The organism is Nonomuraea sp. NPDC026600 (assembly GCF_040638335.1).
GTDB lineage: Bacteria > Actinomycetota > Actinomycetes > Streptosporangiales > Streptosporangiaceae > Nonomuraea.
Genome location: NZ_JBEZYD010000010.1, coordinates 278,874 through 333,384 on the forward strand (window position 1 = coordinate 278,874; position 54,511 = coordinate 333,384).

At 69.8% G+C, this 54,511-nt stretch carries 60 protein-coding genes (2 of these 60 only partly in view); 26 read left to right on the forward strand and 34 right to left on the reverse strand.

What is annotated here, in order from left to right:
• The 4 genes in view from AB0F17_RS24970 to AB0F17_RS24985 are tightly spaced (at most 22 nt apart) and all read right to left on the reverse strand, a layout consistent with a single transcriptional unit that may run on beyond the window.
• Positions 1-184, reverse strand: partial view of an LLM class flavin-dependent oxidoreductase gene (locus AB0F17_RS24970; RefSeq protein WP_358026879.1) — the 5' portion only. It extends 845 nt beyond the left edge of the window; 184 of the gene's 1,029 nt are visible here — the first part of the coding sequence; it begins with the start codon at positions 182-184; its stop codon lies beyond the left edge, outside the window.
• Between the two features lie 22 nt (positions 185-206).
• Positions 207-1,367, reverse strand: a complete 1,161-nt coding sequence (locus AB0F17_RS24975; protein WP_358026882.1) for an FAD-dependent monooxygenase — start codon at positions 1,365-1,367, stop codon at positions 207-209.
• Complete coding sequence (locus AB0F17_RS24980) at positions 1,364-2,317, reverse strand: MBL fold metallo-hydrolase (RefSeq protein ID WP_358026884.1); 954 nt, start codon at positions 2,315-2,317, stop codon at positions 1,364-1,366. The genes AB0F17_RS24975 and AB0F17_RS24980 overlap by 4 nt, the downstream gene beginning before the upstream one ends.
• Entirely contained in the window at positions 2,314-3,357 is a 1,044-nt protein-coding gene (locus tag AB0F17_RS24985; RefSeq protein WP_358026887.1) for a VOC family protein, read from the reverse strand. The genes AB0F17_RS24980 and AB0F17_RS24985 overlap by 4 nt, the downstream gene beginning before the upstream one ends.
• Positions 3,358-3,568: 211 nt before the next feature.
• Between AB0F17_RS24985 and AB0F17_RS24990 the strand changes: the two genes are divergently transcribed.
• From AB0F17_RS24990 to AB0F17_RS25010, 5 genes are all read left to right on the forward strand, one after another.
• A complete protein-coding gene (locus AB0F17_RS24990; protein ID WP_358026889.1) occupies positions 3,569-4,048 on the forward strand; it encodes a MarR family transcriptional regulator in 480 nt (159 codons plus the stop codon).
• A 34-nt stretch (positions 4,049-4,082) separates the two neighbouring features.
• A complete protein-coding gene (locus AB0F17_RS24995) occupies positions 4,083-5,108 on the forward strand; it encodes a fumarylacetoacetate hydrolase family protein (RefSeq protein ID WP_358026892.1) in 1,026 nt (341 codons plus the stop codon).
• Positions 5,105-6,136 carry an amidohydrolase family protein gene (locus AB0F17_RS25000; RefSeq protein ID WP_358026895.1) on the forward strand — a complete coding sequence of 344 codons (1,032 nt, stop codon included), beginning with the start codon at positions 5,105-5,107 and terminating at the stop codon, positions 6,134-6,136. Before AB0F17_RS24995 ends, AB0F17_RS25000 begins: the two co-directional genes overlap by 4 nt.
• Before the next feature lie 10 nt (positions 6,137-6,146).
• Positions 6,147-7,097, forward strand: coding sequence for a fumarylacetoacetate hydrolase family protein (locus AB0F17_RS25005; RefSeq protein WP_358026898.1), 951 nt, complete (start codon positions 6,147-6,149; stop codon positions 7,095-7,097).
• A gap of 83 nt (positions 7,098-7,180) precedes the next feature.
• Positions 7,181-7,648, forward strand: a complete 468-nt coding sequence (locus AB0F17_RS25010) for a GNAT family N-acetyltransferase (protein ID WP_358026899.1) — start codon at positions 7,181-7,183, stop codon at positions 7,646-7,648.
• Between the two features lie 15 nt (positions 7,649-7,663).
• Here the strand turns inward: AB0F17_RS25010 and AB0F17_RS25015 are convergent, their stop codons facing one another.
• Positions 7,664-8,377 (reverse strand): VOC family protein, encoded by a 714-nt coding sequence (locus AB0F17_RS25015; RefSeq protein WP_358026902.1) that lies wholly within the window; start codon positions 8,375-8,377, stop codon positions 7,664-7,666.
• A gap of 260 nt (positions 8,378-8,637) precedes the next feature.
• Between AB0F17_RS25015 and AB0F17_RS25020 the strand changes: the two genes are divergently transcribed.
• A complete protein-coding gene (locus tag AB0F17_RS25020) occupies positions 8,638-9,108 on the forward strand; it encodes a hypothetical protein (RefSeq protein WP_358026904.1) in 471 nt (156 codons plus the stop codon).
• 30 nt (positions 9,109-9,138) lie between these two features.
• Here the strand turns inward: AB0F17_RS25020 and AB0F17_RS25025 are convergent, their stop codons facing one another.
• A complete protein-coding gene (locus AB0F17_RS25025) occupies positions 9,139-12,201 on the reverse strand; it encodes an ATP-binding protein (RefSeq protein WP_358026906.1) in 3,063 nt (1,020 codons plus the stop codon).
• Positions 12,202-12,275: 74 nt separating this feature from the next.
• A complete protein-coding gene (locus AB0F17_RS25030) occupies positions 12,276-14,210 on the reverse strand; it encodes a hypothetical protein (RefSeq protein ID WP_358026909.1) in 1,935 nt (644 codons plus the stop codon).
• 163 nt (positions 14,211-14,373) lie between these two features.
• On the opposite strand from AB0F17_RS25030, the gene AB0F17_RS25035 reads away from it, so the two are divergent.
• Together AB0F17_RS25035 and AB0F17_RS25040 are read left to right on the forward strand one after the other, a co-directional pair.
• Positions 14,374-15,036 (forward strand): hypothetical protein, encoded by a 663-nt coding sequence (locus AB0F17_RS25035; RefSeq protein WP_358026911.1) that lies wholly within the window; start codon positions 14,374-14,376, stop codon positions 15,034-15,036.
• On the forward strand, positions 15,033-15,662 hold the full coding sequence (locus AB0F17_RS25040; RefSeq protein WP_358026913.1) for a hypothetical protein: 630 nt from the start codon (positions 15,033-15,035) through the stop codon (positions 15,660-15,662). Before AB0F17_RS25035 ends, AB0F17_RS25040 begins: the two co-directional genes overlap by 4 nt.
• 79 nt (positions 15,663-15,741) lie before the next feature.
• Here AB0F17_RS25040 and AB0F17_RS25045 read toward each other — a convergent pair whose 3' ends face one another.
• Complete coding sequence (locus tag AB0F17_RS25045) at positions 15,742-15,912, reverse strand: hypothetical protein (protein ID WP_358026915.1); 171 nt, start codon at positions 15,910-15,912, stop codon at positions 15,742-15,744.
• Between the two features lie 91 nt (positions 15,913-16,003).
• Between AB0F17_RS25045 and AB0F17_RS25050 the strand changes: the two genes are divergently transcribed.
• Positions 16,004-16,606: a hypothetical protein gene (locus tag AB0F17_RS25050; RefSeq protein WP_358026917.1), complete on the forward strand. Its 603-nt coding sequence runs from the start codon at positions 16,004-16,006 to the stop codon at positions 16,604-16,606.
• Between the two features lie 16 nt (positions 16,607-16,622).
• On the opposite strand, the gene AB0F17_RS25055 is transcribed toward AB0F17_RS25050, so the two are convergent.
• A complete protein-coding gene (locus AB0F17_RS25055) occupies positions 16,623-17,888 on the reverse strand; it encodes a hypothetical protein (RefSeq protein WP_358026919.1) in 1,266 nt (421 codons plus the stop codon).
• Between the two features lie 221 nt (positions 17,889-18,109).
• On the opposite strand from AB0F17_RS25055, the gene AB0F17_RS25060 reads away from it, so the two are divergent.
• Positions 18,110-18,664, forward strand: a complete 555-nt coding sequence (locus AB0F17_RS25060; protein ID WP_358026921.1) for an XRE family transcriptional regulator — start codon at positions 18,110-18,112, stop codon at positions 18,662-18,664.
• 6 nt (positions 18,665-18,670) lie between these two features.
• Here AB0F17_RS25060 and AB0F17_RS25065 read toward each other — a convergent pair whose 3' ends face one another.
• The 10 genes from AB0F17_RS25065 to AB0F17_RS25110 all read right to left on the reverse strand — a co-directional run bounded on the left by AB0F17_RS25065 (position 18,671) and on the right by AB0F17_RS25110 (position 24,684).
• Positions 18,671-19,411: a methylated-DNA--[protein]-cysteine S-methyltransferase gene (locus tag AB0F17_RS25065; RefSeq protein WP_358026924.1), complete on the reverse strand. Its 741-nt coding sequence runs from the start codon at positions 19,409-19,411 to the stop codon at positions 18,671-18,673.
• On the reverse strand, positions 19,408-19,968 hold the full coding sequence (locus tag AB0F17_RS25070) for an RNA polymerase sigma factor (protein WP_358026927.1): 561 nt from the start codon (positions 19,966-19,968) through the stop codon (positions 19,408-19,410). The genes AB0F17_RS25065 and AB0F17_RS25070 overlap by 4 nt, the downstream gene beginning before the upstream one ends.
• A 126-nt stretch (positions 19,969-20,094) precedes the next feature.
• Positions 20,095-20,424 carry a DUF1416 domain-containing protein gene (locus AB0F17_RS25075; protein ID WP_358026930.1) on the reverse strand — a complete coding sequence of 110 codons (330 nt, stop codon included), beginning with the start codon at positions 20,422-20,424 and terminating at the stop codon, positions 20,095-20,097.
• Positions 20,424-21,263, reverse strand: a complete 840-nt coding sequence (locus tag AB0F17_RS25080; protein ID WP_219534654.1) for a sulfurtransferase — start codon at positions 21,261-21,263, stop codon at positions 20,424-20,426. Before AB0F17_RS25080 ends, AB0F17_RS25075 begins: the two co-directional genes overlap by 1 nt.
• Positions 21,260-21,691: a DUF4395 domain-containing protein gene (locus tag AB0F17_RS25085; protein ID WP_358026933.1), complete on the reverse strand. Its 432-nt coding sequence runs from the start codon at positions 21,689-21,691 to the stop codon at positions 21,260-21,262. The genes AB0F17_RS25080 and AB0F17_RS25085 overlap by 4 nt, the downstream gene beginning before the upstream one ends.
• 177 nt (positions 21,692-21,868) lie before the next feature.
• A complete protein-coding gene (locus AB0F17_RS25090) occupies positions 21,869-22,195 on the reverse strand; it encodes a thioredoxin family protein (RefSeq protein ID WP_358027073.1) in 327 nt (108 codons plus the stop codon).
• Positions 22,196-22,340: 145 nt separating this feature from the next.
• On the reverse strand, positions 22,341-23,144 hold the full coding sequence (locus AB0F17_RS25095; RefSeq protein WP_358027076.1) for a zf-HC2 domain-containing protein: 804 nt from the start codon (positions 23,142-23,144) through the stop codon (positions 22,341-22,343).
• On the reverse strand, positions 23,144-23,656 hold the full coding sequence (locus AB0F17_RS25100; protein ID WP_214642240.1) for a sigma-70 family RNA polymerase sigma factor: 513 nt from the start codon (positions 23,654-23,656) through the stop codon (positions 23,144-23,146). The genes AB0F17_RS25095 and AB0F17_RS25100 overlap by 1 nt, the downstream gene beginning before the upstream one ends.
• 37 nt (positions 23,657-23,693) lie before the next feature.
• A complete protein-coding gene (locus tag AB0F17_RS25105) occupies positions 23,694-24,359 on the reverse strand; it encodes a DUF2993 domain-containing protein (RefSeq protein WP_358026935.1) in 666 nt (221 codons plus the stop codon).
• Between the two features lie 73 nt (positions 24,360-24,432).
• Positions 24,433-24,684, reverse strand: coding sequence for a MoaD/ThiS family protein (locus AB0F17_RS25110; protein WP_358026938.1), 252 nt, complete (start codon positions 24,682-24,684; stop codon positions 24,433-24,435).
• Positions 24,685-24,859: 175 nt separating this feature from the next.
• Between AB0F17_RS25110 and AB0F17_RS25115 the strand changes: the two genes are divergently transcribed.
• The 3 genes from AB0F17_RS25115 to AB0F17_RS25125 all read left to right on the forward strand — a co-directional run bounded on the left by AB0F17_RS25115 (position 24,860) and on the right by AB0F17_RS25125 (position 29,617).
• Positions 24,860-25,546 (forward strand): response regulator transcription factor, encoded by a 687-nt coding sequence (locus tag AB0F17_RS25115; protein ID WP_358026941.1) that lies wholly within the window; start codon positions 24,860-24,862, stop codon positions 25,544-25,546.
• Between the two features lie 349 nt (positions 25,547-25,895).
• The gene (locus AB0F17_RS25120; RefSeq protein ID WP_358026944.1) at positions 25,896-29,153 is read left to right on the forward strand and encodes a tetratricopeptide repeat protein; all 3,258 of its coding nucleotides are present in this window, start codon (positions 25,896-25,898) and stop codon (positions 29,151-29,153) included.
• Between the two features lie 83 nt (positions 29,154-29,236).
• Complete coding sequence (locus tag AB0F17_RS25125) at positions 29,237-29,617, forward strand: hypothetical protein (protein ID WP_358026946.1); 381 nt, start codon at positions 29,237-29,239, stop codon at positions 29,615-29,617.
• 75 nt (positions 29,618-29,692) lie between these two features.
• On the opposite strand, the gene AB0F17_RS25130 is transcribed toward AB0F17_RS25125, so the two are convergent.
• Positions 29,693-30,400: a hypothetical protein gene (locus AB0F17_RS25130; RefSeq protein ID WP_358026949.1), complete on the reverse strand. Its 708-nt coding sequence runs from the start codon at positions 30,398-30,400 to the stop codon at positions 29,693-29,695.
• Between the two features lie 130 nt (positions 30,401-30,530).
• Here AB0F17_RS25130 and AB0F17_RS25135 point away from each other — a divergent pair, with 130 nt between their 5' ends.
• Together AB0F17_RS25135 and AB0F17_RS25140 are read left to right on the forward strand one after the other, a co-directional pair.
• A complete protein-coding gene (locus AB0F17_RS25135) occupies positions 30,531-31,004 on the forward strand; it encodes a hypothetical protein (RefSeq protein WP_358026952.1) in 474 nt (157 codons plus the stop codon).
• Between the two features lie 356 nt (positions 31,005-31,360).
• On the forward strand, positions 31,361-31,672 hold the full coding sequence (locus AB0F17_RS25140; RefSeq protein WP_358026955.1) for an XRE family transcriptional regulator: 312 nt from the start codon (positions 31,361-31,363) through the stop codon (positions 31,670-31,672).
• Positions 31,673-31,732: 60 nt separating this feature from the next.
• Here AB0F17_RS25140 and AB0F17_RS25145 read toward each other — a convergent pair whose 3' ends face one another.
• On the reverse strand, positions 31,733-32,425 hold the full coding sequence (locus tag AB0F17_RS25145; RefSeq protein ID WP_358026958.1) for a TetR/AcrR family transcriptional regulator: 693 nt from the start codon (positions 32,423-32,425) through the stop codon (positions 31,733-31,735).
• Positions 32,426-32,551: 126 nt separating this feature from the next.
• Here AB0F17_RS25145 and AB0F17_RS25150 point away from each other — a divergent pair, with 126 nt between their 5' ends.
• Positions 32,552-33,184, forward strand: a complete 633-nt coding sequence (locus AB0F17_RS25150; protein ID WP_358026961.1) for a hypothetical protein — start codon at positions 32,552-32,554, stop codon at positions 33,182-33,184.
• On the opposite strand, the gene AB0F17_RS25155 is transcribed toward AB0F17_RS25150, so the two are convergent.
• Positions 33,150-33,527 carry a glutaredoxin domain-containing protein gene (locus AB0F17_RS25155; RefSeq protein ID WP_358026964.1) on the reverse strand — a complete coding sequence of 126 codons (378 nt, stop codon included), beginning with the start codon at positions 33,525-33,527 and terminating at the stop codon, positions 33,150-33,152. The genes AB0F17_RS25150 and AB0F17_RS25155 overlap by 35 nt on opposite strands.
• Positions 33,528-33,658: 131 nt before the next feature.
• Between AB0F17_RS25155 and AB0F17_RS25160 the strand changes: the two genes are divergently transcribed.
• Positions 33,659-35,038, forward strand: coding sequence for an FAD-dependent oxidoreductase (locus AB0F17_RS25160; RefSeq protein ID WP_358026967.1), 1,380 nt, complete (start codon positions 33,659-33,661; stop codon positions 35,036-35,038).
• Between the two features lie 189 nt (positions 35,039-35,227).
• On the opposite strand, the gene AB0F17_RS25165 is transcribed toward AB0F17_RS25160, so the two are convergent.
• Positions 35,228-35,830 (reverse strand): cadmium resistance transporter, encoded by a 603-nt coding sequence (locus AB0F17_RS25165; RefSeq protein ID WP_358026970.1) that lies wholly within the window; start codon positions 35,828-35,830, stop codon positions 35,228-35,230.
• A 269-nt stretch (positions 35,831-36,099) separates the two neighbouring features.
• Here AB0F17_RS25165 and AB0F17_RS25170 point away from each other — a divergent pair, with 269 nt between their 5' ends.
• Positions 36,100-38,604 (forward strand): ATP-binding protein, encoded by a 2,505-nt coding sequence (locus tag AB0F17_RS25170; protein WP_358026972.1) that lies wholly within the window; start codon positions 36,100-36,102, stop codon positions 38,602-38,604.
• Between the two features lie 51 nt (positions 38,605-38,655).
• On the opposite strand, the gene AB0F17_RS25175 is transcribed toward AB0F17_RS25170, so the two are convergent.
• Complete coding sequence (locus AB0F17_RS25175) at positions 38,656-39,357, reverse strand: TetR/AcrR family transcriptional regulator C-terminal domain-containing protein (protein WP_358026975.1); 702 nt, start codon at positions 39,355-39,357, stop codon at positions 38,656-38,658.
• 53 nt (positions 39,358-39,410) lie between these two features.
• Between AB0F17_RS25175 and AB0F17_RS25180 the strand changes: the two genes are divergently transcribed.
• The 6 genes from AB0F17_RS25180 (at position 39,411) to AB0F17_RS25205 (ending at position 43,875) form a co-directional block, all read left to right on the forward strand.
• Complete coding sequence (locus AB0F17_RS25180) at positions 39,411-40,091, forward strand: DUF998 domain-containing protein (protein WP_358026978.1); 681 nt, start codon at positions 39,411-39,413, stop codon at positions 40,089-40,091.
• Positions 40,092-40,503: 412 nt separating this feature from the next.
• Entirely contained in the window at positions 40,504-40,917 is a 414-nt protein-coding gene (locus AB0F17_RS25185) for a helix-turn-helix transcriptional regulator (RefSeq protein WP_219539641.1), read from the forward strand.
• A gap of 9 nt (positions 40,918-40,926) precedes the next feature.
• Positions 40,927-41,736, forward strand: coding sequence for a molybdate ABC transporter substrate-binding protein (modA, locus tag AB0F17_RS25190; protein ID WP_358026980.1), 810 nt, complete (start codon positions 40,927-40,929; stop codon positions 41,734-41,736).
• A gap of 5 nt (positions 41,737-41,741) precedes the next feature.
• A complete protein-coding gene (locus AB0F17_RS25195; protein ID WP_358026983.1) occupies positions 41,742-42,584 on the forward strand; it encodes an ABC transporter permease in 843 nt (280 codons plus the stop codon).
• Positions 42,581-43,618 carry an ABC transporter ATP-binding protein gene (locus tag AB0F17_RS25200; RefSeq protein WP_358026985.1) on the forward strand — a complete coding sequence of 346 codons (1,038 nt, stop codon included), beginning with the start codon at positions 42,581-42,583 and terminating at the stop codon, positions 43,616-43,618. Before AB0F17_RS25195 ends, AB0F17_RS25200 begins: the two co-directional genes overlap by 4 nt.
• The gene (locus AB0F17_RS25205; RefSeq protein WP_358026988.1) at positions 43,615-43,875 is read left to right on the forward strand and encodes a hypothetical protein; all 261 of its coding nucleotides are present in this window, start codon (positions 43,615-43,617) and stop codon (positions 43,873-43,875) included. Before AB0F17_RS25200 ends, AB0F17_RS25205 begins: the two co-directional genes overlap by 4 nt.
• Here AB0F17_RS25205 and AB0F17_RS25210 read toward each other — a convergent pair.
• The 6 genes from AB0F17_RS25210 to AB0F17_RS25235 all read right to left on the reverse strand — a co-directional run bounded on the left by AB0F17_RS25210 (position 43,864) and on the right by AB0F17_RS25235 (position 48,168).
• Positions 43,864-44,235, reverse strand: coding sequence for a hypothetical protein (locus tag AB0F17_RS25210; protein WP_358026991.1), 372 nt, complete (start codon positions 44,233-44,235; stop codon positions 43,864-43,866). The genes AB0F17_RS25205 and AB0F17_RS25210 overlap by 12 nt on opposite strands.
• Positions 44,236-44,325: 90 nt before the next feature.
• The gene (locus AB0F17_RS25215) at positions 44,326-44,760 is read right to left on the reverse strand and encodes a hypothetical protein (RefSeq protein WP_358026993.1); all 435 of its coding nucleotides are present in this window, start codon (positions 44,758-44,760) and stop codon (positions 44,326-44,328) included.
• 143 nt (positions 44,761-44,903) lie between these two features.
• Entirely contained in the window at positions 44,904-45,872 is a 969-nt protein-coding gene (locus AB0F17_RS25220) for a sporulation protein (RefSeq protein WP_358026995.1), read from the reverse strand.
• Between the two features lie 162 nt (positions 45,873-46,034).
• Complete coding sequence (locus AB0F17_RS25225) at positions 46,035-46,865, reverse strand: hypothetical protein (RefSeq protein WP_358026998.1); 831 nt, start codon at positions 46,863-46,865, stop codon at positions 46,035-46,037.
• Positions 46,862-47,362 carry a SigE family RNA polymerase sigma factor gene (locus AB0F17_RS25230; RefSeq protein ID WP_358027001.1) on the reverse strand — a complete coding sequence of 167 codons (501 nt, stop codon included), beginning with the start codon at positions 47,360-47,362 and terminating at the stop codon, positions 46,862-46,864. Before AB0F17_RS25230 ends, AB0F17_RS25225 begins: the two co-directional genes overlap by 4 nt.
• Before the next feature lie 92 nt (positions 47,363-47,454).
• Positions 47,455-48,168, reverse strand: coding sequence for a TetR/AcrR family transcriptional regulator (locus AB0F17_RS25235; protein WP_358027004.1), 714 nt, complete (start codon positions 48,166-48,168; stop codon positions 47,455-47,457).
• 88 nt (positions 48,169-48,256) lie between these two features.
• Here AB0F17_RS25235 and AB0F17_RS25240 point away from each other — a divergent pair, with 88 nt between their 5' ends.
• Entirely contained in the window at positions 48,257-49,696 is a 1,440-nt protein-coding gene (locus tag AB0F17_RS25240) for an MFS transporter (RefSeq protein WP_358027006.1), read from the forward strand.
• Here the strand turns inward: AB0F17_RS25240 and AB0F17_RS25245 are convergent.
• The 4 genes from AB0F17_RS25245 to AB0F17_RS25260 all read right to left on the reverse strand — a co-directional run bounded on the left by AB0F17_RS25245 (position 49,658) and on the right by AB0F17_RS25260 (position 54,045).
• On the reverse strand, positions 49,658-50,932 hold the full coding sequence (locus AB0F17_RS25245; RefSeq protein ID WP_358027009.1) for an MFS transporter: 1,275 nt from the start codon (positions 50,930-50,932) through the stop codon (positions 49,658-49,660). The genes AB0F17_RS25240 and AB0F17_RS25245 overlap by 39 nt on opposite strands.
• 170 nt (positions 50,933-51,102) lie before the next feature.
• Entirely contained in the window at positions 51,103-53,325 is a 2,223-nt protein-coding gene (locus AB0F17_RS25250) for an MMPL family transporter (RefSeq protein WP_358027011.1), read from the reverse strand.
• Between the two features lie 124 nt (positions 53,326-53,449).
• Positions 53,450-53,719 carry a hypothetical protein gene (locus AB0F17_RS25255; RefSeq protein ID WP_358027014.1) on the reverse strand — a complete coding sequence of 90 codons (270 nt, stop codon included), beginning with the start codon at positions 53,717-53,719 and terminating at the stop codon, positions 53,450-53,452.
• Positions 53,716-54,045, reverse strand: coding sequence for an ArsR family transcriptional regulator (locus AB0F17_RS25260; protein WP_358027016.1), 330 nt, complete (start codon positions 54,043-54,045; stop codon positions 53,716-53,718). Before AB0F17_RS25260 ends, AB0F17_RS25255 begins: the two co-directional genes overlap by 4 nt.
• A gap of 427 nt (positions 54,046-54,472) precedes the next feature.
• On the opposite strand from AB0F17_RS25260, the gene AB0F17_RS25265 reads away from it, so the two are divergent.
• Positions 54,473-54,511, forward strand: partial view of a PhzF family phenazine biosynthesis isomerase gene (locus tag AB0F17_RS25265; protein ID WP_358027019.1) — the beginning only. It continues 801 nt past the right edge of the window; the window shows 39 of its 840 coding nt (coding positions 1-39); its start codon is at positions 54,473-54,475; its stop codon lies beyond the right edge, outside the window.

Genomic DNA, 54,511 nt, shown 5'->3' on the forward strand with positions numbered 1-54,511 from the left:
ACGCGATGCCGGTGCCGACCTCGATCCGCTCGGTGACCGCCGCAACGTGCAGAGCACGGACGAAGGCGTCCCGCCCACGCAACTCGGTGGTCCACACCCGGTCGAGCCCGCACGCCTCGGCCAGCCGACCGGCGTTCTCCAGCGCCGTGAACGACGACACCGCCACGGCCAGCGAGCGTTTCATTGATCTCCTCCATGCGAATCGGCTAGGCGGGGGCGGCCAGCACCCGGGTGATCTCGGCCTGGCGCGCGCCCAACCCGGCCGCGAAGGCGGCCTTCCTGGCTGAATCGCCCTCCATCTCGTTGAGCAGGATCGCGTGGGCGTGATCCTGGACGAACCGCACCCTCGGCAGACGCCGGGCCATGAACGCCTCCAGCGCGTCCGGCACCGGCCGCGCCGGCCCGAGCTCGTCGGCCAGCACCAGCGCGTCCTCCATGGCCATCCCCGCGCCCTGGGCCAGATGCGGTGCCACGGCATGGGCGGCGTCGCCGATCAGCACGACCCGCCCCCGGTACCACGGGGCGGGCAGAACCACCTCCTGCAGTGGCGCCCAGTGAATATCGCCGGACCTGTCCTCTCGTGCCTCGGCGGACGGGGCAAGGGAGTCTCGGATGTCGCCGATGACGCCGCCGAAGCCGGCCAGGCGCGCGTGCAGGCGCTCGGCCATGTGGTCACGGACGGGGGGCGATCCCGGGGTGACGCCCTCCACGACGAGGAGGTACATCAGGTTCTGGTTGAGATGGATCACGGTCGCCTTCGCGGCCGGGCCGTTCCAGTACTCGCTGTGGGTCATTCCAGGCGGGCGCGGCACCGCCATCCGCCAGCAGGCGTACCCCGTGCCGGTCGGGTCGTGTCCGGCGCCGAAGAGGTGGGTGCGCATCGGTGAGCGGATCCCGTCGGCGGCGACCATCAGGTCGTACGTTCCGGTCGTGCCGTCGGTGAAGGTGACCCGCACCCCGTCGCCGTGTTCGGCGAACGAGCGCCAGCTGACGCCGAGGCGGATCCGGGCGCCCGCTTCTCTGGCCGCGCCGGTCAGGATGTCGTGCAGATCGGCGCGGGTCATCGAGATCTGGAAGGGCACGTCCGGCGGGTCCTCCGGCTCGAAGACGGCCATCAGGTCGCCGGTCTCGGCATAGCGCCGTATGCCCTGGTAGCGATAGCCCCTGGCCGCCACCTCGTCGTAGACTCCGAGCGCCCGCAGGGCGCGCAACGCGTTGGCCGGATGGTTCAGCCCCACCCCGACCGTGCTGTTGACCTGCTTGACCTCGGCCACCTCGGCCGTCCAGCCGCGGCGGCCGAGCGCGATGGCGGCGGACAGGCCGCCGATGCCGGCGCCGACGATCAGGACGCGTCGTCCGCCGGTCATGCGTGGCACCGCAGCGGGCGGCCCCCGTTGAGGGCGATCATGTCGCGCCTGGTCGCGGTCAGGTCGATCTCCGCGCCGGGCGGCGCGCCCTCGATCTCGGCGTAGGCCCGGTGCAGGTTCGCGACCAGCCGTTCCCCGTCGAGGAGTTGATCGAACGGGTGCGCTCCGGCGTCCCGGGCCGCCTCCAGCGGGGTGCGGCCGGCCCGGTGCCCGCTCGCGGCCAGATCCCCGACGAACTCCAGGTAGCCGATCACCAGGTCGAAGACCTCCGGGCCGCAGACGTCGCCGTGGCCGGGGACGACGGTGCGCGGGCGCAGTTCGCGCAGGTCCCGGAGCACCTTGAGGGACCCGGCCAGCGAGCCGGCCGAGACCAGCGGCGCGCCGCCGTTGAAGGCGAGGTCGCCGGCGTACAGCACCGAGTGCTCGGGGATCCAGACGATCGAGTCGTCGGTGGTGTGAGCCGGCGTGCCGACCCAGCGCACCTCGCACCGCACATCGCCGGCCCAGAGGGTGACTCCCCGGCCATAGGTGAGGAACGGCGGGGCGGGCTCCAGCGCGCCCCAGGGCACCGCCGGGAACGGCCCGTCGAGGTCGGGCGTGGTCGGCGCATACCTCAGCATCATCTCCCGGGTCCGTTCGTGCGCGACGATGGTGGCGCCGCGGAACTGGTAGTTGCCGTTGGTGTGGTCGGTGTGCCAGTGCGTGTTGACCAGCGTCGACACGGGCAGGCCGGTGACGGCGGAGACGGCGGAGCGCAGCCCGCGGGTACGCGCCTCGGTCGCGGCCGAGTCGATTACGATCACCGAGTCGGGGGTGACGAGGAACCCGCAGTTGTTCACGAACCAGCCGCCGTCGGGCTGGATGTAGGCGTACACGCCGGAGGCGAGCTCCTCGGTGCGCGGCTCGTCCAGGGGCGGTCCGGACGAGTGGGGCAGGGCCCGCGCGCTCATAGCGGCGCCGGGGTCCACAGCCCGCTGTCGGTGTCGGTCACCGCGTCGAGAGCGTACAGATCCTCAAGCCCGCCGGCCGTGCCCCACTGATCGTAATAGTCGGGGGAGCCGGGCCAGACCCGGGGCGTCCAGGCGTCCTCGTCGAGGATCTGCTCCAGTTCGGTGGTGTACTCCACCACGTTGCCGTGCGGGTCGGAGAAGTAGGAGAAGGTGTTGTCACCGGCACTGTGCCTGCCTGGCCCCCACAGCGGGCGGTGGCCGTGCCGTATCAGGCGGCCCGTGCCGCGCAGGTACTCGTCCACGCCGCGCATCTCGAAGGAGATGTGGTTGAGCGATACCTTGGTCCGCTGGGCGATGGCGAGGCTGTGGTGGTCGGTGGAGCAACGCAGGAACGTCATCCGCTCGGTGAGCCAGTCGGAGAGCCGAAAGCCCAGCCAGGTCTCGTAGAACGCTTTGGTGGCGTGTACGTCGGTGCTGTTCACGACGACGTGGCTGAGCCGGCGCGGCACCGGCTCGCCCGGTTCGAGGGAGCGGAAGGGCTTGGGGGCCACGTCGGCGGAGACCTCGACGAGCCGGCCGTCGAGGTCGAAGAACCGCAGACCGTACCCACCTCCGGGGGTGTCCAGCGAGCCCGGCTCGCGCGCGATCCGCACGCCGGCCCGGCCGAGGCGCTCGGCGAGCGCGTCGACCGAGGTGGCGTCCCGCGCGCCGAAGGAGATGACGTCGACCCGCTTGGTCTCCGCCTGACGCAGCCGGACGATGTAGGGCTCGGCGGAACCCACCGAGCCCAGGAAGACGACGCCGTCCTCATGGCCGCCGGCGACCCGGTACAGCCCCCAGATTCCCTCGTAGAACGCGGCTGCCGCACGCAGGCCGGGCACGGCGATGCCGACGTGGCGCAGGTGGGTGATCGGTGAGCGCGAGGCGGCCATCGACGGTGTCTCGGCCGGAGGCGGCGCGGCGGACGGCAGGGGACGCCGCGCGAACTCGGGTGGCGGCGCGGTCACAGGGACGGATGCCGTGATCGGGCTTTCGGACATCTTCGCCTCCCAGCGTTTTCGAGGGGGACAGTGCCTTGGAACAATCGCCCGCATCCAGGAAGAATGTCAACCGTTTGACGTCAACTACTTTGCATAAGTGTCGACAGATCGTATGGTTGCATCACGGTGCAAGGCCGCCGAGAAGGGATCCACCTTGGCTCAGACGTCGCCATTCGCCGCAGGAAGCGGCCGGGAGACCACCGAGAGGATCATGTATCTGATCCATCGCGTCAGGGTCGCGACCGCGGAGACGATCAACATCGCGCTGGCCGACCTCGACTTGAACGGCACGCTGTCGATGCTCCTGGAAGTGCTCTACGAACTCGGCGAGACCAGCGCCGCCGAGCTGGCGCGCAACTGCCTGGTGACCCGGCAAGCCCTCACCGCCCCGCTCAACGAGCTCGAAAGACGCGGGCTGGTGCACCGCCCGGAGCCGTCCACCGCCGTACGCGTACGCCCCATCACGCTCACCGCCGCGGGGCGCGAGCTCGCCGAGACCGCCCGGCGCAGAGTGCGTGAGGCGGAGCGGCGCTCGATCGCGTCCTTCCCCCCGGACGACCTCGCCCGCTTCCGCGGCCTCCTGGCCCGGCACGCCGCCGCATGGGAGGACCTGGCGCGCGACGGCGGGCCGCCTGGTGACCGCCCGCACTGGCCAGCAGAGAAGAGAGGCATTAGTGTCGACACTCACTGATGTGAACCAAGACCCCATCCGGAGGAGTCGAAGATTGCCCGCCGTCCGCTTTGACAACACCCCGGCCGACGGCTTCGCTCTGGGCCGGTTCGCGATCGAAGGCCGCCCGCTCGTCGGAGTCGTCCTGGACGGCGCCGCGTACCCGCTGACGGCCGCGCTTGGTCCCGAATACTCCGGCCTCACCTCGATTGAGGAGCTGCTGCCCGCCTGGGACACGCATCTGGACCTCATCGGCACCTGGTGCGGCAAGCTCCGGGCCCGCGGAGCGGAACCGCCGGAGAACGCGCTCGGGGCCGCCGAAGTCCTGGCGCCGCTGCGGCCGGGCGGTGTGTTCCAGGCGGCGGCCAACTACCGCAAGCACGTCATCGATCTGATGATCGCCTCCCCGCGCCCGGAGCACCGCGATCTGCCCGAGGAGGAACGGCGGGCCTTCGCCACCAGGCTGATGGACCAGCGGGCGGCCTCCGGCACGCCCAGCGTCTTCGCGGGTCTGCCGTCGAGCGTGTCAGGCCCGTACGACGACGTGGTCATCCCGCACATCACCGAACAGTGCGACTGGGAACTGGAGCTCGCCGTGGTCATCGGCCGCCCCGCCCGGTACGTCCCCCGCGAGTCGGCGCTCGACGTCGTCGCCGGATACACGATCGTGAACGACATCACCATGCGGGACCGGCTGTACCCGAGCGGGGACAGCTCGCGAGGCCCCGACTGGCTGGCGTGCAAGGGCGCGCCCACCTTCCTCCCCGTCGGCCCGCTGATCGTCCCCGCCCGATTCGTTCCCGACCCGATGGCCCTGACCATCACGCTGCGGCTCAACGGGGTCGTGATGCAGGACGAGTCCACAGCCGACATGATCTTCGACCCGGGTCGGCTGATCGAGCACGCCTCCCGGTACGCGCACCTGCTCCCCGGAGATCTGCTGCTCACCGGGTCACCGGCCGGCAACGGGGTGCACCACGGCCGCTTTCTCGCCCCCGGGGACGTGATGGAGGGCCGGATCACCGGCCTGGGCGTCCAGCGCACCCCGGTGGTCGCCGAGACCGGCTTCCCGGTCCCATGATCGACGTCCACGCCCACATGGGCGTACCGGCGGCCGAGGCCCTGGCCGCCGCCGCTCCCGGATACGCGGCGCACCAGGCCGCGGTCCGCGCGCGCTACCAGAACCCGGCCACCGCCGCCCACACGCGTTCAATAGCCGCCGAGCAGGACCGGCTGCTCACCGATCTCGGCGCGCGGATCGCGCGGATGGACGAGACGGGGGTCGCCGTGCAACTGGTGTCGATCAATCCCGGGCAGTACCACTACTGGGCCGACCCCGAGACGGCGGACGCCATTGTCCGGGAGATCAACGAGAGCCTGGCCGCGACGGTCGCGGCCAGTCCCGACCGGCTGCTGGCGCTGGGCACGGTCGCCCTGCAGCACCCGGGGCCGGCCGCCGCCCAGCTCCGCCACGCCGTGCGCGAGCTGGGCATGGTGGGCGTGCAGATCTCCACCAACGCAGGGGGGCGCGACCTGTCCGCACCCGAGTTGGCGGAGCTGTGGACCGCCGCGGAGGAATGCGACGCGATGGTCTTCCTCCACCCGCTCGGCTGCCCCGAGCTGACCGGGCGGCTCGCCCCGGCCTACCTGAACAACATCGTCGGGCAGCCCCTGGAGACGACGATCGCCCTGGCACACCTGATCTTCACCGGGGTGCTCGACCGGCATCCCGGGCTGCGCGTGTGCGCCGCGCACGGCGGCGGCTACCTGCCTCATTACCTGGGCCGAGGCGAGCACGCCTACGCCGTACGGCCCGACAGCCGCACGATGGCCCACCCGCCGAGCCACTACCTGCGCAGAATATGGTTCGACTCGGTGGTCCACTCGCCGGCGGTGGCCCGCGATCTCATCGATGTGGTGGGGAGCGACCGGCTCGTCACCGGCACCGACTACCCGTTCGACATGGGTGAGGACCGCCCGGCCGAACTGGTCGAAGCGATCCCCGCGCTGAGCGACGCCGAGCGCGCGGCGATCCGCACCGGCAACGCGCGGGCTCTGCTCGGCGGCCACGCCCGCCGCCTCCCCGCCCCATCGACCCCACCTGTCTGAGGAGACGCTCATGCGCTGGTCCGCCTACCGTTCCCCGAAAGACGGGCGCGAGCACATAGCCGTGGTGCGGGACGGGACGCTGTACGGCTGCCGCACCCACGACCGGCTGCTCGACCTGCTCGGCGACGACGGAGACGCGCTGCGCACGGCCGGCCGGGCCGCCCTCGCCGACCCGCTGGAACGCCTCTCCCTGCCGGAGGCCCGCCTGCTCGCGCCGATTCCGGTGCCGCCGTCGATCCGGGACTTCATGGCCTTCGAAGACCATCTGAAGCCGATCCTTGAGGCACGCGGCGCCACTGTCGACCCGACCTGGTACGAGATCCCGGCCTTCTACTTCACCAACCCGGCGGCCACGCTGGGCCCCGCCGATGACGTCCCCGCCGCCCCAGGGGCCGGGCAACTGGACTTCGAGCTGGAGGTGGCCGCTGTGATCGGCCGGACCGGCCGCGACGTCGACCCGCGGGCCGCCGAGTCGTACATCGCCGGATACATACTGATGTGCGACTGGAGCGCGCGGGACCTGCAGCGTCGCGAGCGCGGCGTTGGGCTCGGCCCGGTCAAAGGCAAGGACTGGGCGACCAGCTTCGGCCCGTTCTTCGTGACCGCCGACGAGCTGCCGACCCGCCCCGGTGATCCAGGCCCCGACCTCGCCATGCGCGCCGCCGTGAACGGCCGCCCCTACTCCGCCGGCAACCTCACGGAGTTGTACTGGTCCTTCGGCGAGATGATCGCGTACGCCTCCCGCGGCACCGAGGTCCGCCCTGGCGACATCATCGGCAGCGGAACGGTCGGCACCGGCTGCATCGCCGACCTGTCCGCCCGCCACGGTCCCGAGGAATACCCGTGGCTGGAGATCGGCGACCGGGTCCGTCTGGAGGTCGCCGAACTGGGCGCGATCGACTGCACGCTCGTACCCGGCCCGCGGGAAATCCCCCTGCGTCCTGCGGAGAGACGGCCGTAGTGCGCCATCACCAAGGAGACGTCGTGTTGGGCGAGTGGACTGACCATACTTAGGCGACCGTGCTACGAGCAGGGAGCATGTGGATGATGGTGAGTGAGAGCCTGCGTCTGCGGCCGGCCGACCCCGGTGATTACGATCGCATCGTCGCCGTGGTTGATGACTGGTGGGGGCGGCCGATTCGGTCGATTTTGCCGCGGCTGTTCCTCGACCACTTCCATCGCACCAGCATGGTGGCTGAGGAGGACGGGGAACTGGTGGGGTTCCTCATCGGGTTCCTGTCCCCTTCGGTGGCCGACGCGGCCTACATCCACTTTGTCGGCATTGACCCGCGCCTTCGCGGCAGTGGGCTGGGCCGACTTCTCTACCAGCGGTTCTTCGAGCTTGCCAGGGCCGGGCACCGTACGAGTATCCGGGCGATCACCTCACCGCAGAACCACGGTTCGATCGCTTTCCACACCGCGATGGGCTTCACGGTCATGGGTCCCGTGCCCGACTACGACGGCCCAGAAGTCGACCGGATCATCTTCCAACTCCACCTCAAGTCGCGATGATTACCCCGGATATGTTCATAGGGTCAGGCAGAACGTATGCCCCGCCGGGTCGGCGAAGACGCGGAACCGTTCACCACCGACGTCCAGCCGTGACGCGCCCAGCTCCAGGACCCGCGCCTCTCCGGTATCGAGATCATCGACCTGGATGTCGAGGTGCGCCTGCTGCGGGTGCGCCGGGTCCGGCCACTGGGGCGGGTTGTACTCGCCGACCTGCTGGAACATCAGGTTCTTGCCGTCACCGGCGATGAGCGCGCCCTCGGGCCCCTCGTACGTGACCTTCATGCCCAGCAGATCGGCGTAGAAGCGGGCCAGCGCGGACGCGTCGGGCGCGTCGATCGTCACCGCGAACAGCTCCATCGCCGGCCCGGCGCCGTCCTTCTGGCACAGGTCGAACGGGTGGCCGGCCGGGTCGGCCAGCGTGATCCAGGTCGGGCCGTCGGCCAGCCGGGTGGCGCCGAGACCGATGGCGCGCTCAGCCGCCGCCTCGTGCCCGTCGACCTGGAGGTCGAGATGGAACTGCTGCGGGTGCGCCTGCCCGGGCCACCGGGGTGCGACGTGGTCGGGGGCAAGCTGGAACGCGATCTCCTGGCCGTCCCCCGCGCGCACCGTGATCCAGTCGGAGATCTCCCGGACGACCTCCCAACCAGTGAGCTCGGCATAGAACGACGCGAGCCGCTGAATGTCAGGTGCGTCCAGCGCGAAGATTTCCAGGCGTCCGGTCACAGTCATGCCCCCATCCTGCCCTCGCCCTCCGACAAAAACGGTCGGGCCCCCTGCTCCGTCATGGTCTGGCCGTGGCGGACCGACCGATTCCGGACCGAGCGGTTAATAATAGGCGGCAATTCACCCTTTCGGCCGGCTTGAGCCGGACAATTACTGGAATGGCGTCCCGGGGAGAAGGACCACGATGGTTCGTGAAGGAAACTCGGTTCGGAACCGCCGTGGCGTCTTAGCCACCTTGCGCGCTATCGGCATAATCTGATGATTGCATGGTGATCACGACCATCGCATTCCAAGAAAGGTCTTCGATGAAAACCCTTGGCCGTAACGTCGTCGTGGCGGCAACGCTGACCGCCTGCGCACTGTCGGCACTGGCTGTTCCTGCCGCCTATGGCGATACTCCACCGGCAAATGTCAAAAAGGGCGTCATCACCCATGACGACTCCTTGGCCAACTACCGCGCCTGCGGAGCCAAGGTGGACCCGGCTGCCTGGGCGATCGCCAGTGCGCCGGCCGCATACTGGACTGCCGACAAGTCCAGCAATGATCCCATGTGCCGGAAATTGGTCAGGGTCGACTACCAGGGCAAGGTCTATAAATTCCGGATCGGCGGGCGCTGCTCGAGCTGTGCGCCGAATCAATTGAATCTCAGCCAGCCGGCCTTCGAACTGGTCACCGGGAAGTCGGGGGCAGCCAAGGTTCAGCTTCCTTGGGGGATCAGAAGGCCGTGGAGTAGCTGAGCCGGCCTCATTCCGTCACAGGCGCGCGGTTCAGCCCGGCTCGGCGAAGGAGAGCTCCGGGGCGCCGTCTCGGTCGAAGGGCAGGACGAAGCGGCGCGGCCATGACAGCACCCCTTCGAGCCACCCGGCCCCCATGGTCTGCCCCACGTGCCGTAGCCGCGCCGAAGGGTCGACGCCGATCGCGACCGTGGAGATGTCGCGCTGGACGCTGTCGTTCTCGTCGTCGCCCAGGATGACCCGCCAGGCCAGTGCCCTGTTGTGGTCGACCTCCATGGACAGCGGGTGGTGCCGCAGTGCCTTGGCCCGGTGGCCGAGCAGCTCCGAGTGCAGGAGTTCGGCGGAGCCGCCGTTGGGGGCGTTGCGGAACAGGGCGTACTCCATCGGGGGTGCGGGGCTGTGGAGGTTCGGGGCCGGCCGGCCGTACGGGAAGAGTCTGTCGACCTCGTGCAGCCAGCGCACCTGTGGGATGACCCAGGAGGCGCCGGGGCGCTCGCCGCCGCTCTCCACGGCGGACAGCAGCCGTGTGGCCGTCTCCGCGGCCTTCTCGGTGAGCAGGGCCGGGTCGAACCAGCTCCGCAGCGACCAGGCCCGGCGCTGCACCGATCGTTCGATCAGGGTGGCCAGCAGGCACTCCCTGCGCCTGGCCGGCAGCTCGGACCAGGCGGCGGCCAGAACGCGCGGTACGCCGGGCAGCGGCCGGTTGCTCACGAAGGCCAGGACGACCGTGTCGCACCAGATGCGCAGCCAGGCCCAGTCGGGGGCGTCGGCGAGGACGTCGGCCTCGCGCAGCTCGACCAGCGTGCATGCCTGCCCGGTACGGCACTGGCTGCCGCAGGCCGCCGATCTTCGGCCCCGGATCGGCGGAGGCGGGCCGGCCAGGAGCCGCTCGCGGGACTCGCCGAGCGGCACCCGGACGCGTAGCGGGCGGTCCATCCCGTCGGCGAACACCGCGGCGGATCCCGGCTGCAGGGAGACGACGTGGCGGGACTGTTCCTCGCTGAGGTTCATGGCCGCGCCGACGAGCTGCCTGTCGTCCTCGGCGGGGAGGCGGTGGACGACCTTCAGCGCGGTGTTCTTCACCACGTCGGTGACGAGTTTGGTGGGGATCTGCTCGGCCACCACGATGCCCTCGCCATAGGCCCTGATCTCGGCGAGCATGCCGGCCAGCAGTTCGACCGCGTGGGTGGAGGCGCGGCCGGTGCCGCGGTCGCGCAGCAGCCGGTGGGCCTCCTCGATGACGATGACGTGACGCAGGCCGGTGGACTTCTCCTGCCTGGCCCGCATCCGCAGGTGCTCGACGATGCGGATGATCAGCGTGCCCATCAGGAACGCCTTGTCCTCGTCGTTGGCCACGTCCTCGATCGCCAGCACCACGTTGCGCTCCAGCAGGCCGCCGATGTCGGCCGGGTGACCGCCCTCGAAGAAGCGTCCGGCCGAGCCGACTCGGAGCGAGCGCAGCCGCAGCGAGATGAAGCCCTCGACGTCGGCCTGGACCTCGCGGCCGTAGCCGATCTCCTTGATCACGTCCATGGCGTGCTGCTGGAGCAGTTCGAGGGTCGGCACGCTGGGCGGCACCTTGGAGCCCGGCACGGCGCCGCCGGTGACCACGTCCCAGCCGGTGGCCTCGTAGACGCGCTGCAGGGCCAGCGACATGATCTGCGGGAACGGCTCCTCGGCGTCGAAGGCCGCCATGAACAGCGCCCGCACCATGTCGATGTGGGCCTGGACGGGGTAGCCGGGCTCGGGTTCCAGCGGGTTGATGCTGAACGGCACGCCCGCGGGCGCCGACGGGTTGATCACGGTGACCGACCGGGCATCGACGGCCGCCGCCCTCGAACCCGGCTCGCGCGTGCCCAGCGGTTCGAGGATGCCCAGCGGCTCGCGCGTACTGAGCGGCTCGCGCGTGCTCAGCGGCTCGAGGCGGCCGGCCATGGCGGCGTACTCGGACTTGGCGGGCTCGATCGCCAGCCACGGGATGCCGGCCCTGCTGAGCTGCTCCAGCAGGTGCCGGACCGTCTGCGACTTGCCCGAGCCGGTGGCCCCGGTGACGAAGGCGTGCCTGTTGAGCGTGCTCAGCGGCACCCGGAACGAGCCCACGCACCGGTCCTGCCCGTCGAGGATCTCGCCCAGGTCCAGCTCGCCCTCCTCGGCCTCGGAGGTCACGTCGAAGAACCCCGAGTCGAGCACCCGTACGCCCGGCACCTCCCGCCTGGGCAGCCCGGCCAGCGCCGCGAGCGCCCCGGCGGTGGCGGCGAAGGGGGCGGCCGCGCCGTCGGCCGGGTCCTGCATGGTCAGGCCGAGCGCCTCCGACAGGCCGTAGACGGCGCCCTGGGCGCTGCGTAGCCGGTATGGATGGTGGCTCATCTCCACGGAGCCGACCAGGACCGGCGCGATCTGCCGTAGTTCCTCGGCCGTGGCGCCGCCGGCCAGCACGCGGACGTTCCAGAGCCCGGCCTCGCGGAAGGCGTCGAGCTCCTGCATGCGGCGTTCGGCCCGTTCGGCGTCGAACCTGCTGCGCTCGGAGGCGTCGCCGTACTGCCTGAGCACGTTGAGCTGCGTACGCAGGTGCGCGACCTCGGCGTCGAGCAGGTCGGTCGGCTCGGCCACCACCAGCCACGCGAACGGCCTCGACATGAGCGTGACCAGCGTCGACTCGAACAGCGTCGGCCGCTTCAGCTCATCAGGTTCGAACCCGCCGAACTCACGCCGGCCGCCGAGCGGCGGCGCCTGCCGTCCCGGGCACGGCGTCCACACCAGGTCGGCGAGGTCGGCCAGGTACTCCTCGTCGAGCTGCACCCCGCGCGCCCCGCCGGGGAAGAGCAGCGGCTGCGGACCGGCCGGCACCCCCGGCGCGTCCGTGGCGCGGCGCGGCTGGCGCGGCGGCGACAGCGGCCCGGCGTTGGTGATGAGCTCCAGCGGCGCACCGGAACCGCGGGAGAGCCAGCCGATGACGAACGGCCGGTCACGTTGCGCCGCGGACAACACGGCGGGCAGCACGGTGACGAAGTCCCACTCCGCCGACGAGCTTCGCGAGGGTGCCGCGATCGACTGGATTCGGTACCAGGGCCCGCTCAGCGAGACACTCGGCTGCATTTCATTCCCCCACAGACGGTTGTTAGTAAAGTCCCGCCGACCGTCCGCACGTCACCTTGACATTGACCATGTCATTACCTGTCCTTGCGCCAGTCCAGGCGTGGCGGCGGCGGCCCGAGGTTCGGCGGCGGCTCGCCGTCTCCGTCTCCGCCCTTGCCGTCGATCGCGAGTACGGCCTCCCGGACGTCCTCCAGCTCGCCGAGCGTGGTCTTGGGGAATGTGAGGATTGCCGGGTTCGCATCGGCAAGACGGACCCGGCGGCCCTGCGCGGTCGCGTCAGTGACGATCACGGACGTGGTGGGCAACTGCTGGAGCTGATGCGGCTCGACGAGGAACTCACGGGAACGCTGCAGCACCCGCTCCTTCTCGGCGATCTTGTCGGCCGTCCTGCCCCACTCGGTCGACTCTGCGAGGTCCTCCGCCAGGTCCGTACGGTTGTCGTCGCGCGCCCCCGAGGCATCCTCGACCTGGGAGATCGTCGAGGTGTAGCCGCCGTCGAGGCCGGGGATCGAGTCGCTGATCGTCTCGGTGAGCTGGGCCAGCTCCAGGCGGTGCTCGGTGCCGACGTGCTCGCTGGCCACCCGGGCGTCCTCGGCGTTGCCCAGGCGCATGAACGCCACCGCCGCGTGCCCCCTGCCGAGCCGTTCCCGCACGGTCGGGGTCAGGCTCCGGTATGTCAGGACCAGGCCGGTCCTGGACGTCTCACAGGCGTCCATGAGCCGGTCGAGCACGTCGCCGCGGAGCTTGTCGGCGCCCGCCACGATGATCGTGTGATACCAGGGCCGGTCGGAGGCGGGCGATTGGCGCAGGATGTGGGTGAGCGCGGTGGCCACGTAGGTGCCGAGCACCCGGTTGCCGAACACGCCGGCCTGCCGGTCCATGCTCACCACCCTGAGCCTGGCCGGCGGCAGGCGTACGGCCTCCGTGCCGAGCGTCTCCAGCTTGCGCAGCTGCGACTCCAGGGCCCAGGCCCGCTCGATCACCACGCGGTCGCTGACACCGCGCCCGAACAGCGTGCCGATCCGTTCGAGCTGGCTCGCCGTGATCAGCCCGAACCTCAGGTCGTCGCGCGGGTCGCCGACCTGGGCGAGTGCCCGCAGCGCGGCAGTGACCTGGTTGATCGTGGCGTTCTCGCCGAGCACCTCCAGCACCCGTTCGAGGATCGCGTTGTCGAAGCTGAGGTCGCGCGTGGTGCGGTGCTCCTCGCTCACGCTGACCACGTGGGCGAGGACGTCGGCGAACGCCTCAGGCTTCAACGTCGCGCCCAGGTCCAGCCGGGGCAGATCCGTCGGCAGCACCCAGACCAGCGGGTCGTCGCCGCCCCGGCGGGCCAACTCGATCAGGTCCTTGGCGATCGCGCCCTCGGACAGGTCGAGCACGGTGAGGTGGCCGCCGCTGTAGAGGCGGGTGGCGCCGAGCAGCGTGATCAGCGCCGACCAGCCGGGCAGCGTGCCGCCCGCCACGTCGATGCGGTCGATCTCGTCGGGGACGGCCACGGCGTACCAGGTGAGCTGGCGGTCGTGGCGTTCCTTGACCTCCTGCCACTCGCGGTAGCGCTGGGCGTGCTCCTCCTGCGCGCGGAACAGCTCTTTGTCACGTTCCTGGCGCTGCCGGTCGTCGCGGGCCTGCTGCTCGGTCACCCGGTAGCGGACCGCCCGGTCGCCCTGGACGAGCGCGTAGCTGCAGATGACCGCCACGCCGCCGGCCGCGACCAGGCCCAGCAGGGCGAACGACCACCGCAGGAGGCCGGCGACGGCCAGCCCGAGTATCAGCACCGTGAGGATGACCATGAACACCCTGAACACCCGCACGGGGCGGTTGAGCAGGTCTTCCTGGAAGCGTTCGCGGCGCAGCAGCTCCTGGTCGGCCGCCTCGGAGGTGGCCTCCTCCTCGGCGGGCGAGGGGCGCTTCGGCGGCGGTCCCGGATCAGGGTGCAGCAGGATGTACTGCCAGCCCAGGTAGATGCGGTCCGCCTGGAGCTGCGCATGCTCGGGATGCACGTCCGCCACGTGACCCTCCGGCCGCGATATGTGGTTAGTGGGGGCTGACCCTCCGCTTCGTGACAGCGTATGAGCTACACCCCCTGCTGCGGCAAGGTTCTCGGCAATTAGACCAGCCAGATGGGAGGCTAGCGGCAGATGGGGCAAGCGTGACCTATTACCATCCTTACCCATGACGGAACCCTCCGGCGGCAGCGACAAACCCAAACGCCCGGTAGTGGTGCCCGCAGTGGCCCTGGTGGCGGTCACCGCCCTCGGCATCACCGCCCTGCTCGGCGGTTTCGCCGAGGTTCCCGATCCCGCGCCTCCCCAGTACGGTGAGGGAGCGGTGCTCGACCAGGGACAGTTCAGCACCCAGTTCGTGGCGGCCAAGGTGAGCACGCAGAAGGCCACAGCCGCCTGGGATACCGACAAGCGCTTCGTGGAGCTGGTCTTCAAGGTGACGAACCAAGGCAAGGCCACGGCCATGGTCGGCCTTCCGCCGGACAAGCCGGAGCGCGCGATCTCGCTGACGAGCTTCGCCGGGTCGCTGGTCAAGGTGACCCCGCGGGTCCAGGTGAAGGGTGTGCCGTCGGTCTACGGCCTGTCGAAGAACGCGAAGACCGGCCAGCTCCAGCCGGGCGTCCCGACCACGGTCATCCTCCGGTACGACCTGGACAAGGCGGCCACGCCGCCGAAGAAGGTGACGCTGGACGTGGGGAGCTTCGCCTACGAGCCGGGCTTCAACGATCCGAGCTCTCACTGGAACCTGGTCTCGGAAGAGGAGGACGACGTCCGGCTCCCCGTCGTCCAGGCCCAGGTGACGCTCCCGGTGCACGGCGCGGAGGCGACATGACCGCGACGGCTCCCCGCCGCCCACGCGGCCGTGGCTCCCGTTCCCGCCGGCCGGGCGGCTCCCGCGTGCTCGGCGCCCTCGCCGGCCTGGTGCTGCTGGGCGGCGCCGTCGGCCTCCAGACGCTCAACCTGACCCCGAACGAGATCGACGCGCCCATCACCACCGTCGGCGCCAAGGGCCAGGACGTGAACGCGGGCAGGTTCGCGGTGCGCGTCAACTCGGTCGCCTCGGCGCGCGCCGTGCAGGGCGTGTCCGGGAAGGTGGAGACCGAGCAGTTGTTCCTGGTCGTCCAGGCGTCCGCGACCTCGGACACCAAGCCCATGCACCTGGGCACGCCCGCGCTGCTGACCCCGGACGGCGTCGCCTACGACGCCACGGACAAGATCGAGCCCGCCGAGACGCTGGCCAACCCCTGGGTACAGCCGGGCTTCTGGGTCAACGGCTACTTCGTCTTCGAGGTCCCCCCTTCGGCGCTCGAAGGCGCGCGGGTCGTGTTCAAGCTGCCCGGAACGGCGCTGGTCGAGCCTTTCGAGCCGGAGGCCGAGGTCGACCTGGGTATCGACGGCCCGGCGGCGGCCCGGCTCAAGTCGGCGCCCAGCGATGTCTACACCCTGAAGAAGAGCTGATGAGCACAGACGACCGCGGCTGGTTCTCCCCTCCGCCCAGCCAGAATCCGGACCCCCAGCGTCAGCCCCCAGCTCAGCCTCAGTCGAGGCCGCGGCGGCGGCGTCCGGTCGCCCCGTCGCGCGCCGTGCCGCGGGTCGTCCCTCCCGACCAGCAGGTGTGGCCGCCCAGGCGGGTGGAAGCCACGGTGGAGAGCTCCACCCAGCCGCTCCCGGCCATCCCCAGCGCCGGGCCGCTACCCCGGCCCCTCAAGCAGCCCCCCACCGTAGAACCGCCCCCTTCCGTAGCCCCTCCCGTGGAACCGCCCCCTCCGGTTGCCCTGCCCGTGGAACCGCCCCCACCCGTGGAACCGCCCACCGTCGAGGTCCCGGCCGCCGTGGCTCCGCCGCCGCGCCGGCGCCGGCCCGTGCTGACGGCGGTTGGCGCCGCGGCCGCGCTGGTCGTGGCGCTCGGGGCGCTGACCTACGACCGCTACCACGTCTACCTGGTCCGGTCGGGGCAGTCTTCGCCGATGCGAGAGCAGGTGGTGCCGGTGGGGCAGTCCGTCACGGTCAAGCACGTCACCTGGAAGTCCACGCTGGAGACCGTGCAGCAGCTGCCCGGTGACAAGCCCCAGCCGGGGACGGTCTACGCCAAGATCGACATCGTCCGGTCGGCCGTCGACGCGGACGGCGCGGTCAAGACGGCCAAGCCCAAAGAACTCTTCGTGACCGATCGCCAGGGCCGTACCTGGGTGGCCCTCGTCGTCGACGACACGACGCCGATCGAGAAGATGGAGATCGGCAAGCCGTACCGGATGACGGCCTATGCCCGGGTGCCGCAAGCGCAGGCGGCCGAGGTCGAGCTGCTGCTCACGCCGAGCAACTACCGCGCGGACATCCCCACGAGCAAACTGATGACCACGAAGACGGAACCGGAGCAGGACGTGCTGCGCTTCAAGCGCTGACGCCCCGTCCGGCGATTCAGGCGCGGGCGCCCATCCGGCCGTCGGGCAGGGCGGGCGCCGGCGCCATCCGGCGGCCGCGCGTGGCCGCGATGTCGAACGCGGCGGCCAGCAGGGCCATGGTCAGGACCGTGACGAGCAGGTTCTTGACGAAGTCGATGGGAGGACCGATGGCCATCCAGAACCACTCCGTCTTCGACCCGATCAGCGTCCGCACGCCGCGCATCGCGTACTCCGCGCCGACGTGCAGCGACACGTAGCACAGGCACATCATCCCGAACAGCGCCATGCCGCCCGTCAGCGTCTGCCTGAAGGAGTTGGCCAGGGGGACCCAGCGCTCCTGGAAGCCGCCGGTGATCCGCTCGACCGACTTCTGGGTGAGCGAGTGGGTCGAGTAGAGCTTGTCGATCCCCTTCTCGAAGCGGGTGTCGCGGAGCATCGTACGGGCGTCGTCGGCGTACGTGCCGAAGACGAGCACCGCCACCGTGAGCCAGGTGAGCGGGATGAGGACACCGTCCACGATGTACGGCCAGACATCACCGACCGCTCCCCAGAACCCCTCCCAACCCGGGATGCTCTGCTCGGCCTGCGACACGAGCTGCCCGGAGGTGGACACGGCGGCGCGGTGCGAGACCCAGTCGGAGCGCGCGTTGGCCAGCACGAAGGTGGCGTTCAAGCCGAAGAACACGAAGGCGAACTCGGACACCGCCGTGGCCAGCCCGGAGATCTTTCCGTCCCCCCGCTCCACCATTCTGCTGAACAGCATGCGCAGCAGGAACGCCACGACCATCAGGGCGAGCGAGATCCGCCAGTCGAGGTCGATGAGCCCCCGCCCGACCGTGCTGCCCGTGCCGAGGACACTGCCGTCGATGAAGTCGTCGATGTTGTGCAGGAAGTCGGTCTGTACGAAGTCCCGGGCATCCTCGACATGAAACCCCCAGGTCAGATAGATGACCGCGAAAGCCGGGGCGACACGGTTCATCGAGACCCAGTAGCGCTCGTCCTCCTCGCCCGACGCCCGCCGGGCGCCGATCTCCCAGAGCGCGCCACGCAGCGACCACAGCATGCCCGCGGTGACCGTCATCGACGCCATGACGATGAGCGTCAGCACCGCGATGGTCGCGACCAGACGGAACTGCCGGGCATCTCCATGAGAGATCTCAGTGCCGACATAGAGCAGCGCGAAGCGCACCGCCTGACCGGCCGAGAACCAGGCGATCAGCGGTAGCGCGCACTTCCCTGCGATACGGAGCGCGTGCAAGGGCAGCGAGAACGGCGACGGCATCGATCCCTGCCCTGGTACGGGCATGGACCGGGACGGAGCCATCACTCCTGACAACGCGGACACCCACGGGATCCTACAGACATGTCGACATATGCGCCTATCAGGCATGATGATCGTTCGACGCCCTTCCCGAACCGGACCGGAATGATCAGCGCAAAATGGTGACAACAAACCCCGGGAGCCCGGCACAATCCAGCGGGATTCTGAGGGACCATGGCGGCATGGAATCGCGGCCCGCACTGGACACAGATCCGCGCGTGGTCGGGGAGCGAGTGCGGGTGCTGCGGCAGGCGGCCGGCGTCTCGCTGTCCGAGCTGGCCAATCGCGCCGGCATCGGCAAGGCGACTCTGTCGGGCGTGGAGACAGGCACGCGCAACCCGACGCTGGAGACGCTCTGGGCCATCACCTCCCAGCTCGGCGTGCCGATCGGCGCGATACTCGACACGCCGCCGTCGCCGCAGATCATGCGTGGCACGGCGATCGAGGCGGCGCTGCTGGAGCTGTTCGAGGACGAGTGGGTGACCTACGAGCTGTACCGGCTGCGCATCCCGCCCGGCATCACCCAGACCTCGGCCGCGCATCTCGCAGGCGTGAGCGAGCACCTCACGGTCTTCAGCGGCACGCTGATCGCGGGCCCGGCGGACGCGCCGCTCACGGCGAGACCGGGCCACCACATCTCGTGGCTCTCGGACGTCCCGCACAGTTACCGCGCGGTCGGCCCGGAAGAGGTCAGGGCCTCGCTGCTGATGCGCTACCCGACGCCGGCCCGCCCCTGAGGGGCGTCAGGCGGCCAGTGCGGGTCTGCACGTCCGGCAGGGCCGGTAGCCGGCCTCCTGAGCCTGGGCGAGGCTGCGGAAGCCGTGCCGGTGCGCGGGGGTGATGCGCCGGGCGTTGTGGCAGGTCGGGAAGCACACCACACCGGTGGTGTCGCTGGCCAGGTAGAACACCCGCTCCCGCGCCAGCCCGCGCAGCGCGTCCAGATCCACGCCCTCGGCCAGTAGCAGCCGCTCCTTGGCCGCCGCTCCGAACACGTAGTCGCCCGCCACCCCGTCGGACCTGGTCACCCGGTGGCACGGGACGAGCAGCGGGACCGGGTTCGCACCCAGCGCCGCGCCCACCGCGCGCACCGCCTTGGGCCTGCCCACCTGGGCCGCGACCCAGGCGTAGGGCCGTACTTCGCCCCGGGGGATCGTCCGGGCGGCGAGCAGGACGTCGCGCTGGAAGTCGCTCAGCCCCCTCAGGTCGAGCGCGATCCCCGAGGACCGTCCGGTACGCAGTGCGGGCACCAGCCCGGCGGGCGGCCGGTCGGCGGGCAGCAACGGACGTCCGGCGCGGGCCCTGAAGGCGGCGGCGAAGCCGTCGCCCAGATGAACGTAGGCGATGCCCTGATCGGTGAACGCGACGGACACCTCCCCGAGCGGGCCCGGCGCCGTCACCCAGCGCGCGGCGATCCGGTCGAGCAGCCCGTCGGGCGCGTCCGTGGCCAGGGCCGCGAGTCCGGCGAGCAGCGGATCCTGAGTCATCGGGCACCTCCTAGTGCGCGCAGGCGCTTCAGCCCCCGCGACACGTGCGACTTGACGGTGCCCTGCGGAATCCTGAGCACCGTGGCGATCTCACTGACCGGCAGATCGACGACATGCCGGAGCACGACGGCCACCCGCTGTTCGTCGGGCAGCATGCCGAGCAACTCGGCGAGCTCGTCACCGGTCTCACGCCGCGCCGCCGTGTCCTCGACGCTCTCCCGTGGATCAACGGTATCGACCGGCTCCTCACGCAGATCGGGTGGCGGCTTCCTGGACTTGGCACGGGCGCAGTTCCGCCAGATGTTCAGCAGTATGGTCAGGAGCCAAGCCCGCGGTTGCAACGCGGCGATCCGGTCCCGCTCATAGCCGGCCACGGCCCGGTAGGCACGCAGGAACGTCTCAGCGGTGAGGTCCTCGGCGTCGGCCCACCGACCGCTCAGCCGCAACGCGGTCGAGAACACCACGCCGCGATGGACGCTGAACAGCTCGGCGAACCCCTCATCGAGGTCGTCGAGCAGCGCCTTCCGCACCGGGTCGAGGCAGTCGATGTCACTCACACCAGGTAGAACACCGCCGGCGCGGATTCGGTTGCACGCTCGACCGGCCATGGCTGGAAAGCGCCGCAACACGCGAAAAGACCCGCGCCCGAAGTCGGACGCGAGCCTCTTCTGGAGACGGCCGGATCAGACGGCGACGGCCAGCTGGGACACCTCGCCCAGCCTCGCCTCGACCTGGACGTCACGCGTGACGCCGCCGCCGGCGATGATGCGCACGGTCCACTCGCCCGGTGCGGCGAAGAAGCGGAACACGCCCTCGTCCGACACGACGACTTCGCCGGTGAACTCGCCGGAGTGGTCGAGCAGCCGCGCGTACGCGGTGCCGGCGCCCGTCACGACGCCCTGGATCACGGCCTGGTTGGCCAGATCGATCCCCGCGGGCAGCGCGATGGTCTGCTCCGGAGCTCCGCAACCCGGCGCGGTCTGCGCGTTCTGTGCGGTCTGAGTGGTGCTCATCAGCGGGCCTCTCCCAACTCGATCGGCACGCCCACGAGCGAGCCGTATTCGGTCCACGAACCGTCGTAGTTCTTCACGTTCGCCTGGTCGAGCAGCTCGTGCAGCACGAACCAGGTGTGCGCCGAACGCTCGCCGATGCGGCAGTAGGCGATGGTGTCCTTGTCGAAGTTGACCCCCGCCTCGCCGTAGAGCGTGCGCAGGTCGTCGTCGGTCTTGAACGTGCCGTCGTCGTTGGCCGCCTTGGACCACGGGATGCTGCGAGCGGTGGGCACGTGACCCGCGCGCTGCGCCTGCTCCTGCGGCAGGTGGGCCGGGGCGAGCAGCTTGCCGGTGAACTCGTCGGGAGAGCGGACGTCGACCAGGTTGAGCTTGCCGATCGCGGCGACCACGTCATCGCGGAAGGCGCGGATGGCGAGGTCCTGCTCCTGGGCCACGTAGGAGGTCTTGGCGCGCTGCGGCACGTCCCTGACCAGCTCGCGCGAGTCGAGCTCCCACTTCTTACGCCCGCCGTCGAGCAGCTTGACGTTGTCGTGGCCGTAGAGCTTGAAGTACCAGTAGGCGTAGGCGGCGAACCAGTTGTTGTTCCCGCCATAAAGCACGATGGTGTCGTCGTTGGAGATGCCGCGCTCGGACAGCAGCGTCTCGAAGCCGGTCTTGTCCACGAAGTCGCGGCGGACCGGGTCCTGAAGGTCCTTCTGCCAGTCGACCTTCACGGCGCCACGGATGTGGCCCTTGTCATAGGCACTGGCGTCTTCATCGACCTCGACGAGGACGACGCCGGGGGTGTCGAGGTTGGCCTCGACCCATTCGGCATCCACCAGGACGGCGGAGCGGCTCATTGGGGAACCTCCAATTTGGCGGCGGGCAGTAGACGGCGAATCAGCAGATACGTTTCGCAGCCAAGACAGAATCCGAAGGCTGCGTTGAGGAAGGCGGCGAGGAGAGCCGCAGCCGTGGCCACGAGGGCCAGCGGCGTGATCCCGGCGAGGTATCCGACCAGGCCCGCGACCGCGAAGACCAGCCCGACACCCTGCGCGAAGCGGGGCGGGCGGGCGTCCTCTGTCTCCTTCGGAGCGCTCTTGACGAACGCCTTGTAAAACATCCCGTACGGCGAGCGGTGTGCCACGCCGAGTGCGAAGACCAGCGCCTGAGCGGCGAGCAGCACCGGCGCGGCCGGCGGCCAGACGCTCCCCGTCACCAGGACGAGGGCGAGGACCACAGTTGTGATGATCGCGCTGAAACGCAGCGCTCTAGGGTCGGCACGCATCGAAGGATGCTCCTGAAGGGGGTCGGATTGGGGCGGATCGGAAGTCCGCGCGAGACCGTCCTCAGGCAGCGCGACAGAGCGCGGTGGCGACGCGGCAGAAATCAACCGCGCGCCGCTTCGTCAGCAGCTCTGTCGATGGGTTCATGGCGATGACACTACCCGCCGTCTCGCCATCTGTCACATGTCGTCCGGGTTTTGAGACGAAACGTGAGACACGGCCCCTGCCAGGGCAGCGAGGACGTCCGCCTTGCGGGGCTGGCCGGAGGCCCTTTTCACGATGTTTCCTGTGCTGTCGAGGACGAGGACCGTCGGCGTACGCATGATGTCGAGCCGCCGGACGAGATCCAGCCGCGACTCGGCGTCGATCTCGACATGCGCCACGCCGGGCACGAGCTCGCTGACGTCGGCCAGCACCCGCCGGGTCGCCCGGCACGGCTGGCAGAAGGCCGTCGAGAACTGCACGAGCGTCGCCCGCTCCCCCAGGTCCGCACCGAGGTCGGCCATGACCAGGCGGCCGTCCGCCTGAGCCGTGTCGCGCACCCTGCCGTCGCGGCGCAGCCGTACCACCCCGATCACCGAGCCGAGCGCCAGCGTCGCCAGCACCACCCATAGTCCTGTCATTCTCTGCTGCAACCTCGGGCGGGTCGGATTACTTCCGCGTCGGGACCGGAATCTTGACGAGCACCTTGCCGCCCGTGTCGACGATCTCGAACCTGGCGATGTGGTTCATCGGGATCCGGGTCTGGCGGGGGAAGACGGCCTTGTCCGCGTAGGTCTCGCGGTCGACCGTCCAGCTCTCGGTGAAGTCGCGCTCACCGCCCCTGCCGACCACCACCAGTTGGCACGTCGTGCCGATCGGCACGCCCGTGACCCGCACCGCCAGCTTGGTCATGTCGTCGCCGGGGAAGGCCGCCACGGTCGCGTAGTAGCGCTTGGCCTCGTTCTCGCCGGGGAACTCGCGGCCGGGCGCCGTCGGGCTCGCCGATGGCCTCGGCGTCGGCCCCGCCTTGGACTTGAGTTGCGCGTCACTCGGCGCGCTGTCCCGTGCGGAGAACGCCGAGTTCTCCTGGGGCGCGGCCGACGCGACGGTGGTGGCGGGCGCGGCGGCGGAGGTCTGGTGGGCGTTCGACTGCTGGGAGGCCGTCCACACCGTGCCGCCGACCGCCATCACCGCGACCGAGGCGGCCACGGCCAGCAGCGCGCGGCCCCTCCTGCGGCGCCGGGCGCGGGCGTTCAGCAGCCGGTCGAGCACCTGGCGCGGGGGGCTGGCGACCAGCTCGACGTCGCGCTCCGACACCTTGCCGAGGAAGGACGCGACGCCCTCCATGTCCAGGAGTTCGGCTCCGCACACCTCGCAGGTCGCCAGGTGAACGTCGATCTCCATCGCCTCTTCGGGCTCCAGCGCGCCGAGCGCGTGCGCGCCCAGTGACAGCCGGACCTCCTCACACGTCATCACGGCGCCAGCCCTCGCTCCTCGAGCGCGAGCCTGAGCGCGCGCAGCGCGTAGTAGGTGCGTGACTTGACCGTGCCCGGCGGGATGCCCAGCGTGGCCGACGCCTCCTTCACCGATCTCCCCCGGTAGTAGACCTCCAGCAGCACCTCACGGTGCTCGGGCCGCAACGCGGCCAGCGCCTCGGCCACGGCCCACGATTCGACCGCCCGCTCCAGCTCGTCGTCCGCCGGCAGCACGGCGAGCGCCTCATCACCGGTCTCGGGCGGGCGGGACTTACGGGCGCGGTGCTGGTCTACGACGAGATTACGGGCAACCGTAAACAACCAGGCACGAATCGGGCGGCCGGTGAGGGCATCAGGATGCCGCCAGGCCCGCAGCAGCGTTTCCTGCACGACGTCCTCCGCTCGTCCCGAGTCGCCCGTGAGTCGCAGCACGTATCCGTAAAGTGGCCCAGCGTGCTCGTCGAAGAGGGTCTTGACCAGCTCCTCGTCGGCGGTGTCGGCTGCAGTCACACCCTCATCACGTACGGCGGGGCTGACCGGTTCGAAGTCATCCACGGAGCGGCACGTCAGACGCTTCGGCAGCGAACTCCAATCCATCGGTCACGCTCTTCACTCCTGTTACTTTCACGTCGAACGGGAGCTTCCCCTTGAACGGGATCGTGTACGTCACGAACTGCGCGAGCGCGGCGGGCACGCCCTGGATCTTCTCCGCTTGGAGCTTGATACCCCCGTCGGTGACCTGAACGCGCAGCTCCGCGTTGAACTTCACCTTGCTCACCCCTACCGTCACCTCACCCGACGCGACGAGCCGCTGGCCGTTCCCGGAGATCTTGACGCCCTGCGGCGCGTACTTGTCGATCGTCGCCCTGGTCAGAGTGCCGCGGACGGTCAGACGCCCGGCCCGGACGTTGGCTCTGTTCTGGAGCACGTCGGCCAGCGGAGCGGTCACGTCGTAGGCGACGCCTTGCAGGTTCTTCACCGGAACTCCCCCGTAGGTGAGAGTGCCGAGATTGAACCGTACCTCTGGATACCTTCCGGAGACTGCCTGTGTGAGAAATGGGATGCCCTCAATTGTCACCGTCGGCGTGCTGTTGAGGTCGGCCGCGGCACCGATCCGGTTGGCGAGATCGCGCTGCACTCCGGCGACCGCCACTCGATCGACGACGGCGAGGAGAACGACCAGCACGATCAGGAAAATGATCAGTTTGCGCATCGGACATCCTGTCTCACAACGGGGGATCATGAGCCTATCGACTGGGATGCCTCTGCCCCGGGCAAGCGTCCGATCACCCGCCGGCGAAGGGCGGCAGCACCTCGACCGTCGCTCCGTCGCTCAGGATCACCTCCTCGTGGGCCCGCTTGCCCACCGGCGAGCCGTCGACCAGGAAGGACGAACGGCCGATCACCCGGGCAAGTTCAGCACGATTTTGTGTGATTTTGGTCATGAGTTCGCCAAGTGTGACCGCGTCGAACGGCTCCTCGGCCACTCCGGCCGCCTCTTTCGCGGCGGCCCAATAACGTACCTTTCCCGTGGCCATAGCCACCTCACATTCGGCTCAGCTCCATTGTGGGACCGCGTTAACATCCGCGAACCACGGTTTACGCTGTTCATCTGGTGGACGCGCAATGGACGCGGCGTTCGCGTGGGATATCCTCGCCTACAGGACCTGGGCGACGAAGCCCCCGGGTCCTTGTGTGTTTGAGGAGGCCGATATGAGCAACCTGCTCCTGCTGACCAACGCCCTTGAGCCATCCGCTGAGGTGCTACCGGCGCTGGGGTTGCTGCTCCACTCGGTCCGCGTCTCGCCGGCCGAGGCGTCCGCGCTGATCGACACGCCGCCCGCGGACGCGGTTCTGGTCGACGCCCGAAAGGAGTTGGTGCAGGCCAAAAGCCTGTGCCGGTTGATCCGCACGACGGGGATCGACTGCCCGCTGCTGGTGATCGTCACCGAGGGCGGGCTGGCCGCGATGACCGCCGAGTGGGGCGTCGACGACGTGCTGCTCGACAGCGCGGGGCCGGCCGAGGTGGAGGCACGGCTGCGGATGTCCATCGGCCGTACGACCCAGGGCGAGGACGTTCCGGACGAGATCCGCAGTGGCGATCTGTCCATTGATGAGGCGACTTATACGGCGCGGCTGCGGGGGCGGGTGCTCGATCTGACGTTCAAGGAGTTCGAGCTGCTCAAATACCTCGCGCAGCATCCGGGCCGCGTGTTCACCCGCGCCCAGTTGCTGCAGGAGGTCTGGGGCTATGACTACTTCGGGGGCACCCGGACGGTCGACGTGCACGTCCGGCGGCTGCGCGCGAAGCTGGGCACCGAGTACGAGTCCCTGATCGGCACGGTCCGCAACGTGGGCTACCGGTTCGTCCCCGACCGTACGGAGCCGGCCCACGCGTGATCTTCACGGCACGGCCCGGGTAGCCTGCGGTTGACAGGTGCTGTCGCCAGGGTTCCACTGATGTGACAGGACGGCCCTTGGCGGTCGTGTCGCTGTCATGTCGTGTGGGCTGTTTCGTCGCGGACACCGCCGTCCCGAGGGGGGTGGTGTCGGGGTGGGGATCTTTCGGTCGCTCGTCGAAGAGGGCGCGCGGCCCCGGATTTTCCGGCGTAACGAAAGTATTTGCTCTGTACTGCGGCCCGCCAACCGAGTATTTGTCATCGATTACGGCTATGCGCGGGAATATTTGGCGGGCGGCGAGCGTGAAGGCATTCACGATCTGCGGGCCGACGGTGATCTCGTCGGGGAATTGGCGTTCTGGAGTCCGGCCGAGCGGGTTCGGATCGACGCGCTGACCGAGGTTCGGGCGTGGCCGATCGATGTCCGGACGTTGCGGGAACACGCCGCGGCCAATACGGCCGTGGCCATGGCGCTGGTGCAGGAACTGTTCGCCAGGGACGTCGCCGCCCGCAGGCATGAGGCGCTGGCCCGGGCGCCCGTCGCCGCGCGGCTGGCCGTGTGGCTGCTGCACCTGGACGAGCGTTACGGGCTGGCCGGTGAGTCGGCGCCGCCCCTGTCCATGGAGACGCTGGCCGATCTGGTGGGCAGCGCGCCCGACGTGGTGCAGCGGCAGCTCACTCAGTGGGTTCGGCGGGGCTGGCTGGTCCGGCCCGGGTATCGGCGGCTGCGGATCTCCGACCCTGCGGCGTTGCGGGGCGTCGCCGGGGCCTGGGAGCACTTGTCCGCTCCCTGGGAGGGGCGGGTCACCCCGTTCCTGACCCGGCCCGGCGCGCCGGTCGAGGCGTTGCCCGCCGGGGAGGTGCCCCGGCCCGCTCAGTTGCCTGCCGACGTGTCCGACTTCACCGGGCGGCAGCAGAGTCTCGACCTGCTCAGCTCGTGGCTGGAACGGCCGCGCCGGCCGAACACGATGGTCGTTCAAGGGTTACCGGGCGTGGGGAAGACGGCGCTGGTCACGCGCTGGGCGCACCAGCAGGCCCGACGGTTCCCCGACGGGCAGATCGTGATCGACCTGCGCGGCCAGTCGCCCAGCCAGCCGCCCATGACTCCGGCCGAGGCACTCGGGCAGATCCTGCGCTCGCTCGGCGTCGGCGAGCAGATGCCCGCCTCCGACGAGGCCGAGCTGATGCTGCTGTACCGGAGCCGGCTGGCGGGGCGGAAGCTGCTGCTCATCCTGGACAACGCCGCCGACCCGGCGCAGGTGCGGGCGCTGCTGCCGGGCAGCAAGGACTGCGTCGTGCTGGTGACCAGCAGGACCAGGATGGCCCCGCTCCGCGCCACCGGACACGCCGACCTGATGGACCTGTCCGTGCTCGATCCGGGCAACGCCGTCGCGCTGCTGGTCGCGGTGCTCGGCGAGGAGTCGCCGCGGGCCGCCGACCGCGACGCGCTGGCCGAGCTGGCCCGGGTCTGCTCGTACCATCCGTTCGCGCTGCGCATCTCGGCGGCCAAGCTCGCCGAGGACCCCGGGCTCAGCGTCGAGTCGCGCGTACGCGAGCTGCGCGGGCCCGACCTGCGGCAGCCGCTCTCCGGCGACCCGGAGGACGCCTTCCGTTCCGCGCTCGACCTGGCCTACGAGTCGCTCACCCCGCCCCAGCGGCGCGCCTTCCGGCACGTCGGGCTGCTGCCCGGCCAGGACTTCACGCCCGAGGTCCTGGCCGCCGCGCTCGGCACCTCCGTCGGCGAGGCGGTGATCGCGGTCGAGGGCCTGCACCGGGCGTACCTCATCGACCCGATGGCCGGGCCGCGCTATCGCGTGCACGACCTGGTCAAGCGGCTGGCCAGGGAGCTGGGCAGGCACGCGGAGGCCGGCGTGCGCGAGGCCAGGGTCCGGCTGCTCGACCACTACCTGGGCATGGCGACCGACCCGGACACACCACGCTCGTGGTTCGGGGCCGAGCGCCGTTCGCTGGTCTCCGTCGTCCGGCTGGCGGAGGAGACCGGCGCGCACCACGCCGCCTGGCGGCTGGCCGAGGCGGCGTTCGAGCCGTTCAGGCGGTTGCGTTACTACCAGAACGACCTGGAGATCCAGCAGATCGGGCTCAACTCGGCGGCGCGGATCGGCGACCGGCGGGCGATCGCGCTGATGCGCAGCCATCTCGGCTCGATACACCGCGACATCGGCCCGTCCACCCAGGCCGCCCGCTACATCGGCGAGGCGCTGGCCGACTTCACCTCGCTCGGCGACCGCGAGGGCCGGGCCCGCGCCCTGAACGACCTGGCCGAGGTACACGGCATCGCGGGCAACAGCGAGGACGCGCTCAAGTGCGCGGGCGAGGCCCTGGCGGTTTACGAGGAGATCGGCGACCTGGCCGGGGTGGCCGACTGCCTGCACTCGCTGTCGCGCCTGCACCTGTCGCAGGAACGGCACGAGCTCGCGCTGCACCACGCCGGGCAGGCGCTGGAGGTACGCGAGCAGCTCGGCGACCTGCACGGCACCGCCCAGAGCCTGATCATCCTGGCCCGGATCCAGCACCACCTGGGCGAGCTGAACGCCGCCCTGTCGGAGGGCCTGGAAGCCCTGGCGATCTGCCACGACCTGGGCGACGAGCACAGCGAGGCCGAGACGCTGCTCTGCCTGGCCGAGATCTACGACTCGCTCCGGCTGCCGCACGACGCGCAGCGCGACGCCGAGCGGGCCCTGTCCGGGTACACGGCCACCGGCGACCAGCACGGATGCGGCCGGGCCCTGTGCGCGCTGGGCCGCATCGCGCGCAACGGCTCCCGTTACGACGAGGCCCTCGAACACTACGAACAGGCGCTGGTCGTACAACGGGAGCTCCATCACGAACAGGGACGCGCCGAGACACTCGGCGACATCGGGCTGGTGCACTGGCGGCTGGCCGACTACCTGCGCGCCGACGACTACCTCAACCAGGCGCTCGCCATCAGCCGGGAGATCCACGACCTGCCCGTGGAGGCCCGGATGCTCAACCGGCTGGCGCGGGTACGGAGACGCCAGGGGTTGCCGCAGGTCGCGTTCGTCCACGCCCTGGAGGCGCTGGACCTCGTCCAGGGCATGAGCAACCGCCGGGCCGAGGCGGACGTGCAGGAGACGCTCGCCTACACGTACCTGTCGCTGGACCGGCACAAGGACGCGCTGCGCGCCGCCAAGGCGTCGCTGGAGATCCGGGAGGAGGTACGCGACAACAAGGCCAGCGCGCTGCTGTCGATCGCGCAGGCCCTGCACGTCGCGGGTAAGACGGCCGCCGCCCTTGAGTACGCCAGGGAGACGGTCGAGTTGCAGAACGAGACCGCCACCAAAGACCGCTGGGCGGCGGCGCTCACCACGCTGGCCATGATCCTGCTCGACCTGAACCGGCCTGATGAGGCGCTGACGTTCGCGTCGCAGGCCAAGGACGTGCATCTCGTCTGCGGCACCCGGCGCGACCTGGGCTGCGCGTTGCGGGCCATCGGCCTGATCGCCCACCGGGCCGGCGACCGTGCCGTGGCCGTGGCCAACCTGAGGGAGGCGGTACGCATCCTGGAGGAGGTGGGTGACGTCTTCGAACTCAAGAAAGCCTCCGCCGAACTCCGCCAAATGTCGTAAATTTTACGACCTGAGGTCGCAGATCTTGACCGGGTTCCTGCCGTTAGCTGGTCTCACCAGCTACTCCAACGGAGGTGAACCGGATGCTCAGAAACCAGCCGCGTCGAGACCTGCACTGGCTCAAGCGACAGGGGCGCAAGGACAGGCGGATCACCGTCTCCGTAGTGACCGGAGTGCTCGCCTTCTGGTACCGGCAGCTCTCCCCCGACCTCTCGCCGGCTGACCCGATGCCCGCCTCGGGACCGCTGCTGGCCATCTCCCTCGGCCTGGTGACCGCGTCGGGGGCGGCCTGGCTGGTGTCGGCGTACTTCCTGGCCATCACGGCTCGGCCGCAGCGGGAGGCGGTCGAGGTGCTGCGGCGGGTGTCGCGGATCTCGCGGGCCAAGGAGTGGGCGTTCTGCTCGCTCAGCGCTTACGTGGCCTGGCATCTGCTGCAGTTCGTCACCGCACTGCTGGTGCGGTAGGCGCTGTCCGTGGGGCCGCGCGGTGGTCTTGGGCCGTGCGGTGGTCTTGGGCCGTGCGGTGTGGGTCGGTGGGCGTCAGCGCGGCTCGGGGGCGCGCGCCGGCGCCCACCTCAGCGGGACCCGCTCCAGCGTGTCGAGCCGCACACCTGTCCCGGTGCGGACGGCTTGGACGATCTCGGCCGCGGCGAGCTCCGCGACGCCGATCTGCAGGTCGGCCCGCTCGTCGCACCACGCGACGATCGCCTCGGCCGTCGTCACGGGCACGGGCTCGGCGAAGTGGACGAGGCTGACGTACCAGCGATCACGCACCCGGCCACGTTCGAAGTCGCGCAGCCCGCGAGCGGCCAGCCCGTGCGCGAACCGTTTCTGGAGGGTGACCAGCGTGTCGTCGGCCGGATGGCCACAGGCGAGCACCCCGCCCGCATGGGGACTCACTCCCCGCAGCACCACCCGGACCGGCGGCAGCCCCGCGGCCGCCTCCCGCAAAGCGTCCGCGTAGGCCCGCCGGAGCGGATCGTCCTCCGGGATGACGGCCCGGTAAGGCTCCAGGGAGCGCAGCGTGACGTGCAGGCAGTCCGCGCCGTGCGCCCAGTGGCCGGGCCCGGCGACCGCGCCCGCCTGCTGGGCCAGCTCCACCAGCCGGTCGAGCACCGTACCGGCGGGCCGCAGGATCGTGGTGGCTCCCCAGCGAGCGGCTCCCTCCACCATCGGCCGGTCGTGGGTGGCGCGGCCCGACAGGAGGGCGTCACGTCCGGCGGCGAAGAAGGCGGTGAAGTCGGACATTTGGGCAGTATGCCAGGACCATCGTTGGTATCCAGTGATCTCATGGATGTACGGGCATGGTGTGAGAAGTGGCTTGGCTCGGTCCCGGTCCGTGAGTTGTTCCGTACCGGTCATCTGTCTGTGGTGCTGGGTGTCGAGCTGGCGGATGGCCGGGCTGTGGTGCTCAAGCGGCGGCCTGCCGCGGATCGTGCGGCTGGCGCCCTCCCCCGATGCCATCTCCTCTGTCGCGCCCGCGCCGCCGTGGGTCGGCTGGGCGCACGGCTCGGCGGGCGTCTGGCCCTGGCCGGACGACATGGACGTCGATCTCAACAGCCGTCCCGGTCCTGCCTGGCTGGACGACCTCGGGCGCCGAGTCCGCGACCGTCTGCTGGCCGTACGGCATGCGCCGGTGATCGGCCACGGGGACTGGGAGTCGCAGAACCTCCGCTGGCAGGGCCATCAACTGCACGCCGTACACGACTGGGACAGCGTGGTGTGCCTGCCCGAGCCCGCCATCGCGGGAGCTGCGGCGGCCGTGTTCACGGAGACGGGCGGACCGTTGGAGGCCGCGACGATCGACGAGACGGACCGGTTTCTGGCGGTCTACGCGGGCGCGGCCGGTTAGGGGGCGGAGGAGCACGAGATCGCCTGGGCGGCGGGGCTTTGGGTGCGGGCGTTCAACGCCAAGAAGGCCTCGCTGGCGGCCGACGGGGCGCGGGTCCTCGACCGGCTGGCGCACGAAGCCCAGCTCCGGCTACGGCGCGCGGGCGCCTGACCTGTCATGACGCCGTCGACAAAAACAACACAAGCATTGTACAATATTATCGTTGTAAGAGGTGAGCCACGCCGGCGACCTGGACCATCAACGTGCACAAAGACGTGCGCGTGCGGCTGGTACGCAAGAGCAATACCGCAAGCTGAAGACCGGTATCGGGAGCACGTGAAAGCCATGGAAAACGGCGCCGAAGAAGGGGGGATCCAATGAGCGTTGACTGGAACGACCTGCGCAGCGAGTTGATCGGCCCTGAAGACGAAGCTGAGGTCGCGCGCCGCGGTGACCGGATGCTGGCCGAAGAGCGGGCCCACCGTCTCGCGGAGGCTCGCAAGCGTCGCCACCTCACCCAGCGGGAACTGGCTGGAGTTATGGGAATTAGCCAAGCACGTGTTAGCGCAATCGAACGAGGGCAGATCGACCGAACCGAACTAAGCACGCTCGCCGCGTATGTCGCTGCCCTTGGCGGCAAACTAGAAATAGTCGCCGACTTCGGTGACGAGAAGCTCATACTCGGCTAGAAGCTGCCATCTTGCGGCATCACGTTCCTCGACGACTCATCCCGGGGACGAATACACGCCTCAGCCGGCGGGCAGGGGCCGAGCGGCGAGCTGGGCTTCGAGGCCGTCGAGGATGGTCTCCAGGCCGAGCTCGAAGCTCTGGTCAGGGGGTCCGGCGGGGTCGGCGTCCTCCCATGCTTCGAGGCGGGCGCGGAGCCGCGGGAAGCGCATCGCGATCTCGCTCGCCTGGGCCATGGCGGCCCCTACCTGCTCCTCCTCGTTGCCGCCGTTACGGCGTAGCCGGGCTCGCCAGGTGGCCTCGGCCACCTCGCTGAGGGCTGTGCCGAGGATGTACGTGAGGACTGTTTTGCTGGCGTTGTCCGCGTGCACGCCGACGAACCCGGCCGTTTCGAAGACGGCGAGGCAGTGGTCGTCACGGCGTGCCTTGCCGGGGCCGTACATGAGATTGGTGCTCATGGCCGTCACGAGCCACGGGTGTCTGGTGATCATCGCGCGGGTGCCGTGGGCCATCGCCGTGGCCGCCGTGCGCCAGCCGACCTCGCCGGGGTCGGGGAGTTCGACCTCGGCCCACACCTCGTCGCCGGCGAGTACGACGAGATCGTCCTTGCTCTTGACGTGCCAGTAGACGGCCGTCGCGGCGGAGCCGAGCCGGGTGCCGAGGCGCCGCATGCTCAGACCCTCCACGCCTTCGGTGTCCAGGATCTCGATGGCGGCCCGGACGATCTGCTCACGGGTCAGGGTGTCGCGCGGCATGTTCCCAGGATAGGGCATGTCTTGCACAGTGTTCGAGTGCGACTTGCACAGTGTTCAAGTGATGTCCTACGCTACTTGCACAGTGTTCAAGTCGCTTGTTGGCGGCACCCGAATCGGAGGTACGCCATGATCAATCCGGCTTCTGTGCGGGAGAAGCGTCGGCCGCGCGGTGTCGTCTTCGCGGCGACGCTGCAACTGCTGACCGCCGTGCCCTTCCTGGGCGGATCCGTCATCGTCTTCTTCTACGGGGCCGGTGCTCAGGCGGCGGCCGAGGCCGAGGTCGTACGGCAGGGTCTTCCCGCTGCCGTCCTGGCCGAGCACGGCATCAGCTTCGGGGCGAACCTCGCGGAGATACCGCTCGCCCTGGGGATCGCCCTGGTCCTGACGACCCTGGCGCTGCTCAACCTGAAGGGGAGCCGGATCGGGCGGACCCTGTCCTGGATCTTGCAGCCGATCCTCTTCGTCGCCGGTTGCCTCATCGTGCCCAGCCAGGTGTTCACCGCTCAGGTCCTCGAATCCTCCGTCAAGAACTCCGGCGACCCGGTGCTGGCGCGTATCGATGTGCGGGCCATGGTCGACGCGGCCGTGCACGTCATGCCCGGCTGGCTCCTTCCCGTGAACATCGGGAAGCTCGCCCTGACGACCCTGGGTTCGCTGCTCGTCGTCATCCTGCTGGCAGTCCCGTCGGCGAAGGCCTATTTCCGCGGGAAGAAGCCTCGGTTCGTCAGCCCCTGGCCAGGTGCGGGGCGTGCATCTTGATCGCTTCCAGCACCTGAGCCTTCGACGGGTTCACCATCGCCTTTCCGGCCACGGTCACGGTCGGCACGGTCTCGTTCCCGTCCGCGACCGAGCGGACGAACGCCGCCGCCTCGGGGTCTTGGCGGATGTTCACCTCGGCGTAGCGGAGCGGGGTGAAGCGCAGGCGCATGCGGAGCCGCATGCAGTACTTGCAGCCGGGCCTCCAGTAGATGACCATGCCCGTGCGGTCCGCCTGCCCGTGGGACGTCGCCCGGTCTCGGCGGGGCAGGTTCGCGACGATCATCCACGCCAGGTAGAGGACGACAAAGAGGATCGCGATCACGGAGAACACGCCGGAGGACATGGGGGAAGTATCCCAAGGCCGGTCGACGCGGGCGATGGCGCCCATGGGGAGGTCGGTGTTCCGGCGGGCGATGACAGCGGCGGCCCTGATGCTGACAGAGATCTGGCAGTACGGGGTGACACGGTCGCATCATGACCGAGAAGACGAACGTCCTCATTGTCGGCGGCGGACCCACCGGGCTCACCCTCGCCGTGGATCTGGCCAGGCGCGGCGTCGACTGCCGCATCGTGGAGCAGGCGCCGGAGCCCTCCGGCGGCTCCAAGGGCAAGGGGCTGCAGCCGCGTACGCAGGAGGTTTTCGATGATCTGGGAGTGATCGACCGGGTTCTGGCGGCCACGACGCTCTACCCGCCGCTGCGGGTCAGAATCGGCAGGGTGCCGGTGTACCAGGGCCGGATGCACAAGCTCACCGCCCCCACGGACGCGGTGCCGTACCCGATGGTGATGATGCACCCGCAGTGGCGCACCGAGGCGGTGCTGCGTGAGCGGCTGGCCGAGCTGGGCGGCAAGGTGGAGCAGGGCGCCACGCTGACCGGGTTCGAGCAGGATGCGGGCGGGGTGACGGCCCGGATGGGCACCGAGGTGACCCTGCGGGCGGACTATCTGGTCGCGGCGGACGGCGGCAAGAGCCTCGTACGCAAGGCGCTCGGCATCGGTTTCACCGGGGAGACCCGCGACGAGGAGCGGATGGTCCTCGGCGACGTGCGGGTCGAGGGGCTCGGCCGGGATCACATCCATGTCTGGTTCCGGCCCGGGAAGGGGATGGTGGCGCTGTACCCGATGGCCGGCACCGACACCTTCCAACTGCTCGCGCCGCTGAAGCCGGGCGTCGTTCCGGACCTGACGCTGCCGGGTTTCCAGCGGCTCTTCGCCGAACGGTCGATGCTGCGCGGGGTTCGGATCACCGAGCTGCGGTGGTCGTCCCTTTACCGGGTGAACATCCGCCTGGCCGACAGCTACCGGACCGGCCGGGTCTTTCTCGCCGGGGATGCCGTCCACGTGCATTCGCCCGCGGGTGGGCAGGGACTCAACACCGGCGTACAGGACGCCTACAACCTGGGCTGGAAGCTCGCCCGAGTGCTCGCCGGCGCACCGGAGGCGCTGCTCGACACGTACGAGGAGGAACGCCGGCCGGTCGCCGCCCGCGTGCTCGGCCTCAGCACCGACCTGCACGACAAGAAGTCCTACAAGCGCGACGAGGAGACTCATCAACTGCTGGTGAGCTATCGGGGCGGCTCGCTGGCCCGGCGGGGCGGGGATCGGGTGCCGGACGGCCGGGTGCGGCTGGCCGGCGGCAGCGAGGCGCGGATGTTCGACCTGCTGCGGGGGACACATTTCACGCTGCTGTCGCCTGATCCCGCGCCGCGCGTGGTGAACGGGCCGGAGGTGCGGGTGTACGAGCCGGCCGAGCCGTATGGCGACGAGCGCCATACGCTGGTCAGGCCGGATGGGTATGTGGGGATCTCGACCTCGTCGGCGGAAGAGCTCGCTGAGTATCTGGCCATGGTGTAGGCGTCCCGCGAGCGCTTCGCCGTGTCGATCTCACGGTGTACGAACGGCCGTCTCGGCGAGCAGGCCGGTGCCGGCGTCGCGACGCGCGCCCGTCGGGAGCGCGAAGATGGTGACCAGCACAATCCGGGCGAGGGCTGGGTGTCCCTCCCCCACCTGATCCAGGAGCTAGACGACTTAGGACTTACTCGTCTAGAGACCGAAGGCGCCGCCTTGGATGAGGATGAGCAGGCCGAGCGCGATCAGGACGATGGGCAGGAGGAGGTGGCCCCATCGGCTGAGGGCCTTGGCGATGACGGGCCGGGTGGCGAAGAACCTGCCCGCCAGGCACCAGACGGCCACCAGGACGAGGAAGACGACCGCGTAGACGCTCATCCCGCCGAAACCGGCTGTGGCGAGGACGGGGACGTAGACGCCGATGTTGTCGCCGCCGTTGGCGAAGGTGACCGCGGCGACCTCCAACGCCCTGGGGCCGCCTGTCTCGGTCTGCTCGTTGCCGGTGTTCTCGCCGTTGTTGTGGCTGCGCCATGCCTGCCAGGCGGCCTTGAGGCCCAGGGCCAGGGGCAGCAGGCCGAGGTAGGGGATGACGGGCTCGGGCAGGAAGGTGGCGCCGAAGGCGGCCGCGGTGGCGACGGCGAGGATGGCGGTGAACCCGAGGTACTGCCCCAGGATGATCCGCGAGGTGGCGCCGCGGTGCCCGGCCCCTTGGGCGAAGAACAGCGCGAGGATCACGATGTCGTCGATGTTGGTGACGGCGAACAGGCCGCCGGCCTGCCCGATGATGCCCACGTTCACGAGGGGGTGAGGTTCCTCTCCATCTCCGCGAATTCGTCCGCTCAACCTAGCGAAATACCTTCTATCAGACGCCTGATCCGAGCATGCCGCTGGGGTGTCAACGCCGAAATAGCAAAACATTCCCCCTGAAATGCAATGGTCTAAACCGGCCGTGTCTCCGTTCGCCGGAAGCTTTGCTTTTCTTCGAAAAACAGGTGGCTACGATAAATAATCTGGGCTTTTAGGTCGGTCCGGTGTCATGCCTCTGTTGTGGCAACTGGGGGAAGAGGATGGCGAGGAACGAAACCTGGGTCGCCGATGCTCCGGACCAGCGGCTGCGTAAGCTCGCGCTCGCCTCCGTCGGCCTCGGCGAGACCGAAGTGCTGAAGTACGCGTTGGACCAGGCGGTCGCCGAACTGCGCGGGCTGAGTGGGATGGTGCACTGGTCCGGAGCGCTGGTCGGCAACGAGAAGCCGCGTCTGGTGGCGACTTCCGGGATGCCTGCCGCCCAGCTGAAGGCGTGGGGCGAGATTCAGGACGCCATCGTCCGGGCGTTGCGCGACGGGGCGCCCGCGTGCACGTCCGTCACCCTGGTCGCCGAGCGCGAGAGCGCTGAGGAGACGGTCGCGACCATCCCGCCCATCGCGACCCTGACGACCGTGCCGCTTCGCGTACGCGTACGCGAAGCGGCGATCGGCGTGCTGTCCGTACTCGCCTGCGGGGCCGCGAAGCCAACCGGCCGCCAGCGGGCGTTCCTGCGGTCGTTGGCCCGTTGGCTGACCCGGCGACTGGCCGTGTCCAGCACCGGCTCAGACAACTGGTGCCCGTGGGAGGGGGATTTCTCCGCCGGCTCCCATCTCCGGGAGGCTCTGAAGGCGACCAGGATCGGATCCTGGGACTGGAACATCCTCACCGGCGAGTTGCACTGGGACGAGGCCGCCCTGACCATCATGGGGATCGATGCGGAAACCGGCCCCCACACGATTGACTACTGGGTCAACCTCGTCCACCCAGATGACCATCCCCGGGTGATGGCCACCACCGAGGAGGCCATCCGTACCAGGAAGCTGTACGAGGTCGAGTACCGTGCCCGCCGTCCGGACGGCACCACGGGCTGGGTACAGGCACGCGGCCGGTTGGTGCTGGATGAGAGCGGCGAGCCGGTCCGCATGATCGGCACGGTCTGGGACACCACGGAGAGCCATATCGCCCGTGAATCGGTCAGTCGCGCGCTGCGCTACATGAGCGATGCCTTCCTTGCGATGGATCGCGACTGGCGGCTCACCTTCGTCAACCTCGATGCCGAACGCCTCCTGAAGGTCATCGACCCCTACGGTCAGGTGCTGTGGGACCTGCCGACAGGGAAGTTGCCGGACCTACAGGCGGAGTGCCACCGGGCCGCCGCCGAGCGGGAGCCCGCCACTCTCGACATGCAGTGGCCGACCGACGGTCGCTGGTACCACGTGCGGCTGTTGCCGGTGCCCGACGGCCTGACCCTCTATCTCACCGACATCACCGACAAGCGTCTGAGGGAGGTCGAACGCGAGGCCGCCGAGCGGGCCACCGCCGAGCGGGCCGCCTGGATCCAGGAGCTGACCCGAGCCCTCGGTGACGCCGTGACCGCCTTTGACCTCGTGCGGGTCGTCGTCGAGCGGGTGCTTCCGTCGTTCGGCGCGGCAGGACTGCTCATGCTGACCATCGACCGCGGCCACCTGCACGTGGCCGGAGCCTTCAACTACGCCGCGGACGTCCTTGACCGGCTGGAGGACCAGGCGCTGATGGAGTCGTCCGCCCTCTTCGACGCCCTGCGATCGCGTGCCCCGGTCTTCCTCATCTCCAGGGCCGAGCACCATCAGCGCTATCCGGACTTCGCCCGCTGGATGGCCGACCACAGTGTCGACAACTCGGGGATGGACGCCTGGGCGATCCTGCCGCTGCTCGTGCCCGGCCAGTTCCGGGGGTGCTGCGTGATCTCCTACGACCACCCCCACCGCTTCCCCGGCGATGAGCGTACGCTGCTCACAGCGCTCAGCGGGCTGATATCCCAGGCCCTGGCACGAGCCCGCCTCTACGACAGGGAACGCGCCCGCGTCCAGGAGTTGCAACGCCTGCAGGCGGGGCTGCGAGAGTCCCTCGATCGGCAGCGGCGCTTCACCACCGACGCCTCCCACGAGCTGCGCACCCCGGTGGCCGGGCTGCGGGCCCAACTGGAGGAGGCGCAACTCCATCCTGGGGAGACCGACCTCAGCGACCTGCTCGAACGCGCCCTGAGCGACGTGGATCGGCTGCAGGCCATCACCACCGACCTCCTCCTCCTGGCCAGGCTGGGGGCCGACCAGGACGTGACGCTGGAAAGCGTGGACCTGACACGGCTGATCGAGACGGAAATGCCGCTCCACGCGCACGATCCGCACCCCGTGCGGCTCCGGCTCGAACCCGGTGTGGTGGTCGACGCCATCCCCGGGCAGATCGGCCGGGTACTGACCAACCTGCTCGACAACGCGCAGCGTCACGCGGCGCGCCGCATCGACGTCGGATTGCGCCGCAGTGGCGACAACGCCGAGCTCACCATCACCGACGACGGCCCGGGAGTCCCGGCGTCCGAACGCGAGAACATCTTCCAGCGTTTCACCCGGCTCGACACCGCCCGCAGCCGCGGCGCGGGAGGCACCGGTCTCGGCCTGGCCATCGCCCGCGAGATCGCCCACGCCCACCACGGGACTCTGCACGTGGAAACCCCGCCCACCCACGGCGCGCGCTTCATCCTCCGCCTGCCGCTCGCCCATCAGGGATGAGGCGACCGCCACAAACCGGGCAACAAGGTCCCCGTCGAGTTTCTGGCCGCCTCAGCCGAGGCGGGCGGCGATGCCGTCGAGGACGTGTTCCAGCCCGGTCTCGAACTGCCATTGCAGGTCATCCTTGCGAGCGCCTTCATGGACATAGCGTTGGAACGCCGGATAGCGGCCCGTGTTCAACAGCCAGGTCATCTGTCCAGAAAGCCCCGCCCGGGTCTCGTCGCCGCTGGTCCAGCCTCGGTCGTCCATCAGTTGCCGTAGACCGATCTCGGCGCTGGTGGCACCGTGCACGTAGGCGGCGACCGTGCGGAAAACGCTCATTTCCGTGTCAACGTCGAGGTTCAGGCTGTGCAGCGCGGCGAGCGCTCGCTCCGTGAGGTCCATCCGGTTGGGCGTCAGCTCGTACACCATCTGCGAAGTGGAGAGCCGGGTGAGCCAAGGGTGCTTCAGCACCAGGGCGCGAATGCCCATGGCCAGTGCACGCAGGGTCTCCCGCCAGTCGGCACCGTCCGGGACATTCACCTCGCCGTAGACGAGGTCGACCATCAGCTCCAGGACATCGTCCTTGCCCGACACGTGACGGTAGGCGGACATCGGAGCGACGCCCAACTCGGTGGCCAGGCGTCGCATCGTGATGGCGTCGAGCCCCTCGGCGTCGGCGATGGCCACCGCCGCCGCCGCGATCCGCTGGGCGGACAGGGCCTGCCGTGCCGCGGTGGAGGTCTCTTCGAGCCGCTCCCACAGGGATGTCATGCCGCTTCCTCTCAAGTGCGTACAACGTATTTTAACCTGTGTACGATGTACGCATGGGCATACCTCGTACACACATCCTGCTGGCGCTGGGTGCGGCCGGTCCGGTCACCTTCATCACGGCCTACCTCGTCAACGGGGCGACACAGCCCGGCTACAGCTCCTGGCACGACACCATCAGCGCGCTCAGCCTGGCCCCCCATGGCTGGCTCCAGATCGCCAACTTCGTGCTCTACGGAGTGCTCACGCTGTGCTTCGCCGAAGGACTCAGACGTTCAGGCACCATCAACAGGCGGGGATACGCACTCCTCGTCACCGCCGGACTGAGCCTCATCCTCATCGGCCCGTTCCGAACGGATCCGATCCTCGGCTTCCCGGCCGGCGAGCCTGCCGTCATCACCCCGGGCGGCACCGTGCACAATCTCGCCGCCCTGGTGGTGTTCCTGGCCTTTTCGGCCGCCGCATTCGCCACAGCGCACCGCCCGCTCCGCGGTTGGTCCGCCTTCTCGATCGCCAGCGGCGCCTTGTCCCTCGTCGCGGTCGCAGCGTTCTTCGCGACTGTCGCGGCGGCTCAGGGCCACGACGGCGGAGACTCTCCGGCCGGCTTCTTCGAGCGGCTGCCGACACTCTTCATCGGACTCTGGCAGGTCGCGTTCGCGGTCCGGGTCCTGACCGGGCGAGCGATTCACCGCGCACAGCGAACAGCCGCGCCCGAAGGTGCGTCGCAGGCGGCATGAGGTCGCGAGCAACGTGTTCCACCTTGCTTGCAGGCGGCCCAGGCCTCATCGGCGCGCTGACCCCTGTCGTCGGCGCGACCATCGACGCCAACCTCGCCCCGATCGTCGGGTGGGTGCCAGGGATAGGAATCGGTGCCGGTTTCGAGTCCATCTTGTCCCGCTCCGCCCAGGCGGCCCGGCGAAGCGTGCTAGGAAGGCGTCCGAGCGCAGCGAGGCCCTTCAGGGGCGGGCAGCCCGCCTGGGAGAGCGTCCGGAGCGTAGCGGAGGGCCTTTTTTGGACGGGCTGGTATCAGACGAATCGGGTGACGGGCTGGGGTCTCGTGGATGCCATGACAAAACTGTTGATCGTATCGCTCTTGCGGCGAAAGACCGGTCTTCAGCCTGGAATGTGCGAAGGGTATGGTGATTGCTTGTGACGACGTTCCGGATCAGCGAGGCCGCCGCGTTGCTCGGGGTCAGCTCCGACACCGTGCGCCGGTGGGTGGACGCGGGACGGCTGGCGGCCGGGCGGGACGAGCACGGTCATCGGCGCCTGGACGGCGCGGATCTGGCCGCCTTCGCCCGTGCGCAGATCGAGGCGGCCAGCGATGGTGGCCGGTCCTCGGCGCGTAACCGCTTTCGCGGGATCGTGACCGAGGTGATCCGGGATGCGGTGATGGCGCAGGTGGAGATCGCGGCGGGACCGTACCGAGTGGTGTCGCTGATGAGCCGTCAGGCCGCTGATGAGCTGGGTTTGGAGCCGGGGGTGGTGGCGGTCGCCGTGATCAAGTCCACCAACGTCGTCGTCGAGATTCCCGGCCACGAACGCGTGGCCGGCAGCCAGTAAGGAGCCACATTGGTGTTCAGGCGTCTTTCCCGGTGGGCGATCGCCGTGCCCGTCGCGCTCGCGCTGGCGGGCCTGGCCGGTTGCGGCTCCGGCGAACCGGCCACGTCCGGCACCTCCGCCTCGGCTTCGGCGTCTGCCGGTGGCGGGGCCAAGGAGGTGACGGTGTTCGCCGCCGCGTCTCTGACCGGTACGTTCACCGAGCTCGGCAAGACCTTCGAGGCCGCCCACCCGGGCACCACGGTGAAGTTCAACTTCGGCTCCAGCGCCACGCTGGCCCAGCAGATCACCCAGGGGGCTCCGGCCGACGTGTTCGCCGCGGCCAGTCCGGCCACCATGAAGACGGTGACCGACGCCTCTCTGGCGAGCGCGCCGACCACGTTCGTCCGCAACAAGCTGCAGATCGCCGTACCCGCCGACAACCCGGCCAAGGTGGACGACCTGAAAGACCTGACCGACCCCAAGGTGAAGGTCGCCCTGTGCGCCGAGCAGGTGCCGTGCGGCGCGGCGGCGGTCAAGGCGCTGGACGCGGCCGGGCTGAAGGTCAAGCCGGTCACTCTGGAGCAGGACGTCAAGGCCACCCTGACCAAGGTCGAGCTCGGAGAGGTGGACGCCGCGCTGGTCTACAAGACCGACGTGCTCGCCTCGGCGGGCAAGGTGAAGGGCATCGAGTTCCCCGAGGCGGACAAGGCGATCAACGACTACCCGATCGCCACTCTGACCAAGGCGCCCGCGGGTGACCTGGCCAAGCAGTTCGTCGACCTGGTGCTGTCGCCGCAGGGCAAGGACGTGCTGACCAAGGCCGGGTTCGAGGCTCCCTGACGGAGATGATCCCTTCAGCGCCGCACCGCTCCCGCCGCGAACAGCTGCGCGGCGGGGCAGCCGCGGTGTCCGGTCGGCTGCCCTGGGTGCTGGTGGTGCCGGCCGTGCTCGGGCTGGCCTTCCTGGTGTTGCCGCTGGCCGGGTTGCTGATACGGGCGCCCTGGCCGACCCTGCTGGAACGGCTGGCCGAGCCGCAGGTGCTGCAGGCGCTGCGGCTGTCGCTGGTGACCGCCACCATCGCGACGGCCGTGTGCCTGCTGCTCGGGGTGCCGCTGGCCTGGCTGCTGGCCCGGGTGTCCTTCCCCGGCCGGCGCCTGGTGCGGGCCCTGGTCACCGTGCCCTTGGTGCTGCCGCCGGTGGTCGGCGGGGTGGCGCTGCTGCTCGTACTGGGCCGGCGGGGGCTGATCGGGCAATGGCTGGAGGCGACGTTCGGGCTCACGCTGCCCTTCACCACCGCCGGGGTCGTCGTCGCCGAGGCGTTCGTGGCGATGCCGTTCCTGGTGATCAGCGTCGAAGGCGCGCTACGTGCCGCCGACCAGCGCTTCGAGGAGGCGGCCGCGACGCTCGGGGCCTCGCGCTGGATCGTGTTCCGGCGCGTCACGCTGCCGCTCATCGCCCCGGGCGTCGTGGCCGGGGCGGTGCTGTGCTGGGCGCGGGCGCTGGGTGAGTTCGGCGCGACCATCACCTTCGCCGGCAACTTCCCCGGGACTACGCAGACCATGCCCCTGGCCGTCTACCTGGCGCTGGAGACCGAGCCGGAGGCCGCCATCGTGCTCAGTCTCGTCCTGCTCGCCGTCTCGGTGATCATCCTGTCGAGCCTGCGCGACCGGTGGGTGAACTCCCCATGACCGACGGCCTGCGTGCCCGGCTGGTCGTCACCCGGCCCGCGTTCGCTCTGAACATCACCCTGGAGGCCGCCCCCGGCGAAGTGGTCGCGCTGCTCGGCCCGAACGGCGCGGGCAAGACCACCGCCCTGCGCGCCCTGGCCGGGCTCACTCCCCTGTCCGATGGGCAGATCACCCTCGACGGCCTCCCACTGCACGCCCAGGCCGCCGAGGAGCGGCCCATCGGCATGGTCTTCCAGGACTACCTGCTCTTCCCGCACCTGACGGCACTGGACAACGTCGCCTTCGGGCCGCGCTGCCACGGCGCCTCCAAGGCCGAGGCCCGCCGTACCGCCGCCGCCCTGCTGGAACGCGTCGGCCTGGCCGATCGCGCCGCGGCCAAGCCCCGGCAGTTGTCCGGCGGCCAGGCCCAGCGCGTCGCCCTGGCCCGCGCGCTGGCCGTACACCCGCGCCTGCTGCTGCTCGACGAGCCGCTCGCGGCGCTCGACGCGCACACCCGGCTGGAGATCCGCTCGCAGTTGCGCCGCCACCTGGCCGACTTCGACGGCGCCACCGTTCTGGTCACCCATGACCCGCTCGACGCCATGGTGCTCGCCGACCGGCTCATCGTGATCGAGAACGGCGCCATCGTCCAGCAGGGCGGCCCCGCCGAAGTGGCCCGCCAGCCCCGTACCGACTATGTGGCCCGGCTGGTCGGGCTCAACCTCTACCAGGGCCTGGCCGACGGCCATCGGGTCAAGGTAGGCGAGCTACTGCTCAGCACCACCGAACACCTCCAAGGCCCCGTGTTCGTGGCCTTCCCGCCCGCCGCCGTCGCCCTCTACCGCACCCGGCCCGACGGCAGCCCGCGCAACCTGTGGCACGCCACGATCGACGGCATCGAGCGGCACGGCGACAACGTACGCGTCCACCTCGGCGGCCCCATCACCGCCTTCGCCGACATCACCCCGGCCGCCCTCGCCGACCTCGACCTCACCCCCGGCCAGCGGATCTGGGCGTCGGTGAAGGCCACCGAGACGCACGCCTATCCGGCATGAGCGCGCACCCGCCGGACGACTGCCACGACGGCAACGCCATCTGCCTCGGCGGCCCGTGCCACGGCCTGCTCACCCACATCGACCAGGACATCGGCGTCTTGACGGTTCCCGTCCCGCGACGCTCGCCCGACGAGCCCGAGACCCGCGCCCGCTACCGCGTCACCCGCGAGCGGGTGCGCTACTGCGGCCAGGCGGAGGCCTACATCGCGCTGCATTGGGTCGATCCACCCTGCTCTTGCCGGCATTCATCCCCATAACCGGTCGTCGGCGCACAACCTGATCTCCGCGATCTGACTGATGTGCCTGCCCCCGCAGCGATCTCCCGGCACCACCAGGTGCGGGCCCTGATCGTCGAGATTCCGGCAGTCCATGGTGACGGCGAGCAGCGCCGGGGTGTTGCCGAACTCCGGATCGATCTCACCCCACGACAGCACCGCGCGATGGCCGTCCCGCCCCAGTACCGAGATCAGGAAGCGCAGCCGGTCCTTGCGCTCCGCCGGGTCGAACAGCGGCTCGGCCGACCGGAGCACGTCGATGAGCAGCGCCCCGCTGAAGTGGTGGCGCCGCAGCCCGGAGGTGCGGCATTCGAAGCTCACCGTCGTCTCCCGCTGCGGCATCGACCGTAGCGTGGCCACACTCAGCCAGGTCGGCGCGCGGGGAAATGAAGGTCCGGGATGTTGATCTGCTGACCGGTGAGTACGCCCTGTTCAAACCGCGCTGGGGCGCCTTGCTCTGATCGTCACCACCGCCATGATCAGCACGGAAGCCGCGAACAGCGCCACCGATCCGGCCACCAGCGGGTTGACGAAGCCGGGCACCAGGTCAGGGCCGCATGTGGTGTCGCGCAGCGGCCACATGTCCTGTGACCCGTTCGCGGGACCGCGGTAGCCGTAGCTGTACAGGTCCGGCCGGACCAGCCCGCACCGGTCGTCCGGGTCCGTCCAGGCCCCGAAGGTCGTCGACTTCAGCCCGTATCCGTAGGAGGCGATCGCCGCACACAGCGTCGCTGCGGGCAGCGACCATCCCGCCCGCCGCCGGCTTCGGGCGCGCAGCGCGAGAGCCGGGAGCACGAGAGCCGCCAGTGCCGGCACCGGCCAGGCCAGCATCAGCAGGAGCAGCGCGATGAAGAGGACGGAGTTCACGATTTCCATCAGAGTGCGACTCTACGGGCCGGATCCGGGACCCGGCCCATCAGGTGATCATGGCCCCTGGCAGAGGCCGCCCGCTGACCAGGCGGCGAAGCCTGGTCAGCGGGCCGTCCCCCTGGACAGCGGCGTCTGACTCGTTACCAGTCGCCGCCTTCGTCCTCGTCGCTTTCGAAGATCTCTTCGACGACCTCGGCCGCGACGAACCCGCCGACCACGCCCGCGGCTCCGGCCGCCGCCACCGTTCCCCAGCCGGGGCCGTCGCTGTGATGGTGATGGTGTGAATCGTGGTGACCGTAGCCGCCGTGTTCGGCGCCATGGCCGCCGAGCAACCCGGCGTGGCCGTATTGGGTCAGTCCGGCCAGCCAGCGGTTGAGCTCGCCGGCCCAGTCGGTACGAAGCGCGTCATCGTGGCTGACGTTGAAGCGGCCGATGGCGTCGCCGGAGTAACGGCCGGCACGCTTGTCGGCCTCCAGGATGACTTCTAGACCCGCCGGGCCGGCCACGAAGGTGACCTCGACCTCGCCCAGGACTCCGGCGTGCTGGGCGGGCGGGTAGAACTCGATCTCCTGGTAGAACGGCAGGTCCTGGTGCACGCCGTACAGCCGGCCGGCCTCCAGATCGGCGGACTTGAAGTGGAAACCGAGCTGCAGGAACGCCTGGAGGATGCGGAGCTGGGAGGGCAGGGGTTCGACCGCGATCATGTCCAGGTCGCCTTTGTCGATGGCCTTGGCGATGGCCAGTTCGGTGCGTACGCCCAGCGCCATGCCGGTCAGCTGCCGGCCGTCGATCTCGCTGATCGGCGTCTCCCACGGCACCGGGATCTGGAAGTCGAGGCTGCGGTTCTCGCCTTGACGCAGCGTGAACGGGCCCGAGACCTGGGCGCGGGAGAACTCGCCCAGGCCGCCATGCTCGCCGTCGCCGTGCTCGATCTCCACCCGGGCCACGAGGCCGAGGGTGATGTGTTCGATCTCGGCGTCGAAGTCGCCGCCCTTGAGTCGTACCTCGCCGGCCAGCATGCCGCCCGGCTGGATCCGCGAGGTGGAAAGGACGGTGTCCACCGAGGGCGCGCCCACGCCGAAGGCACCCAGCATCCGCTTGAAGACCACGCTGTCGTCTCCCTGTTGTCGAGATTGGTTGTGTCAGCCGCCCGCCTTAACGATCAGCGCGAGGGCCGGGTTCCAGGGGTGAGTAAAGCGGGTCTTCCGATGGCGACGCAGGGGATCGACGCTTGGTGGTGAGATGCGGCGAGTGTGACGCTTTCTCGGGCCCTACCGAGCCGCCGGGGACTCGGCTCCTGCCGAAGGTTCGCCGGTCGGTACGGACTCGGCTCCGGCGGGTCGGTCGTAGACCCCTACGGCCCAGCTGCCTGGCCGTTCACCGACCTCGGCCGACAGCCGTTCGCGCACCTCGGGGTGCCGCAGGATCCTGGAAACGGTGTCCTTGTCGCACCCCTCCGACTTCGGGGTCGGCTTGCATTCCTTGACGGTTTTCGCCACCTCCCAGATGGGGGCGTCCGCCGGAAAAACCCAAATTTGCAGGGACTGCGGATGCTTCAGCCAGTCGGTGGGCGCCGAAAGCTCGTCGTGATGCCCGCCCGATGAATCCTTGCACTGTCCGATCGCACCACCCAGTTCGCCGCCCTTGAGCTTTTCCGCTGTGACCACCCACGCCTGCGGATCGTCGCAGACCACCTTGTACCCGGTGTAGAAACTGGTCGGGGTGAAGGTCACCGTTCGGCCGACGCCCATCGTCTCGAACCGCTGGGAGGACATGAGGGGGAGATCGAATTTCTTCGCTCCCAGCACCACGGGAAAGCTTGTGGGGAGCTTCGGCCCGGGATCGACCTGAGCCGAGTCCGCAGCACGCTGGGCGGCCGACGTGTTGTCCGCCCGGGGTGGTCCGGCCAGCAGGCCGTTCACCAGTCCGACGGCCGTGACGGCGACGGCCATGGCCGACCCGGCCGTCAGCGCCCGCCGAGTACGGCGTATGCGACGGCCCCGCCGTACGATCGCGTCGACATGAGCAGGCGGTTCGCCACCGGCACGGTCCTGGCCGTACTCGGTCAGGAACTGCCGCAGGTCGCTCTCGGTGTGCCTCATCGCTGGACCCTCTCCAAGTTCATGCTCTGAATGTCCGGATCGACCCGAAGACGGGTGAGGGCTCGGCTGAGCTGGCTCTTCACCGCCCCCAGTGAGCACCCGACGATGTCGGCGACCTGGGTGAGCGTCCGTCCCTCGAAGTAGTGCAGAACGACCACCGCGCGCTGGCGTGCGGAAAGTGTGCCGATGGCGCTCCACATCGCGGCCTGGTCGGCCACCTCGGCGGCCGGGTCGCGTGGATCGGCCGTCTCAGGGATGCTCTCGGCCGGCACTTCCCCGTGCCAACGCCTGCGCCACCACGACGCGTGGGTGTTCACGATGATCCGATAGACGTAGGGGTCGGGGTTACCCTCGATCCGCCGCCAGGCGATCCATGCCTTCGCCAGCGCGGTCTGCACCAGATCCTCGGCCGTGCCCCAGTCCCGGGCGAGGAGGTATGCCATCCGGCACAGCCGTAAGTGCCGCTGTGCCACATACTCGGCGAACCCGTCGTCCATCGATCATCTCCGTCTCGTTGTCTCCGGCGATGACTACCGCTTGGGAGGCGCATACGGATGACAGACGTCGCGTACCAAAGATGAACGCGCTTTCAGCTGAGGGAGGTGAGGCCCAGGGACCGGACCAGTTCGGTGATCTCGGCGCGGTAGATCTTGGCCGGGTTGCGGGTCTGTCCGCTCAGATGACCGTAGATCTCCAGGGAGAGCAGGCCGTGCAGGCGGCCCCACATGCGCAGCGCCTCGGCGATCGCGGCGGGCGGCAGGCCGGGGAACTCCGCACGGACCTTCGTGACCAGGGCTTCGTCGAAGTCGGTCCATTCGTAGGCGTCCGTGGGACGGATCCGTTCGGTCTGCGGCCAGGCACCGGCGACGAGGCCCGTCAGTCCCATGCAGGTGCGGTGTTCGGCCTCGGGCGCGGCACCGCCTTCGGGGACCTGGTAGCCGGGCACCGGGTCGCCGTAGATCAGCCGGAAGCCCTGCGGGTTGGCCAGCGCCCACTCGCGGAAGGCCAGCGCCCAGGCCAGGATCCGGCCGGCGGGATCATCCCGGGGTACGGTGTCGCGCCCCGCCTCCAGCGCGTCGACCAGCGAGGTGTGCACGTCCCGGATCAGCGTGGTGATCAGGTCGTCGCGGGTCGGGAAGTAGCCGTAGATGGCGCCCGCGGTCATGCCCATCTCGCGCGCGATGGCGCGTAGCGAGATCGCGTCGGGGCCGCCCTCGGCCATGAGCTTCAACGCGATCGCGCGGATCTCGGCAATGGTCTCGGCCCGCAGCCGGGCGCGCCGGCTCAGCATCTGATCGCCCACGCTTGACAGCCTACAGCGTTCAGTGGCTAATCTTCGTGCAGTAACTACACGGCGTTCAGTTTATAGACGGCACACTGGAGGATTAGCTATGAATCTGGGTTTATCCCGAGGCACCACCGTGCTCACCGGAACCGGCCGGATGCTGGCGCTCTTGGCGTTCGCCCAGTTCACCGTCGCGGTCGACTACAACATCGTCTATGTCGCGCTGCCCGACATCGGGCAGGCCGTCGGTTTCTCCGCCCAGTCGCTGCAGTGGGTCGTCAGCGCGTACGCGGTCGCGTTCGGCGGGTTCCTGCTGTTCGGCGGGCGGCTCGTCGACCGGGTGGGAGGACGGCGGGTGTTCGTCCTCGGCTCGGTGATCTTCGGGTTGGCGTGCCTGGCCGGCGGGTTCGCCACGGAGCCGGGCGTACTCGTCGCCGCGCGGGCGGTGCAAGGCTTCGGCGGTGCGCTGCTGTCCCCCGCCACCCTGATGCTGATCAACACCCGCTTCGAGGAGGGCCCGGCGCGAACCCGCGCTCTGGCCGTCTGGGGCGCGGCCGGCAGCGGCGGGCTGGCGGCCGGCGCGCTGTCAGGCGGCCTGCTCACCCAGGCATGGGGCTGGGAGTGGGTGCTGTTCGTCCTGGTGCCGCTGGCGTTGGCCGCCGCCGCGCTCGCCCCGGTCGTCCTTCCGCCGGACGAGCGGCGCGCGGTGACGCGCGGCGGGTTCGACGTGCCCGGCGCGGTCCTGGCCACGCTCGGATCGGCGCTGCTGGTGCTCGGACTGGTCAGCGGCCCGGAGGCGGGATGGGTCTCGGTGCGCGGTCTGGGTTCGGTGGCGGCCGGTCTGCTGCTGCTGGCGGCATTCGCCCTGGTCGAGGGGAGAACGAAGGACGCGCTGGTGCCGCTGCGGCTGTTCGCCGACCGCGGGCTGGTGACGGCGATCGGCGTGATTCTGGTCTTCCAGAGCGCGTTGGGTGGCGCGTACTACCTGTTCACCACCTATCTGCAGGGGGTGCTCGGGTACGAGGCGCTGGAGGCCGGGCTCGCCTTCGTTCCGCTGACGGTCATCTCCATGGGCGCGTCGCTGCGGCTGGCCGGTGCGCTGCTCGTCCGCTGGGGCCCCCGCGTGACGCTTTTCGCCGGGATGGCGGTGAACGGCACGGGCATGGTCGCGCTGGCGGTGGCCATGTCGACCGGAGCCTCCTACTGGACGCTGCTGCCGGGCGTGGTGGTCTGGGGCGTCGGCGGAGGTGTGACCTTCCCGGCGATGTTCGTGTGCGCCGCCTCGGGCGTACACTCCAGCGAGGCGGGCATCGCGTCCGCCGTGGCCACCACCGCCCAGCAGGTCGGCGGCGCAGCGGGCCTGGCCGTCCTGGTGGCCGTCGCCACGGCGGGCCTCGGCGATCCATCCGCGGCGCAGGCGGTGGCGGACGGCCTGCGCACGGCGATGTGGATCGGCGGCACCGCCTCCGTTCTGGGCGGACTGCTGGCTTTTGTTCTCCCTCGGCCCTCACGGTCGCGCCGGGCGAGGGAGGGTCTTCTCGGGTGACCGTGTCAGGACGCTGACCGCCGCGACCGGCACCAGCAGGAGGGTGAGGAGGCCCGAGACGACCAGGCCGGTGCCCGTGCCGGTCAGCTGGATGAGCGGGCCGCCGGCCGCGAGGCCCAGCGGGGCCGCGATCGTCGCCCCCGTCGTCCAGAGCGTCACCACCGGCTGCTGCTCGCCGGGCCGCAGGCCTGACTGCAGGAAGCTGTACGCGACGGGGGTGAACGGCGCCCAGACCAGACCGCCCAGCGCGAACACGATCATCGCGGCGGTCAGGTTGTCCACGGCGGCCAGGGCGATCGGGCAGAGCGCCCACAGGCCGATGATCGCGACGAGCAGCAGGCGCTGGGGGAGGCCGCGCATCAGGTTGACCAGAGCGGCACCCACGATCGCGCCGACGCCCAGGGTGCTCCAGAGCAGGCCGAGACCGGACGCGCCGCTGTGCAGGGTGCCCTGGACGTACAGGGGCAGTGCCACCTCGATCGGCATGTAGAAGAAGTTGAAGAAGAACACCACGACCAGCAGCCGGGCGGCCACGGGGCGGCGGCGCAGGATGCGCCAGCCCGACTCGTCCGGCCGCGCGTCCGTGGGCTCCTTCGGCTCCGCCCCCGTCCGCGGCACCCAGCGCAGTACGCAGGCCATCAGCAGCAGCGCGCCGCACGCGTCGACGAACAACACCGCGCCGGGCCCGTCGGCCGCCACCATGAGCCCGCCTGCCACGGGCCCCAGTACGTAGAGTGCGACATTGCTGTTCAGGCCCAGCAGTCCGTTGACGCCGTACCGTTCCGCCTCGTCCGCCATCGAGGTGACGAGCAGACGGCGGCTGCTCGCACCGGCCATCCGGAAGGCCGCGCCCAGCAGCAGCCCGGCGACCAGCAGGGGCAGGCTGAGCCGGTCGGTCACCGCGGCCATGCCCAGGCCGGTGAAGGTCAGCGCCCGCAGCGCGCAGTCGGCGATCAGCAGGGTACGGGGCGGTATCCGGACCCGGCCCAGGCCGATGCCGAGTGCCAGGACCGTGGACAGGATGAACGGGGCCGCCTCCACCATCCCGACGGCGATCGCCGGGGGTAGGTGCCCGTGGATGCGCAGGGTCTGCACGGGCATGGCCACGATGATCATGCCGGTGCCGATGTTGGCCAGCATGTCGCCGAGCAGCAGCCCGGCCACGCGCTTGTTGCGCAGCACGTCACGGTACGAGCGGTTCGCCGTCGCGGATGAAGCATCGGCCGACTTGGGCACGTGGTGGACTCCTCACTGGTGAAGTTCGCGCGTACGGCGCTGCCCCGTCAGCGACGCAAAGGCCGTACCGGGCGTTCGTGTGAGATCAGGGTGGCTGCCTGGATCAATACATTCGCTATGCGCCGACGATGCGCCGGGTGCTGTGGCCGGGTCCACACCGGCGCGGCCTGCTACGGCAGCGGCGTCGCGGCTTGTCGCCTCCAGGTTCGCTCCCCCAGCAGCGCCATGGCGGCCGGCAGCAGCACGCCGCGGACCACGGTCGCGTCGATGAGGATGGCGACCGCCATACCGAGTCCCAGCATCTTGTACTCGATGGCGGACAGCGTCACGAAGACCGTGAAGACGCCGATCATGATGAACGCCGCGCCGCTGACCACCCCGGCGCTGGCCGCGATGCCGCCGACGATCGCCTCGCGGGCGGAGGCCCCGCCGAGCCGCCGTTCCTTGATGCGGCTGAGGATGAAGATGTGGTAGTCCATGCTCAGCCCGAACAGGATGACGAACATGAACAGCGGCAGCCAGCTCACCACCCCGCCATAGGAGCCGAACCCCAGCACCGACTCCAGATTGCCGTCCTGGAAGACCCAGACCAACACCCCGCACGCGGCGCCGATGGACAACAGGTTGAGCAGGATCGACATGAGCGGGATCGCCCACGACCGGAACGTCACGGCGAGCAGCACGAACGCCAGGGCGAGGATGAAAACGACCACGATCGGGGTCTGGTCGTTCACCTGCTGGGCGAAATCGTGGGCTATGGCGGTCTTGCCGGTCACCGCGTAGGAGACGCCGGCCACCTTCCCGAACGTCGCGGGCAGGGCCTGCTCGCGCAGCATGGCCAGTGCCCGATCGGCCACCGGGTCGGTGACGGCCCCGGCCAGCGGCACTCGTACCATCATCGCGTGGCCGACCGGGACGGCGGTGATCGGTTCGAGCAGCAGGCCGCCGCCGGCGGCTGCCTGCCGGTGCAGCCCTTCGATCGCGGCACGCACCTGCCGGGTGTCGGCCGGGCCGCCGTCCTCGCGTACGAGAACCACCCGGGCAGCCGTCGCCGCGCCGGGAAATTCGCGCTGCATCGCGGTCGCGGCGTCCACCGCCGGGGAGAGGCCGGGCGGCAGGCTGGCGGTCACGGCCGCGTCCTGGAGCCGGATGCCGAGTACGGGCAGTGCCAGCACCAGCAGCACCAGCCCCGCGGCGGCCCCGCTCAGCACCGGCCTGGCGACCACGGCCCGGGCCACCCGCCCCCAGACGCGGGACTCGGCGGCCGCGATCCTGCGCCGGCCCAGCCAGGGGATTCGGGCCCAGTCCACCCGGCGCCCCAGAACGGCCAGCAGCGCGGGCAGCACCGTCAATGAGCCGAGCACTGCCAGGCCGACGACCAGGACCGTGCCGGCGGTCAGGCCCTTGAAGACGTCCACGCCGGTGAACAGCAGCCCGACCAGGCAGAGCATCACGGTCAATCCGGAGGCCACGATCGCGTGCCCCGACGTCTCGGCGGTACGCCGCAGCGCCTCGCGCACGTCATGACCCGCAGCGCGTTCCTCCCGGACCCGGCGCAGATAGAACAGCGAGTAGTCGATGCCGACGGCCATGCCGATCAGCAGCACGATGGCCGAGGCGGCACTGTTGAACGGCACCCACTGCCCGATGAACCCCAGCAGTCCGAACGTGGCCGCCACGACGGTCGCCGACAGCAGCAGCGGGATCCCGGCGGCGATCAGCGAGCCGAACACGGCCAGCAGGATCAAGACGGTCAGTGGCAGGGACGTCGTCTCGGCGCGCCCCAGGTCGTTCTTGATGCCCTCGTCGACCGCGCCGGACAGGCTGCGGTCGCCCGCCAGGCTGAGGCGCACCCCAGGATGGCGCCGCTGAGCCTGCTCCACGGCTGTGGCGGCGGTGGCGTAGTTGTCGGCGCGCCGTTCGTCCGGACCGGCCACCTCGAAGGTGACCAGCCCGGAACGACCGTCACGCGACACCCAGCGCTCACCCTGAGCCGCCAGCGGCGAGCCGATGTCCCGAACCGCCTCCGGTGTCCGGCCCAGCAGGGCCACCAGGTCTTTCACGGCGGCGCGCAGCTCCGGGTCGTCGGAGAAGCGTCCGGTGCCGTCATGCGGCTGGATCAGCACGTTCTCCCGTACGGAGTTGTCGCCGCGCTGGGCGTTCACCATCTGCTGGGCGCGGCCCGCCTCGCCGGCGTCGACGGCGCGCGCTTTGTCACCCGAGACCAGCGCGCTGGACAGCACGGCGGCCAGGACCAGCGCGAGCCAGCCGGCGATGGCCAGGGTGCGGTGCCGGACGGACCACCCCGCGACGGCCGTGATCACACCGGTCCTGGCCGTCCCGGGGCCGGGCGGCGGGCTGACGCGAGGGGCCGATTTGCTTTCGGGCAGCATGAACTGCTCTCCTCGTTGTTGGTGGAGTGTTCCTGTAGAGCTCGCCTGTCGGCGAGGTGGTTCGTCTCCCCGCTCCCGGGCCGTCGAGTTGCAGCTCGGCGGCCCGGAACCATGTCTTGGGGGACTACTCGACGTCCTTGAGCACCAGTTCGATGGCGTCGGTACGGTCACGCAGCGCCGAGAGCCGGTCATTGATCTCGGTGAGCTGCTGCCCGATGTGCTGCTGGGACGCGGCGGCGGTCTCGGCGATCTTCTTGTACTCCGCCTCGCGTGCCAGTTGGGCCTTGGCCCGCCAGGAGATGGCGAACTGCCAGATGACCGTGACAATGACGGCGGTGATCAGGACGAACATGCCGATGGTGCCGATGACCTCCTGCCACTCGTGCTCGTTCATCGCTCCGAGCCCTTGTCGGTGGTCAGCGTCCGCACGGCGTCCAGGATGCGCTCCGGCGTCAGGTGGACCGAGAACCTGCGTAGCTCGTAGTACTTCATTGCCTTTCCTTCTTCCGACAGCTCCAGCTGCGAGGAAACCAGACCGGCGGCCTCCAGCTTCTTCAGGTGGACCTGGAGCAGCGCCCTGCTGATGCCGAGCTCACGCGCCAGTCGGCTGACGTAATTCCGGCCGCCGGCGAGGGCCGCGATGACGCGCAGCCGGTGCGGGCTGGACAAGGTGGCCAGCACCCGCACCAGATCGTCGCCCGTCGGCGCGGGATCACTCACCTCAACCTCCAGCACATGCCAACGAACATTAGCAGGTGCCTAGAAATGATTGACGGCTATGCGACCCGCCAATGATCGGCCAGGAAACCCCTTCCGGGCGCGTCACCCCACTGAGCGAGATGCCGTCCCGACTAGAACAGGACCCTCATCACGTAATACGGGGGTTCCGATGCTGACACGTCAGACGAGAGTGCGGCGGTCCCGGATCTGGGCACTGGCGGCCGGGGTTGCCGTCACAGCAGGCCATCGGCACCTGTTTGACCAAACTTTGGGACCATCCGGGAACCGCGAACCACAGCTGCACCGGCACCCCCGGTCGCGGCCCGCAGGAGGTGAACCTCACCAGCAGCAGCTGGTGAGCACGGCAGGCGGCAATCGCCGCAGCCTCGCGGCGTCTGTTCAGACTGGCATGCGTCATGATGACCGCATGAACGAGGTCCTCAGGTATGCCGCTTTCACCACCACT

Bases quoted from the DNA above. Each gene is read 5' to 3' on its own strand.
- AB0F17_RS24975 (WP_358026882.1), bottom strand. From the start codon at position 1,367: ATGACCGGCGGACGACGCGTCCTGATCGTCGGCGCCGGCATCGGCGGC.
- AB0F17_RS24980 (WP_358026884.1), bottom strand. From the start codon at position 2,317: ATGAGCGCGCGGGCCCTGCCCCACTCGTCCGGACCGCCCCTGGACGAG.
- AB0F17_RS24985 (WP_358026887.1), bottom strand. From the start codon at position 3,357: ATGTCCGAAAGCCCGATCACGGCATCCGTCCCTGTGACCGCGCCGCCA.
- AB0F17_RS24990 (WP_358026889.1), top strand. From the start codon at position 3,569: ATGTATCTGATCCATCGCGTCAGGGTCGCGACCGCGGAGACGATCAAC.
- AB0F17_RS25000 (WP_358026895.1), top strand. From the start codon at position 5,105: ATGATCGACGTCCACGCCCACATGGGCGTACCGGCGGCCGAGGCCCTG.
- AB0F17_RS25005 (WP_358026898.1), top strand. From the start codon at position 6,147: ATGCGCTGGTCCGCCTACCGTTCCCCGAAAGACGGGCGCGAGCACATA.
- AB0F17_RS25010 (WP_358026899.1), top strand. From the start codon at position 7,181: ATGATGGTGAGTGAGAGCCTGCGTCTGCGGCCGGCCGACCCCGGTGAT.
- AB0F17_RS25015 (WP_358026902.1), bottom strand. From the start codon at position 8,377: ATGACTGTGACCGGACGCCTGGAAATCTTCGCGCTGGACGCACCTGAC.
- AB0F17_RS25020 (WP_358026904.1), top strand. From the start codon at position 8,638: ATGGTGATCACGACCATCGCATTCCAAGAAAGGTCTTCGATGAAAACC.
- AB0F17_RS25025 (WP_358026906.1), bottom strand. From the start codon at position 12,201: ATGCAGCCGAGTGTCTCGCTGAGCGGGCCCTGGTACCGAATCCAGTCG.
- AB0F17_RS25035 (WP_358026911.1), top strand. From the start codon at position 14,374: ATGACGGAACCCTCCGGCGGCAGCGACAAACCCAAACGCCCGGTAGTG.
- AB0F17_RS25040 (WP_358026913.1), top strand. From the start codon at position 15,033: ATGACCGCGACGGCTCCCCGCCGCCCACGCGGCCGTGGCTCCCGTTCC.
- AB0F17_RS25055 (WP_358026919.1), bottom strand. From the start codon at position 17,888: ATGCCGTCGCCGTTCTCGCTGCCCTTGCACGCGCTCCGTATCGCAGGG.
- AB0F17_RS25060 (WP_358026921.1), top strand. From the start codon at position 18,110: ATGGAATCGCGGCCCGCACTGGACACAGATCCGCGCGTGGTCGGGGAG.
- AB0F17_RS25065 (WP_358026924.1), bottom strand. From the start codon at position 19,411: ATGACTCAGGATCCGCTGCTCGCCGGACTCGCGGCCCTGGCCACGGAC.
- AB0F17_RS25075 (WP_358026930.1), bottom strand. From the start codon at position 20,424: ATGAGCACCACTCAGACCGCACAGAACGCGCAGACCGCGCCGGGTTGC.
- AB0F17_RS25080 (WP_219534654.1), bottom strand. From the start codon at position 21,263: ATGAGCCGCTCCGCCGTCCTGGTGGATGCCGAATGGGTCGAGGCCAAC.
- AB0F17_RS25085 (WP_358026933.1), bottom strand. From the start codon at position 21,691: ATGCGTGCCGACCCTAGAGCGCTGCGTTTCAGCGCGATCATCACAACT.
- AB0F17_RS25090 (WP_358027073.1), bottom strand. From the start codon at position 22,195: ATGGCCGACCTCGGTGCGGACCTGGGGGAGCGGGCGACGCTCGTGCAG.
- AB0F17_RS25095 (WP_358027076.1), bottom strand. From the start codon at position 23,144: ATGACGTGTGAGGAGGTCCGGCTGTCACTGGGCGCGCACGCGCTCGGC.
- AB0F17_RS25105 (WP_358026935.1), bottom strand. From the start codon at position 24,359: ATGCGCAAACTGATCATTTTCCTGATCGTGCTGGTCGTTCTCCTCGCC.
- AB0F17_RS25110 (WP_358026938.1), bottom strand. From the start codon at position 24,684: ATGGCCACGGGAAAGGTACGTTATTGGGCCGCCGCGAAAGAGGCGGCC.
- AB0F17_RS25115 (WP_358026941.1), top strand. From the start codon at position 24,860: ATGAGCAACCTGCTCCTGCTGACCAACGCCCTTGAGCCATCCGCTGAG.
- AB0F17_RS25125 (WP_358026946.1), top strand. From the start codon at position 29,237: ATGCTCAGAAACCAGCCGCGTCGAGACCTGCACTGGCTCAAGCGACAG.
- AB0F17_RS25130 (WP_358026949.1), bottom strand. From the start codon at position 30,400: ATGTCCGACTTCACCGCCTTCTTCGCCGCCGGACGTGACGCCCTCCTG.
- AB0F17_RS25140 (WP_358026955.1), top strand. From the start codon at position 31,361: ATGAGCGTTGACTGGAACGACCTGCGCAGCGAGTTGATCGGCCCTGAA.
- AB0F17_RS25145 (WP_358026958.1), bottom strand. From the start codon at position 32,425: ATGCCGCGCGACACCCTGACCCGTGAGCAGATCGTCCGGGCCGCCATC.
- AB0F17_RS25150 (WP_358026961.1), top strand. From the start codon at position 32,552: ATGATCAATCCGGCTTCTGTGCGGGAGAAGCGTCGGCCGCGCGGTGTC.
- AB0F17_RS25155 (WP_358026964.1), bottom strand. From the start codon at position 33,527: ATGTCCTCCGGCGTGTTCTCCGTGATCGCGATCCTCTTTGTCGTCCTC.
- AB0F17_RS25160 (WP_358026967.1), top strand. From the start codon at position 33,659: ATGACCGAGAAGACGAACGTCCTCATTGTCGGCGGCGGACCCACCGGG.
- AB0F17_RS25170 (WP_358026972.1), top strand. From the start codon at position 36,100: ATGGCGAGGAACGAAACCTGGGTCGCCGATGCTCCGGACCAGCGGCTG.
- AB0F17_RS25175 (WP_358026975.1), bottom strand. From the start codon at position 39,357: ATGACATCCCTGTGGGAGCGGCTCGAAGAGACCTCCACCGCGGCACGG.
- AB0F17_RS25180 (WP_358026978.1), top strand. From the start codon at position 39,411: ATGGGCATACCTCGTACACACATCCTGCTGGCGCTGGGTGCGGCCGGT.
- AB0F17_RS25195 (WP_358026983.1), top strand. From the start codon at position 41,742: ATGATCCCTTCAGCGCCGCACCGCTCCCGCCGCGAACAGCTGCGCGGC.
- AB0F17_RS25200 (WP_358026985.1), top strand. From the start codon at position 42,581: ATGACCGACGGCCTGCGTGCCCGGCTGGTCGTCACCCGGCCCGCGTTC.
- AB0F17_RS25205 (WP_358026988.1), top strand. From the start codon at position 43,615: ATGAGCGCGCACCCGCCGGACGACTGCCACGACGGCAACGCCATCTGC.
- AB0F17_RS25210 (WP_358026991.1), bottom strand. From the start codon at position 44,235: ATGCCGCAGCGGGAGACGACGGTGAGCTTCGAATGCCGCACCTCCGGG.
- AB0F17_RS25225 (WP_358026998.1), bottom strand. From the start codon at position 46,865: ATGAGGCACACCGAGAGCGACCTGCGGCAGTTCCTGACCGAGTACGGC.
- AB0F17_RS25230 (WP_358027001.1), bottom strand. From the start codon at position 47,362: ATGGACGACGGGTTCGCCGAGTATGTGGCACAGCGGCACTTACGGCTG.
- AB0F17_RS25240 (WP_358027006.1), top strand. From the start codon at position 48,257: ATGAATCTGGGTTTATCCCGAGGCACCACCGTGCTCACCGGAACCGGC.
- AB0F17_RS25250 (WP_358027011.1), bottom strand. From the start codon at position 53,325: ATGCTGCCCGAAAGCAAATCGGCCCCTCGCGTCAGCCCGCCGCCCGGC.
- AB0F17_RS25255 (WP_358027014.1), bottom strand. From the start codon at position 53,719: ATGAACGAGCACGAGTGGCAGGAGGTCATCGGCACCATCGGCATGTTC.